This window comes from Bacteroides sp. 519, assembly GCF_010500955.1.
GTDB lineage: Bacteria > Bacteroidota > Bacteroidia > Bacteroidales > Bacteroidaceae > Bacteroides.
Window position 1 is genome coordinate 360,885 of sequence record NZ_QVMJ01000003.1, and the last position, 57,671, is coordinate 418,555.

42 protein-coding genes and 1 pseudogene (2 of these 43 cut by a window edge) are annotated in these 57,671 nt (G+C 41.0%); 24 read left to right on the top strand and 19 right to left on the bottom strand.

Translation table 11 applies throughout. From position 1 onward, the window contains the following. The 3 genes from D0T85_RS04465 to D0T85_RS04475 form a co-directional block, all read left to right on the top strand. Positions 1-204, top strand: the 3' end of a protein-coding gene (locus tag D0T85_RS04465) for a TonB-dependent receptor (protein WP_163210642.1). It extends 3,006 nt beyond the left edge of the window; the window shows 204 of its 3,210 coding nt (coding positions 3,007-3,210); its start codon lies off the left edge, out of view; its stop codon occupies positions 202-204. Between the two features lie 14 nt (positions 205-218). Then, positions 219-2,198, top strand: coding sequence for a RagB/SusD family nutrient uptake outer membrane protein (locus D0T85_RS04470; protein WP_163210646.1), 1,980 nt, complete (start codon positions 219-221; stop codon positions 2,196-2,198). A gap of 64 nt (positions 2,199-2,262) precedes the next feature. Beyond that, complete coding sequence (locus D0T85_RS04475) at positions 2,263-3,459, top strand: glycoside hydrolase family 88 protein (RefSeq protein ID WP_163210647.1); 1,197 nt, start codon at positions 2,263-2,265, stop codon at positions 3,457-3,459. Positions 3,460-3,530: 71 nt separating this feature from the next. On the opposite strand, the gene D0T85_RS04480 is transcribed toward D0T85_RS04475, so the two are convergent. The 9 genes from D0T85_RS04480 to D0T85_RS04520 form a co-directional block, all read right to left on the bottom strand. After that, entirely contained in the window at positions 3,531-4,199 is a 669-nt protein-coding gene (locus D0T85_RS04480) for a DUF3990 domain-containing protein (protein ID WP_163210649.1), read from the bottom strand. Continuing rightward, positions 4,199-4,432, bottom strand: coding sequence for a DUF3791 domain-containing protein (locus D0T85_RS04485; RefSeq protein ID WP_163210651.1), 234 nt, complete (start codon positions 4,430-4,432; stop codon positions 4,199-4,201). Before D0T85_RS04485 ends, D0T85_RS04480 begins: the two co-directional genes overlap by 1 nt. 62 nt (positions 4,433-4,494) lie before the next feature. Then, positions 4,495-7,353 carry a transcriptional regulator gene (locus D0T85_RS04490; protein ID WP_163210653.1) on the bottom strand — a complete coding sequence of 953 codons (2,859 nt, stop codon included), beginning with the start codon at positions 7,351-7,353 and terminating at the stop codon, positions 4,495-4,497. Between the two features lie 21 nt (positions 7,354-7,374). Beyond that, a complete protein-coding gene (locus tag D0T85_RS04495; RefSeq protein ID WP_203558414.1) occupies positions 7,375-9,123 on the bottom strand; it encodes an ATP-binding protein in 1,749 nt (582 codons plus the stop codon). Positions 9,124-9,157: 34 nt separating this feature from the next. Continuing rightward, positions 9,158-9,886 (bottom strand): SDR family NAD(P)-dependent oxidoreductase, encoded by a 729-nt coding sequence (locus tag D0T85_RS04500; RefSeq protein ID WP_163210655.1) that lies wholly within the window; start codon positions 9,884-9,886, stop codon positions 9,158-9,160. A 45-nt stretch (positions 9,887-9,931) separates the two neighbouring features. Further along, positions 9,932-11,107, bottom strand: coding sequence for a glucosaminidase domain-containing protein (locus D0T85_RS04505; protein WP_163210657.1), 1,176 nt, complete (start codon positions 11,105-11,107; stop codon positions 9,932-9,934). Positions 11,108-11,215: 108 nt separating this feature from the next. Then, positions 11,216-13,543 carry a hypothetical protein gene (locus D0T85_RS04510; protein ID WP_163210659.1) on the bottom strand — a complete coding sequence of 776 codons (2,328 nt, stop codon included), beginning with the start codon at positions 13,541-13,543 and terminating at the stop codon, positions 11,216-11,218. Positions 13,544-13,576: 33 nt separating this feature from the next. Then, on the bottom strand, positions 13,577-14,410 hold the full coding sequence (locus D0T85_RS04515; protein WP_163210661.1) for a BadF/BadG/BcrA/BcrD ATPase family protein: 834 nt from the start codon (positions 14,408-14,410) through the stop codon (positions 13,577-13,579). 5 nt (positions 14,411-14,415) lie between these two features. Beyond that, positions 14,416-15,492: an acyltransferase family protein gene (locus tag D0T85_RS04520; RefSeq protein ID WP_163210663.1), complete on the bottom strand. Its 1,077-nt coding sequence runs from the start codon at positions 15,490-15,492 to the stop codon at positions 14,416-14,418. Between the two features lie 210 nt (positions 15,493-15,702). Between D0T85_RS04520 and D0T85_RS04525 the strand changes: the two genes are divergently transcribed. Then, complete coding sequence (locus tag D0T85_RS04525; RefSeq protein WP_163210781.1) at positions 15,703-16,488, top strand: TerC family protein; 786 nt, start codon at positions 15,703-15,705, stop codon at positions 16,486-16,488. Between the two features lie 102 nt (positions 16,489-16,590). Here the strand turns inward: D0T85_RS04525 and D0T85_RS04530 are convergent, their stop codons facing one another. From D0T85_RS04530 to D0T85_RS04560, 7 genes are all read right to left on the bottom strand, one after another. After that, a complete protein-coding gene (locus D0T85_RS04530; protein WP_370459929.1) occupies positions 16,591-19,545 on the bottom strand; it encodes a family 16 glycoside hydrolase in 2,955 nt (984 codons plus the stop codon). Positions 19,546-19,625: 80 nt separating this feature from the next. After that, positions 19,626-20,882, bottom strand: coding sequence for a Gfo/Idh/MocA family oxidoreductase (locus D0T85_RS04535; RefSeq protein WP_163210667.1), 1,257 nt, complete (start codon positions 20,880-20,882; stop codon positions 19,626-19,628). A gap of 137 nt (positions 20,883-21,019) precedes the next feature. Continuing rightward, the gene (locus D0T85_RS04540; protein ID WP_163210669.1) at positions 21,020-21,295 is read right to left on the bottom strand and encodes a Txe/YoeB family addiction module toxin; all 276 of its coding nucleotides are present in this window, start codon (positions 21,293-21,295) and stop codon (positions 21,020-21,022) included. Beyond that, the gene (locus tag D0T85_RS04545; protein WP_163210671.1) at positions 21,292-21,549 is read right to left on the bottom strand and encodes a prevent-host-death protein; all 258 of its coding nucleotides are present in this window, start codon (positions 21,547-21,549) and stop codon (positions 21,292-21,294) included. Before D0T85_RS04545 ends, D0T85_RS04540 begins: the two co-directional genes overlap by 4 nt. A gap of 81 nt (positions 21,550-21,630) precedes the next feature. Beyond that, positions 21,631-22,911, bottom strand: coding sequence for an MFS transporter (locus tag D0T85_RS04550; RefSeq protein ID WP_239060636.1), 1,281 nt, complete (start codon positions 22,909-22,911; stop codon positions 21,631-21,633). Then, positions 22,904-25,021 (bottom strand): DUF4922 domain-containing protein, encoded by a 2,118-nt coding sequence (locus D0T85_RS04555; protein ID WP_163210673.1) that lies wholly within the window; start codon positions 25,019-25,021, stop codon positions 22,904-22,906. Before D0T85_RS04555 ends, D0T85_RS04550 begins: the two co-directional genes overlap by 8 nt. After that, positions 25,022-26,293, bottom strand: coding sequence for a glycosyltransferase family A protein (locus D0T85_RS04560; protein WP_163210675.1), 1,272 nt, complete (start codon positions 26,291-26,293; stop codon positions 25,022-25,024). A 609-nt stretch (positions 26,294-26,902) separates the two neighbouring features. On the opposite strand from D0T85_RS04560, the gene D0T85_RS04565 reads away from it, so the two are divergent. The 14 genes and pseudogenes from D0T85_RS04565 to D0T85_RS04630 all read left to right on the top strand — a co-directional run bounded on the left by D0T85_RS04565 (position 26,903) and on the right by D0T85_RS04630 (position 45,263). Continuing rightward, a complete protein-coding gene (locus D0T85_RS04565; RefSeq protein ID WP_163210677.1) occupies positions 26,903-28,177 on the top strand; it encodes an AAA family ATPase in 1,275 nt (424 codons plus the stop codon). Then, on the top strand, positions 28,177-28,845 hold the full coding sequence (locus D0T85_RS04570) for a hypothetical protein (RefSeq protein ID WP_163210679.1): 669 nt from the start codon (positions 28,177-28,179) through the stop codon (positions 28,843-28,845). Before D0T85_RS04565 ends, D0T85_RS04570 begins: the two co-directional genes overlap by 1 nt. Positions 28,846-29,385: 540 nt before the next feature. Beyond that, positions 29,386-29,853, top strand: a complete 468-nt coding sequence (gene rimP, locus D0T85_RS04575) for a ribosome assembly cofactor RimP (RefSeq protein ID WP_163210681.1) — start codon at positions 29,386-29,388, stop codon at positions 29,851-29,853. A gap of 4 nt (positions 29,854-29,857) precedes the next feature. Continuing rightward, positions 29,858-31,120: a transcription termination factor NusA gene (nusA, locus tag D0T85_RS04580; RefSeq protein ID WP_163210683.1), complete on the top strand. Its 1,263-nt coding sequence runs from the start codon at positions 29,858-29,860 to the stop codon at positions 31,118-31,120. Between the two features lie 149 nt (positions 31,121-31,269). Then, a complete protein-coding gene (gene infB, locus D0T85_RS04585; protein ID WP_163210685.1) occupies positions 31,270-34,311 on the top strand; it encodes a translation initiation factor IF-2 in 3,042 nt (1,013 codons plus the stop codon). Between the two features lie 830 nt (positions 34,312-35,141). Next, positions 35,142-35,645, top strand: a complete 504-nt coding sequence (locus D0T85_RS04590) for a CvpA family protein (RefSeq protein WP_163210687.1) — start codon at positions 35,142-35,144, stop codon at positions 35,643-35,645. A gap of 3 nt (positions 35,646-35,648) precedes the next feature. Then, positions 35,649-37,100 carry a Fe-S cluster assembly protein SufB gene (gene sufB, locus D0T85_RS04595; protein WP_163210689.1) on the top strand — a complete coding sequence of 484 codons (1,452 nt, stop codon included), beginning with the start codon at positions 35,649-35,651 and terminating at the stop codon, positions 37,098-37,100. A gap of 138 nt (positions 37,101-37,238) precedes the next feature. Further along, on the top strand, positions 37,239-37,994 hold the full coding sequence (gene sufC / locus D0T85_RS04600) for a Fe-S cluster assembly ATPase SufC (protein ID WP_163210691.1): 756 nt from the start codon (positions 37,239-37,241) through the stop codon (positions 37,992-37,994). Between the two features lie 54 nt (positions 37,995-38,048). After that, positions 38,049-38,362, top strand: a pseudogene (locus tag D0T85_RS04605) (GxxExxY protein). A gap of 66 nt (positions 38,363-38,428) precedes the next feature. Next, positions 38,429-39,778 carry a Fe-S cluster assembly protein SufD gene (gene sufD, locus D0T85_RS04610; protein ID WP_163210693.1) on the top strand — a complete coding sequence of 450 codons (1,350 nt, stop codon included), beginning with the start codon at positions 38,429-38,431 and terminating at the stop codon, positions 39,776-39,778. A 33-nt stretch (positions 39,779-39,811) separates the two neighbouring features. After that, positions 39,812-41,020 (top strand): aminotransferase class V-fold PLP-dependent enzyme, encoded by a 1,209-nt coding sequence (locus D0T85_RS04615; protein ID WP_163210695.1) that lies wholly within the window; start codon positions 39,812-39,814, stop codon positions 41,018-41,020. A gap of 108 nt (positions 41,021-41,128) precedes the next feature. Continuing rightward, positions 41,129-43,339, top strand: a complete 2,211-nt coding sequence (locus D0T85_RS04620) for a sodium-translocating pyrophosphatase (RefSeq protein WP_163210697.1) — start codon at positions 41,129-41,131, stop codon at positions 43,337-43,339. A gap of 116 nt (positions 43,340-43,455) precedes the next feature. Then, positions 43,456-44,058: a ribonuclease HII gene (locus D0T85_RS04625; RefSeq protein WP_163210699.1), complete on the top strand. Its 603-nt coding sequence runs from the start codon at positions 43,456-43,458 to the stop codon at positions 44,056-44,058. 179 nt (positions 44,059-44,237) lie between these two features. Next, positions 44,238-45,263 (top strand): endonuclease/exonuclease/phosphatase family protein, encoded by a 1,026-nt coding sequence (locus D0T85_RS04630; RefSeq protein ID WP_163210701.1) that lies wholly within the window; start codon positions 44,238-44,240, stop codon positions 45,261-45,263. 547 nt (positions 45,264-45,810) lie between these two features. Here D0T85_RS04630 and D0T85_RS04635 read toward each other — a convergent pair. Next, positions 45,811-46,818 carry an aspartate-semialdehyde dehydrogenase gene (locus D0T85_RS04635; RefSeq protein ID WP_163210703.1) on the bottom strand — a complete coding sequence of 336 codons (1,008 nt, stop codon included), beginning with the start codon at positions 46,816-46,818 and terminating at the stop codon, positions 45,811-45,813. A 207-nt stretch (positions 46,819-47,025) separates the two neighbouring features. Between D0T85_RS04635 and D0T85_RS04640 the strand changes: the two genes are divergently transcribed. The 5 genes from D0T85_RS04640 (at position 47,026) to D0T85_RS04660 (ending at position 54,393) form a co-directional block, all read left to right on the top strand. Next, positions 47,026-49,152, top strand: coding sequence for a cation:proton antiporter (locus tag D0T85_RS04640; protein ID WP_163210705.1), 2,127 nt, complete (start codon positions 47,026-47,028; stop codon positions 49,150-49,152). Beyond that, the gene (locus D0T85_RS04645) at positions 49,149-49,850 is read left to right on the top strand and encodes a ThiF family adenylyltransferase (protein ID WP_163210707.1); all 702 of its coding nucleotides are present in this window, start codon (positions 49,149-49,151) and stop codon (positions 49,848-49,850) included. Before D0T85_RS04640 ends, D0T85_RS04645 begins: the two co-directional genes overlap by 4 nt. 130 nt (positions 49,851-49,980) lie before the next feature. After that, a complete protein-coding gene (locus tag D0T85_RS04650; RefSeq protein WP_163210709.1) occupies positions 49,981-50,661 on the top strand; it encodes an ABC transporter ATP-binding protein in 681 nt (226 codons plus the stop codon). 416 nt (positions 50,662-51,077) lie between these two features. Then, positions 51,078-53,036 carry a DNA topoisomerase (ATP-hydrolyzing) subunit B gene (gyrB, locus tag D0T85_RS04655; protein WP_163210711.1) on the top strand — a complete coding sequence of 653 codons (1,959 nt, stop codon included), beginning with the start codon at positions 51,078-51,080 and terminating at the stop codon, positions 53,034-53,036. Between the two features lie 196 nt (positions 53,037-53,232). Beyond that, positions 53,233-54,393 (top strand): porin, encoded by a 1,161-nt coding sequence (locus D0T85_RS04660; RefSeq protein WP_163210713.1) that lies wholly within the window; start codon positions 53,233-53,235, stop codon positions 54,391-54,393. A gap of 68 nt (positions 54,394-54,461) precedes the next feature. Here the strand turns inward: D0T85_RS04660 and D0T85_RS04665 are convergent, their stop codons facing one another. Beyond that, positions 54,462-55,043: a DUF3109 family protein gene (locus tag D0T85_RS04665; protein ID WP_163210715.1), complete on the bottom strand. Its 582-nt coding sequence runs from the start codon at positions 55,041-55,043 to the stop codon at positions 54,462-54,464. 131 nt (positions 55,044-55,174) lie between these two features. Further along, positions 55,175-56,689, bottom strand: a complete 1,515-nt coding sequence (gene gpmI, locus D0T85_RS04670) for a 2,3-bisphosphoglycerate-independent phosphoglycerate mutase (RefSeq protein ID WP_163210717.1) — start codon at positions 56,687-56,689, stop codon at positions 55,175-55,177. A 215-nt stretch (positions 56,690-56,904) separates the two neighbouring features. Between gpmI and D0T85_RS04675 the strand changes: the two genes are divergently transcribed. Then, positions 56,905-57,671, top strand: the 5' portion of a protein-coding gene (locus D0T85_RS04675; RefSeq protein WP_163210719.1) for a phosphotransferase enzyme family protein. The gene runs 316 nt beyond the window's last position; the window shows 767 of its 1,083 coding nt (coding positions 1-767); its start codon is at positions 56,905-56,907; its stop codon lies off the right edge, out of view.

Here is a 57,671-nt window from a genome sequence, read left to right on the forward strand (position 1 = left end):
TTCCCCAAAGCAATAGCCAACAAACTGATGCTTCAGAACCTGCGCATCTTTGTATCGGGCGAAAACCTGCTGACCTTCACCAACCTGAGCAAAACCATGGATCCTGAAACTCCGGGTGTAGGTACACAAGATAATGCACAGGCAAACGGCACAGTATATCCATTGTCTCGTACATATTCATTTGGCTTAAGTGTAAACTTCTAAATCCCTGTATTACAATGAAAAAGAATCAATATAAATCAGCACTGAAAGGAATAATACTAGCCGTTTCCTTGGTTGGGCTTACCGGCTGTAACGATTTTCTGGATATAACTCCTCCATCGTCCGTATCGCCCGAATTGTATTTGGTTGAAGAGTCTCAACTGGCAGCATATACCATTAAGTATTATCAGGATAACTTTCCATCCCTCAACGGGCAGTACGGAAACGATCTTCCTACCGATAATGCAACCACCAAATCGGTAAATACCCGTTTTGTTCCCGGTCAATGGAGAACACCCGCAAATGATGGCGAATGGTATTTTTACCGTATTAACGAGATGAATTATTACCTCGAAACCGTACTTCCCCGCTTGGAAGCCGGCGAGATAAAAGGTGAACCTACCAATATTAATCATTACGTAGGCGAAGGATATTTTCTTCGTGCGTACCAATACTTTTACCGTTTAAGAAAGCTAGGCGACTTCCCGATCATCACCAAAACACTCCCTGATAATCAGGAGGCATTGGTCGAAGCATCAAAACGTTCCCCTAGAAACGAAGTTGCCCGCTTTATTCTTAAAGATTTAGACGAGGCGATTAAGCTACTTAAAAACAATCCCAATGGTGGCAAAGCACGCATCACCCGCAACGCCGCTTTGGTATTGAAAGCACGTGTAGCTCTGTTCGAAGCTACTTGGTTGAAATATCATGCCGGAACTCCACTGGTTCCCAATGGTCCGGGATGGCCTGGAAAAGACAAAGACTATAATGCCGGTTATCAGTATCCAAGTGGTTCTATCGAGAACGAAATCAAATTCTTCCTCGACGAAGCACTCGCTGCCTCCGAAACTGTTGCCGATGCTATTCAGCTGACTAAGAACAGCAAAAGCATTCAGGAGTCGGCTTCGGAACCGGCTAACGATTATTACAACATGTTTGCTGTAAAGAATCCGCAATCGTACGATGAAGTATTATTCTTCCGTCCCTACGATGCTGCACTAAACATTGGTACCGATTACAATCATCACATTTACTATGGATATGCCCGTGGATATACCCACCAGATGGAACAAATATTCCTGATGCAAAACGGACTTCCGGCATACGCCGAAAACAGTGGTTATGCAGGCGATGATTATATTACCGATACCAAAGAGAATCGCGATTGGCGCTGGCGTTTATTCATGAAGGCTCCGGGTGAAGTGAAAACATTTATCAATACAACAAGTGTTGAACGTTTCGACGAGGCCCCCATGATTTACTCGGACGATGTGAAGTATTCTACTGCCACCGGTTATTTGTTAGGCAAAGGTTTCTCGCACGACATGAACAATCAGTTGTTGAATAAAGACGAAACGGCTGCCATACTTATCCGTGCTGCCGAAGCATATCTTACTTACATTGAAGCTTATTACGAAAAGAACGGCCGCATTGATGGCAAAGCCGATACATACTGGAAAGCCATCCGCGAAAGAGCTGGTGTTGATACCGACTATAACAAAACAATTGCTGCAACAGATATGGCGAAGGAAGCCCTCAACGACTGGGGAGCATACTCGCATGGTAAGTTGGTCGATGCAACACTGTACAACATACGTCGCGAACGCCGCTGCGAGTTCATTGGCGAAGGCTACCGCTACGACGACCTTATCCGCTGGCGGGCAATGGACCAATTGAATGGCTATCATTTGGAAGGTATAAAGCTTTGGGGCCCTATGAACGATTTGTACGATCAGTCTAAACTTATTTACGATGTAGATGATAAGAAGAACACTGTTTCGTCGCCTACAAAGAGCGATTACTTCCGTCCGTTTCAGGTGGCAACTACTAATCAGTTGTACAATGGTATAAAGTTTATCGAAGCGCATTACCTTACACCAATTGCCGAAAAGCACTTCCTGATATCATCGGAAGACGGAAAGAATGTTTCTACTTCGCCAATATATCAAAATCCGGGATGGCCGATAACGGCGAATGAGGCACCAAGTGTTGAGTAGTGAGTAATGAGTTTTGAGTTACGGTGCCGCATGGAATTCCCCGCGGACTATAATTTATATAAGTATGCAAATTAAAGTATTATTAGGTAGTTTAGTTCTGGCAGCCCTTTGTGGTTGCCAATCACCGGGAAAGGATTTGGTAAAGGATAATTTCACTTTCTCTGGGTCACAGTTGAGTTACGCGCTTACATGCGCGGACTCAGCACTGGCCGCTAATCCCGGAAATCAATGGGGATTCCCAAGGTTAATTCCCCGCACTGAAGAGAAAGATGGCTCTTTGAGGTTAGTTTCATCACACGACTGGTGTTGTGGTTTCTTCCCAGCCAACCTATGGCTTATGTACGAATACACTGGCGAAGAGAAATGGAAACAAGCAGCCGACAGGTTTTCCTGGTCTATTGAAGATGCTAAGTTCAATGCCGGAAGTCACGACCTTGGCTTCATGATTTATTGTCCTTTTGGCAATGCCTACAGAATCACCGGCGACGACCGTTACAAAGAGGTAGCCTTGCAAGCAGCCAAAACACTGAGTACGCGTTATAATCCAGCTGTGGGATGCATCCGTTCATGGGATTTCAATAAACAAAGGTGGCAATATCCAGTTATTATTGACAATATGATGAATCTGGAACTTCTGTTCTGGGCAACCCAAACAACAGGCGATTCAATTTATCACAAAATGGCAGTCAGCCATGCCGACCGCACATTGGAGAATCATTTCCGTCCGGATCATTCATCCTATCATGTGATCAATTACGATACAATAACAGGCAGTGTTATTTCTAAAGAAACACTTCAGGGATACAGTCACGAATCGGTATGGTCAAGGGGCCAGGCTTGGGGATTATATGGTTTTGCCATGTCGTACAGGTTTACCAACGATCCTAAATATCTAACATTATCGCGCAACATTGCCGATTTAATGTTGAATCACCCACTGTTACCCGAAGATATGATTCCTTACTGGGATATGTCGGACCCTGCCATTCCAAATGTTCCCCGCGATGTTTCGGCAGCATGTATTATGGCATCGGGCCTCTACGAATTGTCTAAAGCATTACCCATTGACGGTAGTAAGTATAAAGCTGCTGCCGATCGTATTCTTCAAAATTTATCCGATGGATACAGGGCAGAAGTTGGAACCCACAAAGGTTTCTTGTTGCTTCATTCAACAGGGAATCACCCTTCGGGCGATGAAGTAGATGTTCCTATTTCGTATGCTGATTATTATTATTTGGAGGCGTTGCTGAGGAAGTATTAAGCAATGAGTTTTGAGTAGTGAGTTTGGCAGCGGCTTTAACTTGCTACTCAAAGCTTATTCAGTTGTTCATGCTACAACTCTTTCTTTAAAAGTTCGTATATTTCTTGCCATGTTTTCTTATAGAACCCGGTACTTTCATCAGCAAGCTGGGCGTAAGTAGTTGAAGTGTAATATCTATCGGTAGCTTCTAATTCATTAATATCGTAATCAATCATCAGCGATTGTACCACATGATCACCTATATCATAAATTGCAATATCTATTCTGCCTTTAGCTTGCGATAATGCCTGCAACGATTGCATTGTACAAAAACAAATCTGGTGTGAGGGATTGTATGTTAAGTCTTTCAGGAATTGTTCTTTAGATATTAGGCCTTCAATATACCGATCTACTTCGGTAGTTACTTTATCATCGGCAACAGGCCCTTCTACAATGTCGTAATCGTGTACTTGTTGATTGGTTTTATTTTTTCGGTTAAGAACTACAAACTCAAGCCATTCATCATTGTAGTCATTAAAATGAAGCTTTTTCAAATCATCATCAACCAACGCAAATTCATCAAATTCAAATTCACTGACCACTGGTGCCTTTTTACTCCATTTTGAAACACGTATTGCCATTGTTCGAGCTTGTTCATGCAATTTTGTCACATAAAAGCCTCGCCCAAAATCTTTACCGAACTTGCATTTATTGAGGTCTATTTCTTCAATCTGCGTATCACTTCCATGATAAACTTTCATTATCTCATCCCTCCATTACTCAAACAAACCTTGTATATATCTCTGATAGCCCAATAAGGATTATCGGTATGTAATGCCCACCAACATTCGTCCAAATAATCTATTCCGCCATATTTCTTTAGATACAAATAGGCTTGTTGGCTATTCATTTTATAAGCACGAGCGAATTTTGTTATTATAAAAGTCATAAAATTAATTTTATCACTCATTTCTTTATCTATTATTGTTGCCATAATTTCACACTTTAAATATTGCTTTAAACAAATATAAGACATTATTTTAATTAATCAAAAAATCATTCACTCGTAATCCTTTGCAGAAACTCATACAGATTATCTTTCTCATTCAAATTCAACTTCTTCCTCAATCTATACCTTGTTATCTCCACTCCCCTAACCGATAAGTTAAGCAAAGGGGCAATCTCTTTCGAAATCATATTTGTACGAATATAAGCGCAAAGCATTTTCTCTTTCTTATTCAAATTAGGGAATTGTTTTTCCAATGCACTGAAAAAGCCATGATGCAAAGCATCGAAGTTGGTTTGAAAATCATTAATTGCTTTGTCTTGTTCAAGGTTAGTATCAATTTTGTTAATCAATCTCAGGTTCTTTCGTCTGATGTCTACCAGATTTTCTTCTTTTATTGCATTCCCCATGCTGATGGCCTCTTTCTTTATTTCCAGAAGCATTTCATTTTTGCGGGTTAAGTTCAGGGTCGAGTTTATCAACTCGGCTGTTTTGTGTTTCAGTTCTGCTTTCAGGTTTTCTTCTCTGAGGAGGTCTATCTTCTTATCCTTTAGTTCGTTCTCCTTTTTAAATTCAAGTTCTTTCTGTAGCATCTCCTGTTCTTGTTTCAATATAAGGAACTTGCGACTTTCCTGAACCCGGTGCCAGGCAGTATAAACCAACAACAAAACAAGTATAAAGTAACAAATATAAGCCCAGAAGCTTCTGTACCAGGGAGGCAATATTTCAAAGGCAAACAATGTTGTATTAGGTTGCAAACCACTATTGGTAAGAGCCCTTACTTCAAAAGTATAACTGCCCTCTTGCAAATGAGTAAAGTCGCGGTAAGTTTGATGCGAGTAATCGCTCCATTCGCCTTTTTCATCTTCGAGTAGTCGCCATGCATACATAACATCCTGTAAAGGATCGTAGGAAGTAGCCGCAAATTCTACCCGCAATGAGTTGTGCGAGTATGGCAACAAAATGTTTGGCTGATGTGCAGTAAAGCTACGCCCATAGATTAAAGAGTCTTGCCAGGAAGTGTTATACACTTTGCGTATACAAAGGTTAACCGGTTGCTGGCTGTTATGTTGATGATTGGTATTGAGTAATGAGAAACCATCTTCCGTGCCAATAAGGAGCTGATTGTCCGAATGAAAGTAAATATCTTCGAACTCATCAATCAGTGAGTTGGTTAAGTATGATTCATAGATATTCCGCTCATAGCTTTTTTCTTTTGGATTGTAACGAATCAGCTTTAAAGTTCCGTTAGCTACATACCAGATATTCCTTTTATCATCTTGTGCAATGTAGGTATAATGGGTTCTGCCATCCAACAGTTCTTCCAATTCCTGATACTGTTCAACAGAATCGCGGATATGGTTGTATCTGAATAAGCCATAGATAGAAGTAAACACCAAAGCATTATCAATCTTTGCAATACATATATTCCCTTTTACGGGCAGTGCATCTGTATTATAGTTTTTAATATCCTCAACCTTTCGCAAGTCTTCCGATAATTTAAGCCGGTGAATGCCTTGTTCGCTGTTTGCTATCCAGATGGTATTCTGCATATCTTCGGCTATCATTGTTTTACACGACTGCCCAAAGCCAGCTATTTTATGTGAGTATTTCCATTTCCCGTTTTCCTGGCAAAGAACAAATAATCCCGAGTAGCCACCACCTACCAGTGCATTCTTTTCCTGATTCACATAAATCAAATCCCATGCATTGCCTTCGTATACCTTTTCTGCCTTTTTATTGTTCAATAAAAAGACACCATTATCAGAATTACAAAATGTTGCTCCATCTATATCTCTAAGCGACCACACTTGCCCTTCGGTTCCTTTTATCAAATGAATATCCAGTTCTTCTTTTTTGGAAAGAGTTTTAGCCTCTGCACAATATAATCCCTGATTGGTGCCGAGATACAGAAATCCATCTCTGTATGAAGCACTGTAGCCTGATCCGATAATTCTGCTTTTACACAAAGATTGAAGGGGTGAGTTAAGATGAACACAATCAATACCATTATCGAGCCCAACCCACAGGTTGTTTTCAAAGTCGAAATATAGTTTTAATACGGTTTTATTTTGAAGTCCGTTTTCAATGGAGATATATTCAAAGTCATCAGTATCCAAATGAATCAGGAGAATACCATCTTGTACACTTCCCAATGCTAGCTGAGCTCCTTTTATAGCTGCACAAAAAAATTTATTGCTGTTAATTGCTTCTGTGGCATTGCCTTCGTACTGGGTAATAGTGCCATTGTTATAAAAATAAAGTCCCTTTGTATCGCTAACCAGCAAGATGCCTTGTTTAGAGGGTAGCATTTCTATGATCTTCATTTGGGCCAAAGACGATGAATTGGGCAATAAATGAAATGCACCATTTGCTAACTTCATCAATCCGTTGGCAGCAAGTATATGGAGTGCATTATCAATCATTCCCGAGGATATGATTCTCAAATCGTCGTTCACAACAGATAAAGCATTGTTATTCCACAAATAAATGGCATGATCGGAAACAAAATAGATTCCTTCGTTCTGCGAGTAGATATTCCATATTACCCCAATTTTAGTACTGGGTAACTGTTTCGACAGATTTGTATATACAAGATTCCCCTTCTCATCGGGTGTATAATACCCAAACTGCTCTAATCCGCCTGCATATATTCTGTTATTATGTATATGAACAGCGCGTACTTTTGCATGATCGAATAAATAGGAATTCCAATACACTCCATCGAATTCAAGGAGTCCTTTATTATTGGCAATATACATCCAGCCATTGGGGTGCTGGGTTATTTGCCAGTTTTGGTTGGCTGCTTTATATTCTTTTTTACTGTAATTGGTAATTGAATATTGCCATTTGCCGGCAACAGGAAAAGAGAAGAAAAACAATAGTATTAAACAAAACAAATGTCGCATACTTCTGGAGTTAATGTTAGTTTATACTACTTCTTCCATCTCCACCAGCTCCCAACCGCGGAACACCACAGTGATAAGCCTCAGTTTTGCATTGCCAATGGTGCTTGCCACAATTTCGTCCGAAGCATATTTTTGTAGTTGGGCACGGGCATCAGCTTTCAGGGTTTCTATGCGACTATCGGGTTCGTCTCGTTTCAGGTATTTCACTTCCAACAGATAGGCAAACTCCATATCGGTAAGCCGTGGATTAGGCTGAAAATAGATATCAGCATATCCTTTTGACAATTCATATTCGGGAAGCAGAATGTAGTAATTGGTTAGGCCCAGATAAGCCAACAGGAAACCTTTTATATGAGCCTCGCCTTCAATAAACTCGCGCACACGACTCTGTTTCTCCAATTCGGAGGCAATGTAAGAGAATACGGGTTGCCATTCGCCCTTGTAAGCCATAGCTTTTATGAGTTTCCCTAAATGATAAAAGTCGATACGGAAAACTTTAGAATCAGCAAGACCTTCGGTTAGATAAGAGTACATTTGTTCGCGAACGGTATGATTGGGAATACCTAACATGACTTCCCCATATTCTGCACCTTGTATCGTTAACAAACCAAAGTAATAAAGCAACGACTTGAAGTTATCCGGATTAGTCATATCCTCTACCGAAAAGGAATCGCTGAGAATGGCTGGCACCTGTCCGTTTTCTACAATCTCGCGAATTACTGAAAAGTTGGGCCCCAGTTCATTATCTACTTTTATCAGGTGACGTAGCTTGGCATAATCGGTACGGATGTTTTTATCGATCATTTCGCGTGGAGGGGTTCCGAGCAGCAAGTGATTACTGAGATAATAAAGCACCATGTCAGAGTTGTACATGCTTTCGCCTAATGTTTCTTGTGCAAAACAATAATTATCATACCAAGGCTTCATTTCGTTTACAGCTTCATCTACCCCTATTTTCAGCATTCCCTGACTACGATAATACTCCAACATTTGCCGTAATTCTTCTTCCGAAAACCCTACCAGACTGTTAAACAGAGGCGAGGTAGTAAAATTGGTGCCAATATTGAACCCAGAAGTCACATCATCTAATGTTATAGGACTTACACCGGTAATGAACATGCGTTCTAATGCCATACCATTACCCGTAGTTATTCCTTTCAATACATTAAAGAAATAACGGAAGAAACCTTCGCCATGGGTAGCTTCCTGATAGGCCTTTTTGCCCATAGTGGCTAATATAGAATTGGTGAAGTTATCGTATTCATCGATAATAAGGTAGATGCGTAGTCCTAACCCACTTGCTTTATCGTTAACGTATTGCAATTTGTCTGTAGCTGTAGCTAATTGGGTTAACTCTTCGCTGAAACCAGGTTCAAAAAGATGTTGATAGCGGCCAGTAAATTCCTGAAAGCGCAAACTACAATGACTTTCGAATGATGCTTCCAAACGCTCCGGACGCGAATCGACAAATGAGAAGTTAAAACGTAGTACCAGGAATTTTGCCCGCAAGTTGGTGGGATGTTGATAAATCCACTGGTTACCAAAAAGCTCTTCAAACCGGTCGGCATTATTGATATCGTAATAAGCATCGAGTACATTTAGCAGCAAGCTCTTGCCAAATCGACGGGGACGAATCAGAAAGAAAAATGAAGCAGCTTGCTCTATTAAAGGGATAAAGTGAGTTTTATCTACATAGTAATAGTTATCGCGAACCATGCGTACGTAATCTGTTATTCCGTAAGGTATGCCTTTTGCTGTTATAGGTGTCATAGTTGAAAACTTTTTATGTACACAAAGATAATTATTAGTTCCGTATAGGCAACCTAACCCAGAGCCTTCGTGGTATAAAACGCCAGAAAAAAACCAGCAAGCAATACTTCCAATCAATGGTTACATAGCTTTTCTGATGGAGAACTGCTTTCACTATATGTTGAGCTACTTTCTCGGGTAACAACATAAAAGGGTAGTTTTTATTATCGTTAAGCAGTTCGGTACGCACAAAGCCGGGCCGAATATCGGTAAAGGTTATCGGAATCTTTTGCATCCTTGTTAACTGTTCCAGCGATTCGATGTATAAGTTCTGAAAACCTTTTGATGCAGAATAAGAGGGAGCCGACCCAAGTCCCTTGGTACCAGCAATAGAACTGATTACGGCTATGTGTCCTTTCCCTTGTTGCTGAAAATAATGATAGGCGGAGAGTACCATACGGGTAAATCCGTTCACATTGGTTTCTAATGTTTGAAATTCTATTTCAGAATTTAATGTGGGATTTTGCTTCCCTATGCCCGAACTCAGGAAGAAGATATCCATTCCTCCTAGTTTTTCAATCAGTTGGGTTAAGTGATCAGGTGCTTCCGGGGAAGTTACATCCAGTTGTTGGGTTTGGTATCCCTGAGGGTCGGTGGCTTTTAATTCTTCCAGACGGTCGGCACGTCGACCAGCAATGCCAACGTACCAGCCTTGTTTTCGGAAGAGTTTGGCTACTTCCAAGCCGATTCCGGAGGTAGCACCTATGATGATGATTCGGTTCATGATGGATTGCTTCAAGTTATGAGAAGCAAAGATAGGCAAAGGAAATTAATTAAGCCTATGTTTTGTAAAACTCTCCAACTCCAATATCAATCTCATTAAATCTTTTCCATACTTAGAATCAACAGCCCACGCCTTACCCATTCTAGTTACAGTACAACCTTTATTGAACAAATATCTGTCGTGCCGTGGGTCTTTCGTTGTGTTTCTTGGTTTAGGATAGTTCTTCATCCCTGCATACAGTGCCAGATGATCAAGATGGGCATCAATTCCATCTTCCCAAGAATCAAAGTACATAAAGTCATCTGGGCTATCTCCGTTTCTTCCTTGTTTTTTTAAGCCACAAGGATTTTTGTGATCCACACTAACACTTCCACCATACCATCCATAACCTGTTTCTTTTGCCGACTGACAGTAGGCTACAACCGGATTAATGCCAAGAACCATGCTTCGTTTCCAATAATAATTGGCTAATTTGATGAATGTTTCTGTTGCACCTTTTCTATGTGCCCAGTTTTTAGCAGTCTCGAGAGCTACTGTTGAAGAGTCTTCTATTAAATAAAAGAGTTCATATCGTTCCAGAATGGTTTCATCTCTATGTAGAAATGCCCGATCTATTCGTCCATTAGAATCGATATTAATAATCAGTTCTTGTTCTTGTTTTTCGAATTCGACACTCAAAACTGTGACAGGGATATGGCGTATTTGGTGTCCTCCACCATTTAGTGGCAAGCATTTTACATTAACAAAAGATACCGGACAACAAACATGTGCTTTTAAAAGAGCAAGTATCTCATTTTTTCCTGTCTCTGTACAGTATAAAGGATTGTTCTGCAATTTGCCTGTTATAACTGTTCGGTTAAACGAAGTGAGCAACGTAGACAGACACGCTGCTGTTTTTTCGCGTTGATTATCATTGTAAAAGCCCTCTGTTAGTAAAGCTGTAACAGCATCTAACTGGGTACGAGAAAGGATGGTTGCAAAATCAAGGGCACGGATTGAATGCTCTAACGAAGGTATAAAGTAAATAATGTCTTCTTTCTTTTCCTTCGCTTCCTCTACCCTATTCTCTTTTAATGCTTTATGCATGTAATAAAACAGTTCAAGCAACTCGCCATTAGTTACCTTTTTGGCGATAAGTTGATGAGGAACTAAGAATAACAGAACTAACAAAGCAAACTGAGTTTTCTTTGTTGCAAAGCGAAATAAATGATTTGTTTTCATGGCTACAAGTTTTATGCAGCCAAGCTAAAACCCTTTAATCAGATTAAATACAAAATCATTCAGAGATTTTAAAAAAGATGAGTCGGATATATTCGGATTGAAATATATTTATCCGGAAATATCCGAGTTCTTTTCATTTAGTTGCCTGGTAGACAGTGTAGACTTATATAATTTATTACACAATAAATCTTTATTCTTCATTTTATCTGCCTGGATATTTATTTTTCTTCTGTCATCGCTAACATAGTTGCTGTCTCTATCTATTACATTAGCTACTTTATTGGGCTTAATCCCAGGGAAAGCCAAATAAATAACTGCTATTGTTTGCTGATCTAGACTCAATTTTAAATGGTTGCGCAGTTGTAAATGTATAGCCCAGAACTCAGCACCTAATTTCTCGACTTCCTTAGTGTCTTTTTTATTAAATGCCTCTCTTATTTTATTAAACAACGCATCTTCTAATTGTTGTTTGGTATCTGCTTTAGCTCTGGATCGAAATAAAAGGATTAAACCTATTATTACTAGTACACCCACAACCACACTTACTATTACTATCCATGATATTTGTGTGGATGGAGTAATGGTAATTGCTTGAAGCTTGTGATTAACCAAATTATACCTATAAAGCCCTCCCGAAGAGCCCAAAAATACATCAATCAACCCATTTTCATTGTATTTATTAGGTACAATGGCAACATCCGAAAATGTTAAATCAGTAGAAAACTGATGCAATACATTGTTGTTATCCCGACACCCTATGCCAGTATTACCTATTAAGAGGTTATTATTGTTTATAATAGCTTTGGTTGTTGAGGTTGAATTAAGAAGGGTGATTGCGTTTTTTTCTTTCAAATAAATGCCTTTATTGGTAAGCAAATATAGTTTATCTTGTGATGTTTGCATTTGCTGTACACTTCCAATTGTTTCGAAGTCTGAATTCGGTATCGAAAGTAAAGTGTCTTTATGCAACCTGAACACTCCTTTTGTTAAGGATGAAACATAAATACTGTCTCTCTTCACAATATCTGTTATATAAAGATTGGAGTAGTCTATTGTTGGCTCTGTGCGAATAGTATCAAACTTTTTATTCTTATCCGGATTAGTAATAGCATATAAAAATTTCCGAGAACCGACATACAAACGATCGTCAAAGTATGCCAGACTTTTAAAGTCGTAATCCTTATTTTCTCCCAATATAGTAGCTTTGTGCTTTTCGCAATCAATCTTATACAATCGTTTGGAAGTAATAGCCCAAAGATAATTAGGAGATAAACAGATGTCAACTATGTTTTCCTGAGTGTCGAAACCAGTTAAAATCCCTACAGGATTAGATACAGCTGTGTTACAATCAAAAGAATGCAGCCTTCCCTCCTTGGTAATAAAGAAAGATTGATTATCATCTTTTTTAATTGCTGCTATTACATGGTTAGAATCGCCTAACGGATTTTGATGTTTGGAAAGTATATAAAGTGTATGGTTACAAGTTATAAGAATAAAATCTTCTCCTTCATAAATAAAATTCTTGTAATTACTGCTCAGTATGGAGCACATCTTCAAAGAACATTTTCCGTTGTTGTTTTTGAATGTTATTTTGTTAGAAAACAGCTTCCATTCAACTTCGGCGTCTGGCCTGATATAAGCAAAGTATTTTTCGTTACTACTTACAGGAATCGAATCAATTACTGTTTTGCTTTTCATGTCAAACACATATCTACACTCCTGCGACGAAGCATATAGTGTATCTTTAGACTCGTATAGATGAAGGATTTCTCTTTTTATAGGAGTCTCTTTTGTTTCTGTTCTTGTAGTATCGGCAAGTATCAACCCTGTTTCTGTAGCACAAAACACATCTTTCCCTTTCACTAAAATCTTGTTTACACGATAATGCTTTTCAGTATGTGTATCTGGGCGATAAATCTTTTTCAGAAGTGTATCTCCTTTCAATATATCATCTTTTGTTAAGAGATAAGCTCCCGAACTTGTTGCTAAAAACAAACTTCCCTGATCCTCTGTTATACTATATGTTGCATAACTGGTTATCGGATTGGGTTCGTATATATAATTTTCGAGTTTAATGCTATATTGCTTCTCTTCTATTACTTTGTAGTCTCTTATTTTTATCCATATCAACCCTTCGTTCCGCACTCCAAGCCAAAAGGTAGAATCGCTTTCTTCTAATATATCATAAATCCGGTTAGGTCGGGTTTTAACAATACGTTGTTCATTGGTAGTTCTGTTTAGAATAGCAAAACCTCCAGCGTCAAATCCTATAAAATAAGTGTCATTATGAATTCTTGAAGAAGAAACACAGCTGGTTTTTAAGGTAAAATCTATCTGGCTATGAACAAGTTGAGGTTCTACTTCCTTGCTTATGTCTGTGCAAGATATACATGTAAACAGAAAGAAAACAAATAGATATAGATTACAGGTTCTCATAAGAATTAGATTTAAAACCAATGTAAGAAAATACTAGCAATGATACTCTACAAGCCCCTCCACCGGATCTACTTCAATGGATTCAATAGTAACGCCACATTGCCCGGCAGCCTCTATTAATACTTCTTTGTAGTGCCAGGCTATAGAACCGGTAAAGTAAACCGGATGTTGCAGGTAATCGTACTGTTTCACATTCCGTTCAATGAACGATTTGAAACAACGGATAACCAATTCTTTAACCTCGGCTACATCTATATGCTCCAACAAGAAAGGAGATAGGCTTGCCAGAAAACGATTGGGAAACGGCTGACGATACACTTTTTCAATAACATCGGCAGGGGTTAACGCGTATTTATGCAGGAACGCTTCTTTCAAGCCATCGGGTAATTGGTTCTTCAGTAAATCACCAATCAATGTTCGTCCCAATACGGCTCCGCTGCCTTCATCTCCTAGAATATAACCTAATGGCGATATGTTCTTTACTATCTCGTTTCCATTGTAGTAACAAGAGTTTGAGCCGGTGCCCAGAATGCATACTATGCCGGGATTGTTGCCACACATACTGCGGGCAGCTCCCATCATATCGCTTTCTACTGTAATTGTTTGGGTTATAGGGAAGTGATCCGAGAAGAGTTTATAAACAACTGGTTTCTTATCGGGTGTACAACCGGCTCCATAAAAATGCAAGGCATCAATAGCCACAGTGCCCAGTTCGGTAAGAAGCTCGTTTTTAATTCTTTGCCCAGCCTCTTCAACTGTTTGGAAATAAGGATTTAATCCTTTGGTTTGAAAGGATCGAACTCTTTTGTTTTCATCAACCAATGCCCATTTTGTTTTGGTTGAACCACTGTCGGCTATCAGTTTCATTCAAATTATATTTTAATATATATCTTCTTTTTATAAAGGTTATATCCAACGGCCCAGTTCAGGGTAACAAACAACAATGCATAAACAAGCGATGCCAGATAGTTACCAAACACAGGTTGAAGTACCTCTTTATAAACAAATCCTTGTGCGCTTCCTCCAAATGTAGCAAGTACACCGGCTAATACATAAATAAATAGCGGGTTTACTCCAAATACCTCGAACGGGCGGCTCCATTTCTTTCTCCCTTTTACATCGATAATCCACAAGAGCAATGCTTGTAAGGACGATGCCATACCACAGGTTACCAGTACAAAAGAGGGCGACCATATTTTTTTATTAATCGGGCAAGCGTAACTCAACAAATAACCAACAAATGCCAACGAAACGCCAACAATGAATAGTTGCTCTATCTTTTCGTGAATATTATCCAAATTCATAATCAGTTTGCCACACCAAAAGCCTATCAGCACATGGGCAACAGCTGGAATGGTACTTAATATACCTTCGGGATCGATACCGTTATCGTTATACATATGATTAAGCCCCAATACGGCACGGTCAACAATAGAGAGTATGCTGGTTTGATCGTAGGCAAAACCGTTTCCGGCATAGAGTATAATAAGATAAACGCCCAGTATTCCGGCAATAATATAGGGTATATATCGATGTTTTACACTGCAAGCAATCAACGATACTATTCCATAGCAGAGGCCTAAACGACCAAGGACACCCATAATACGTAGATTTTCGAACGACCAGAAACCTTGGCGAAGCATCAGGCCCAGCCACGAAAGTGCCATACCCAAAACAAATATCACAATAGTACGCTTTGCTATTTTACCTACGGAATCTTTAGTTAAAGAGAAATTATATTTCCGCAGGGATATATAGGTAGATATACCCATAATAAACATAAAGAAGGGAAATACCAGATCGGTTGGGGTAAGACCATTCCACTGTGCATGCCTTAGAGGTTCATAAACGTATTGCCAGCTACCAGGGTTGTTAACCAGAATCATACCTGCAATAGTAATACCCCGAAGTACATCAAGGGCCAAAAGTCGATTTGAATTTGTTTTCATAGTACATTAATTATTTGTGGTTATTAACTGCTACAAAAATACAAAATGAAAGTAAATGAATTGCTATAAGCTAAACTTAAATTCCTACCTTTTGTTAGTGTTTATATAAAAACACATCCTGATAAACAAACACGCCTATAATCTGTTATAATTAAATGGAAAATGGATACACAAACATGTATCTGTCACTTGTATTTAATTATACTCAATATGGAAATTCTTCATACTTTTTTGCTACCTTCTGCATGGATAGCCTTACTTACACTGACTCTACTGGAAGTGGTTCTTGGTATCGATAACGTTGTTTTCCTATCCATTATGTCGTCTAAGTTGCCCGAGAATCAACAGGGCAAGGCACAAAACACCGGACTGTTTCTGGCAATGCTGGCCCGTATCGCCTTATTGTTTGGAATATCTTTACTGATGCAGTTAACCAAACCATTTTATTCATTCGATGCACATTGGATTACAGGTGGTGTTACCGGACAATCGCTCATTGTACTCGTTGGCGGATTATTTTTGTTATACAAAAGTGTAAGTGAGATACATGATAAACTTGAGGGAACCAGCGAAAATAAAAGTACTAAGAAAAAGGTGAGTTTCTGGGGCATAATTGGCCAGATAGTAGCACTCGATATTGTCTTTTCGTTTGATAGTGTGCTTACGGCCGTGGGTATGGTAAGTTTCAGAGACTTTGGTTATGTAGGAGCAATGGCAATTATGGTAACAGCTATTGTGGCTTCGGTAGTTATAATGATGTGGTTTCTTAAACCAATCAGCAATTTCGTAGGCAAGCATCCCACTGTACAAATGCTGGCATTATCTTTCCTTATCTTAATTGCGGTAATGTTATTGGTGGAAGCTGCACACCTTTCGAATATAGTAATATTTGGTAATGCAATTCAGGAAATTCCTAAAGGATATATCTATTTCGCAATAGGATTTGCTCTGTTGGTAGAGTATTTAAACTTGCGGGCGCGAAAGAAGAAAAAGTAATGAGTAGTGAGTAGTGAGTAGTGAGTAATGAGTTTTGAGTTACCATGCGGCATCGTTAACTCAAAACTCATTACTCAAAACTCATTACTCAAAACTCATTACTCATTTCAGCTCTTTAATACGAATATTCCTGAACTTAACAGGCGATCCGTGTCCAAGGAAACCTATATGGCCTTTCTTGTTGAATAACCCGGGATGTTCTTTCTTGTCCGGTGTACCATTCTTAGTGGCTTCGCGGATATTACCATCCACAATTACATGTCCATTAAGCGTAATCTTTATGCGGTCACCATTGGCAATAACTTCCTGATAGTTCCACTCGCCAACGGGTTTTAGGTAACCACGTTGTGCAGCAATAATTCCATATACCGAACCATGATACTGGTATTTTTCCAAATCTTTGTAAACAGGATGTTCATTATCCAGTATCTGAAGTTCCATACCTACATAAGCTGCATCGCCTTCCATAGGTGTACGAATACCTAATCCGTTATTGGCAGCAGGGGTAAGCTGGAATTCGAAGCGGAAAACAAAGTTGCCATATTCTTTTCTGGAATACAGGTTACCACCCGACCCGCGACTTGGAACCAATGAGATGGTACCTTCGTCCATGGTGTAATCTACAGTGTTGCCAATCCATTCGTGCATGTTTGTTCCGTCGAATAGAATCTTATAACCTTCTTTCTTTTCTGCGGCCGAAAGTTGGAATGGTTCAACCATTGGCAATTCTTTTACATAGATATCGCGGTAGTAAACTTTACTTCCATGCGCTTGCAATTCCAGTTGTTCAAGAGCAAGAATAGGAAGATTACGATCCCAGTAGTTTTCAAGGATAACATTATCAACTACCTTTTCGCCATTAAGTACAACAGTAACACGGTCGCCTACCATCTTTATATAGAAAGTATTCCATTCGCCCATCTTGTTATCGGCAACTTTTGATGGTTTGCTTTCATGCACCTTATTATTATAAAGGCCACCTGAACCTACCTGAGCACCTACATTTACACGGGCAGTATCCCACATCTGAACCTGTGGTGTTCCACGCAGATAGATACCGGCATCGGCTTCCGGTCCGGCAGGATCGAGCATCCAGTCAATGTACATTTCAATATCACCATATTTCTTTACTGTACACAGATTGTCGTAACCGGTTCCATCGAATAACAACACCCCTTTTTCTACTTTCCAGTCATTCCGCATTTGCACATCGGCTTTTTCCTGAGCAGTCTTCATTTGCGCGGCAGTCATTTTTGCACGACTAATCGGGTTGCCTACCAGTCCTTTCCAACCAGTGAGGTCTTTACCATTGAAGATAGAAACATATCCTTCTTCCTGCGGCATTTCGCCCAGATGTTTACGAATAGCCTCTTTCTGATATCCGGCATCGGGATTATTAAGTACATCTATTACTTTACCAAGCAAATCGCGTACAACCTTACCAGTAAAGTCTTTATTACCAAGCGCTATTTTCATCACTGCCTGTGCGGCCGATTCCTGAATAGCTTTTTCATTCAGATAATTTCCGGCAAATATCATAGCAGTAAATGTACCTGTTTGACCAATCTGTCGAAGTATTGTATTTTTTTGTGCCGGAGTTTTAGCAATCTCCATTGCTTTACGCAATCCTATCAAACGGTTTTCCGGACTTAGAGCCGGATTAGCAGCCAAACGGATGTAAGCATCTATTGCACGGTCAAAATAAGTAGTCGAAGCAGGGTCCTTAGCAATATTGTAAAGCGCATCGGTTGTTTCAGAACCTTTCCAACGTAACAGGGCTTCGAATGCTTGCTCTTTTGCACTACCCTTGTCGTTATTGAATCCTTCAACAATAGTTTTCAGGCCCTTTGCATCACCTGTAGCAGCCAACACTTTGTAGTAAAGACTACGAGTTTCAATACCAGCACGAATGATGCGGGCATTTACCATTTTAGCTTGTTCGGCAGGCGATTGAGAAGCAATTGATGCAATGATAGCTTCCTGAATAGGTGCAATTTCATCTGCTTGTGCTGTTTCGAGCATTCCGCAAAGACGTACAAAGTCACTGTTGTTTACTACATCTTTCAATGCCTGATAAGCTGCTTGTTTCACCAGGGGCGAAGAGTCTGTTAATTGTTTGTACACAGTAGTACTGTTAACATCCGATTTACGAAGAGCCAACAGTCTTAGTCCTGCTATTTTCCCCTCATCGGATGATTTGGTAATTACCTTCGAAACCGATTGACTGATATCACCGGGGAAAGATGCTAATGCTCGTTCGGCCATTGCAATTACTTTCTGATCCTTACCTGCAAGTAAATCTGCAATTACAGGAATTACACGTGCATCTCCTATTTTAGTGAGTGTCCATATAGCTGCTTCTTTTACTTCATAAGCTGGATCTTGTAGGAAACCAATTAGTACATTTCTTGCTGGTTGATCCAGTTTTACTTCCATATCCTGTAATGTTTTCCGCTTCGCAGGATCCGAGGCAGCTTCACGTCCCATCCAGTTCAACACATCCGATTTTACATCGGGTTTTGCCTTATTGATAGCTTTCAGTACTGCAATATACATTGATTCGTTTGCATCTTGCGAAGCCAGATTTAATACTCTGTTTCTTTCAACTCTATCAGCTTTCTTTATAGCGTTAAGAACATCTTTGGTTGGGTTGTCACTCTTCAAACCGGCCTCAACTACTGGTGTTGGCAGTGCTTCGCCTTCTATCGAAACATTTGCCCCCATAGTATATAGCTGGCGGATAAGGAACTTCTTGTTTTCTACCGAAGTTACTTTCAGTAGTCCTTTGGTATATGCCTGAATAAGGGCAGTGCGTACTGCGGTATTAGCATCTGCCGAGGCATAAGCTGCTAAACCATTTAGTGCGTACTCTGCTAATACAATGCTTCCGGCATCGCTGCCTTTCAACATTTCAATCAGCATAAATACACCTTCTTCGCCTGTTGAGGCAAGGTCGGCAAATTGACGGTTAAAGATTTCCTGATTGTTGGCCGGAAGTTGCGCAAGCACATCGGCTACAATTGTTTTATTTGTCCGGTTGGCCGGGCTTTGGGCCATTACACTACTCAAGGCGATGAGTAGGGCGGTTATTATTATGGGTATTCTTTTCATTATTATATGTTTTATTGAAACGCAGATTATATTGTCCACGGACCACGCATTGGTTGATCAATCAACTTATTGGCAGCCTCATCATTAATGAATTTCAGCTTTACCGGATCAAAATGCAGTGTGCGGTTTAATCGCAAGGCAATTGTTCCCAGATTTACAATAGTTGACGAACGGAATCCGTTTTGTTCGTTCAGAGCAAATGGTTGACGTGTTTTTACACATTCAAGGAAACTGTCGGCCTGTGGATCGGGCTCGGGGAAAGCAGCAAGTTTCTTTTGCCAATCGGGTATATCGCAATAGAAGTTCTGATAAACATTTCCATTAGGTCCGGAAATATATGGAGCACTTGTATCACCATAATCACCACCCCATAGAACTATCTGGCAACCATCATCGTATGTATAAGTAATAGAGCGCCATGTACCCACTGCGTCGTGGTGTTGTTGCGGAGCATCAACTTCTACTTTTACCGGGCTGGTATTGTCTTTACCAAGAATGTACTGAACAGGGTCGATATAATGTTGTCCCATATCACCCAATCCGCCACCATCATAATCCCAATAGCCACGGAAGGTACTATGTACACGATGCGCATTATAAGGTTTATAAGGAGCAGGGCCTAACCACATATCATAATCCAGTTCTTTGGGTACAGTCTGTTCGGGCAGATGGTCTTTTCCTACCCAATAGAACTTCCAGTCGAATCCGGTATGTTTACTGATGATTACTTTTAAAGGCCATCCAAGAAGTCCGCTTTGAACCAGTTTCTTTAACGGCTTAACAGGAGTACCCAGTCCGTAGAAAGTATCGGCAAAGCGAAACCAGGTGTTCAAACGATACATGCGGCCGGTTTGCTTGATTGCTTCCATCACTCGTTTACCTTCGCCTATGGTACGGGTCATTGGTTTTTCGCACCAAACATCTTTTCCGGCTTTTGCTGCATCCACCGACATAATCCCATGCCAGTGCGGAGGGGTTGCAATATGAACAATATCTACATTCGGATCGTGGATTAGATCGCGATAATCGTGATACGCTGCAATTGCATCTGTTGATAGCTTTTTACCCAGTTCAAGATGTGTTTTATCCACATCGCATACTGCTACCAATCGGGTGCCGTCATAATTAACATGGCCGCGGCCCATTGAGCCGGTACCAATAATTCCTTTGGTTAGTTGATCACTTGGTGCTACATAGCCTCTTCCTAGTACATGACGGGGTACTACTGTAAACGCTGTTAGCAAACCTGCGGTTTTGAGAAACTCTCTTCTGTTTGTTCCCATGGTCTAAAATTAGGTTAGAAATAGTTTGTTTTCAAGGAGAGGCAAATATACGTTTAATTGAGGAGATTACAGAAGAGTATCATGGTTTTCTTACGAGATGTGAGTAAACTTTGATGCGGAAGAAAGGATGGAAAAGATTATTTATCATCATAATGTCCATAGGCAGACAATATGAGCACTCTTACTTTTTCTTCTTCAATTTCGTAAATCAAACGGTGTTTATCAGTGATTCGCCTTGACCATTGACCACTCCTGTCACCTCCCAGAGGTTTAGGATGTCCTGTTCCTGTGGTGGGATGTTCTTGTAATTCAACTAATAGCTTAACTAATTTTTTGTATGCTTGTGGTTCATTTCGCTTTAAAATGATAATATCATCTTCTGCTTCTTCAGCAAAGGTTATATCGTAATTCATAAGTTATCAAGATATTCAAGAAGTTCCTTTTTTGAATGTACTGTTGTGCCTTTTCCTTCTTTTATGTTCTTTGAGGCGCGATCTATTTTTGCAAAAAGTTCTTCTTTGCTCATCAACGTATCATCTTCTGTCACAGGAATCAGTTTAAAACTTCCATTTTCTCTTGATTTTATTACAATATCCTCGCCTCTTTTTGCTAAGCCAAGATACATTCCCTGTTTTTCTCTGAATTCTCTTGTACTAATCACTAACATATCTTTTAATTTAAATGTGTACCAAAGTGGTATACAAATATACCAAATATTTTAAGAATTCAAAAGAAGAGAATGATTTTATTACAACCCCCTCCTCACCATCACCGCAGCCACAATTCCCGGAATAGTACAAACACATACCCAGATAAAGAATCCGGTATAGCCAATAGCCTCTTGAATCCATCCGGCAGCCATGCCAGGAATCATCATGCCTAAAGCCATGAAACCTGTACCTATGGCATAATGGGCAGTACTGTGTTCGCCCTGTGCAGCATGAATCAGATACAAAGTAAAAGCAGTAAAGCCGAAACCATATCCTAGTTGCTCGATAGCCACACAGGTACCTGCTATCCATACACTATCTGGCTGAGCAATGGCCAGCCATATATACAACACATTGGGCAGATTGATGGCAATGGCCATAGGAATAATCCACCTTTTTAACCCATTGCGCGACACAACAATTCCGCCCAGAATACCTCCAACCAACAAGGCAATAACTCCAACAGTACCATATATAATTCCAACCGAAGCAGTATCAAGTGCCATTCCACCGGCGCTACGTTCATCAAGCAGGAAAGGAGAAGCTAGTTTAACGAGCTGCGATTCGCCAAGGCGATAAGTGAGAAGAAAAAAGAATATCAGGCCGATGTCTTTTTTCTGAAAGAACGAAACAAAGGTTGTGAGGAAATTATTCAGCAATTCGTTTGCTGTAGTGTCTTTTCGTGGGGCATCGGCCGATGGATGCGGCAAAATACGGTTGTGATACAGGGCTAATCCGATAAACAAAGCAGCCATCAGATAAAATATAATGCTCCATGCCAATGGAATATTCCCGGCAGTTGAATGGATGATTTTACCTTGCTCCATCAATCCCGCCAACAACACCAGTAATCCTTGCCCGAAAATCATGGCCAAACGGTAGAATGTGTTACGTATGCCCACAAAGAACGATTGATCGGCCTCTGATAATCCCAGAATATAAAAGCCATCGGCAGCAATATCGTGAGTGGCCGAACTGAAAGCCAATAGCCAGAAGAAAGCCATTGTGGCCTGCACAAAGAAAGTGGTGGGAATAAAGAAAGCCACTCCCGCAAGTCCTGCCGCAATAAGCGATTGCATGGCAATAATCCATGCCCGTTTGGTTTTAATCAAATCAACAAACGGACTCCACAATGGTTTAATAACCCAAGGTAAATAGAGCCAACTGGTATAGAATGTGATTTCGGCATTGCTCAACCCTAACCGTTTATACATAATCAAAGCGATGGTCATAACAGCTACATAAGGCAAACCTTCGGCAAAGTAGAGCGAGGGCACCCATGTCCACGGGCGATTAGGGTTGATAGCAGGCTTATTCATATACTTTTGTTATTTGTGTTTCGGGGTAGTAGTGCAGCAGGATTTGTTGATATGTGTATCCCTTTACAGCCATATTGGCTGCGCCTATCTGGCATAGGCCTACTCCATGGCCCCATCCGGCACCACGGAAAATAAAACCGGCCAGGGTTCCATCTTCATTATATGTATGCTCTACAACAAAAGCAGAGCTATATAAATGACTTGTAGAAAGCACTCTGCGTATTTCGAGTTCTTTACCAACAACCCATGTTTTTTGTGTTCCTTCAATACGCAGGCGATATATACGTCCGGATTTACCTCTGCTTAGTGGCGTGATTCCTTTTAACTCACCAAAATCGATACCTGTTTTGTTGCGTATAATCGAAGCGAGTTCGTCTACTTTATACGCTACAGTCCATCGGTAAAAGTCGGGAGTTTTTTGGTCGTAGCCTCTCATGGTAAGGGCAATGATGGCAGGATCTGTTACATTGCACCACGCCTCGGGGGTAGTGTTTACCCACTCTGCGGCTGTTTCTTCTTTACCGAAATCGGGGAGAGGGGCTTCGCTGGGCCAATCCCAACTGGCTATGGCGTATGTTTTAGGTTCGTCTTCCCAAGCATATTGATACTCTTCGATAATACCACCGCAACACTTGGAGTAGCGGGCATCAATAACGTTACCCGATTGATCTAACAAAACTTCTCCGTATGTTTCTTCAATGGCCTTTAGTGCGGCTGGGTTTGTAATCTTGGTTATTCCCTGATAGCGTTGGCAATGGTCGTCGGCACAAACATCGTATACGGTATGCCCGGAAGAGTCGTACCACACAAGTCCTTCCTTATCTGTTGTAACAGTACTTTTGGGAGATTGTATCTGATTTATCAGCCAGCTGCGCGATATTATGGCATGAGATTTCAACGATTCTAACGGAGCATTGGCACTCATCTCGGACGAGATTACACTTTTAAGATATTCTTCGATGGAAAGGGTATTAATACCCACAAGTTTATCGGCTTCTGTTATCACTTTCCACGATCCGCGAAACTGAAAGGTTTGCTTTTGCTCCCAATGGAATTTCTTGCCAATGGTTACATCGCGTACTTCTATCCATGCTGTGTTTTCGTCGACAGGGGTAAACAGCAATGTATCGTAGAGTGTATCTTCGTAGGCTATTTTTCCTTCTTTAAGGTGTACTATCTGTTCGCCTTCTACCTGCTTGTTATTAAACAGATATGGGGTATGAAGATAGAAACTTATTGTTTCCGATTCAATGATACCAACATTTACATGTTGCGGGTATATGGGCGAAATTACTTGCTGCATAATATTTTCTAGTTTGGGCGAATCCAGTTTATTGAAATCTTCTTCTCGTATGGTTACAATTACACCACCCATCTCTACTACTGCAGGACTTATTATCAGTTGATCTTCGCCTGTTGCATAATAGCAATCCGGACGGTGCGCTTTTCGTAAGATAATAACTATGTGCCAGGTATTATCTTCGTACCAAACAATGAGGTTATTCATTTGTTGCTGCTTGGTAGGGAGGGTGCTGAATAGGTGGTTAAACTTCTCTATCGCATTTTGGTGAGTAGTTGCTTGCAGGTGTTTTACTCCCCGCCCTCTCAAGGAGTCATTTTTTATATATTCAATAGGTAAGCTTCCTCTCTCTATTGCCTGAAAATGTGCATGCTGCGGAATAGATGCACCCGCTCCGGGACCGTTATAAAGAATAGTATATCCTTCCATCTCCCTTGCCAGATCAAGCATATCACCGAAGCGAACACCTATTTCCTGTGGAATATGCTGGTTTGCAATAATGGTAAAATGCCTGCGGAATATAGGATACGGATTAATCAGTATAGTATATCGTCCATGAAAGTCAAGGCTTTTTTGCTCTGGTGGCCGATTCATGGAACACAACGGACATACATTCTTATCAGCGGGTGTAGCATCTGGTGTAGCGGTGACCGAAATCTTCCGGAGTGGGTTAAATACTACTTTGGCTGTCCATTCACCAACATGTAAGGAACGTTCTTGCAACTTATCAAGATTATTAAAACGTTCGGCTACTTCGGGCCAACAATTTAGTTGATCGGTAAAGAACTGTTCGATGGTGTCTTTTATCATTTACAGCAAGCTTATATTGTGCGATGTACGGTCTAAAATCTCAAAGGTACGCAGTTCGTCTTTAAAGAAGTTTTGCTTTACCTTTTCGGCAGAGCCCGGTGCGGCATCAGAGTTATCCCGCCATCTGCGGCAATAATAAAGAGATTCGTAGATGCGTCCAATGGGGTACAACCTGCTGAACACCAATGCCAGTGCATAATCTTCGCCATAACTAACGTTGGGTGCAGGATGTTTTCTTAAAAGGGGCGTATAGAACGAACGGGGAGCACCAATCCCGTTAATTCGTAACAGGTTGTTACGTCCGTTCTCTTTTGTCCATTCACGGTGGTCAATTAATCCCGGAGGAATGGTGTTCAGGTGAAAATCTGTCAGTGTATACGATCCCACCAGCATTCCGCATTTCTCTGTATAGAAGGTATCGAGTATCTTTTGAATGGTGTTTGGGCTCGAATATACATCGTCGCTATCTAACTGAATACAAAATTTACCGCATTCGGAATGATTGGCTGCCAGGTTCCAGCATCCTCCTATCTGAAGATCTTTTGTTTCGGGTATTATATGAATCAACCGGTTATCGCCGGAGGCTATCCGGCTTATAATCTCTGTGGTTCCATCGGTTGAATGATTATCAACCACAATAACATTGTAGGGATTGTTGGTTTTCTGATTTAAAGCCGATTGCAAAGCATCGGCAATTGTTTCTTTCCGGTTCTTTACCGGGATAATAACAGATGCCTCGACCGGGAAATCTGAAAGAAATGTTACCGGAGCAGGGGTATCGGTAAGTAGTGCATTGGTTTTTTTAAGGTAACTGGAAAAAATCATTTCCATTTCAATCTGCACTTCTCTGTTGCGGGGGTCAACATAATCAAATTGACTATTGGCAGTTATTGTTGCATCTTCTTCCAGCGTAATAGGGATAGAATACACTATATGTTTATAACTTGCTTTCAACCATAATTCGTAAAAAGCGGCATACTTAGATGGTTGAAGCTCGGCGGCAATCTTTTGCAAAACGGATGTTTTAAATAACAATACCGGACCAAAATCGAAATCATCGCGAACACTACCACCCAGAAAATAGGGCCCGAAGAAACAAAATGCAACAGAGGGCTCGGATAGTTTTCGTAACGCTTTATTTATTGCCGACATGTTTTTAATAATGTCAATATTGCGGAGGCAAAGAGCAGTATAGGGCATTTGTAGGGTACATACTGCCTCTTTTAATTGGGCACTGCCAATAATGGTGTTAATCAGAACTGTTTCGAACATAAAATAATCTTGTATATAGCAAGAGGCAAATATACAAATACAAATAGATTTTCGGCATATTTTTTATCCAAAACAGTATATCAAATGTAAATAGGTTGATGATGTTTTGTATAACTACGGTATTTTTATTGTAGATGTGATGGTAAATAGCAATAGCTTGTTTTATTCGGATTGCGTTACATAATTAATACAATTTTATTGGTATAACATATTTTAAACACTTAAATCAGAATGAAAAGTAACAACAATATAGAATTAAAAGAAAATGGTAATACCATGGCAACAGAACAGAACAGAACATAACAGAACATAACAGAAGAAAAAGAATAAGAAAAAGAAACTGCTGCTGTTGAAGGTATCTTCTCGCTTTCATTCTTTCGCGCTTTCGCGCCTTCACACCTTCGTGCTATATAGCAGAGCTATTCCGGTCTATATAGCATTGGGTCTTCGGTCTATATAGCATTGGGCATCAGAGCTATATAGCATTGGTTCTTTGGTCTATATAGACAAATATTTTACTCGTGGTAGAATGGCAGGATGAAAATTATGGCTTGTTTTTTGTTGCTACCTGATAAAGTATTATATTTGTGCTTGGGTACTCTTACAAAAATGAAAAATATAAAGTTCAACATAAAAAAGCTTGGTGCAATACACAATTCAACACTTGAATTAAGTCCACTAATGGTTTTCTCCGGAGAATCCGGGCTTGGTAAAAGTTATGCGGCCTTCTTAGTGCATTATTTGTATATATTGCTACTGACAGACAGAATGCGTCATTTTTTCAAGAAAGAAGAAATCGACCTGAATTCACTTATACAAGGAAAAGGCGCTCATGATGTTATTCTAAAAATCCAGTCTTCTGTTTTTTTGGGATGGGTAAATAAAGATGCGATTTCGTACATTGGCTATCTCTTGGGCGATGAAAATTTAACCGGAGATGTAGAGATAGATATCCCTTTAGAAGATGAATTGATCTTCTTTTTTGATGTAGAAAAAGTAGGGATTGATAAAAAGGAAGAATGGTACTACAAATTTTCTTTAGAAAACCTGCCAGCCTCATACCGAATACCTGCCAACTCCGAAAATCTGAATGCAGATCCCTTAGTAGCACTCTTGGCCGCTAAGTTGTTAGGTGAAATATTTACGGAATCACTCTTAACAAGAACCTTTCTTATGCCACCCTCAAGAGGTTCGTTGGTAGAACTTAGTGATCGGCCTGCTTTTCGATCGGGCATGTACGATGAGTTTTTTGATAACAAGTTAGCATTAAACCGCTCATTAAAGGAAGCAACTCCCCCTTCGGAAACCATATTAAAATGCCTGAACGAAATAAATGGTGGCGAGCTTACCCGGATAGAAGGAAGAGAAATGTATCGGATAGAAGGAGAAGCTAATTTGGAAATACCTGTAACAGCCGCCGCATCGTCGATAAAAGAGTTAGCCCCACTAACGCTTTTCTTGAAAAAATACCCAGCTGACGAATCATCTATTTTGCTAGAAGAACCTGAAGCACACTTGCATCCTACCCGGCAAGTTAAAGTGGCCGATTTGGTTGGATGCGCCATTCAAGAAGGTTGCCACATGCAAATTACCACCCATAGCGATTATTTTCTCAGGAGGATAAACAACCTGATGATGGCTTTTCAATTAAAAAACAGAGATCCCGAACACTATAAACAGTTTAAAAGTAAATGGAATTTAGTGGATGAGTGCTTGATAGATCCGGCAAACGTAAATGCATATCTTTTCCAAAGACGCAAAGATGGAAGTACCGAGATTATTAAACAAGACATATCGAACGATGGTATTCCCTTCGACTCATTTTTTAATGTAATTGAAGAAGATATATTAACATCACGCGAACTAAGAAAAGCTCTTCAATAATGTCTGTATCTACCGATCTTAAAACGTTGTTTCCCAACTATGACATAAACTATCATATTGGGAAAACTACAATAAGCGAAAAAGGTATTCAAGCTAAAGTTAAAGAAATACATTGGGTTAATTCGGATTTTCATTACATAGACACAAGCATAGTAAAAGAATTTACGCAGTTCTTCCAAAAGTCGGGCACGCCACATATTTTTCATTTAGATTGCGATGGCATTATTCTTTTTGAAGAAAATGGCAAGAAGTATATTTTCATTTCCGAATTAAAATCCAGTTTCGACATGAGAGACTTATACTATGCCAAGGATCAAATAATATCTTCTTTCATAAAGATAAATATGATTCTGCATTTATTGCCCAATTACCGGAAAGAGGATTATGTTTTTAAAGGTTTTATAGCTTGCTTATCGCCTAATGCCGAATTTATACGCGAATTACACAAAGGATTATTTTTTAAGCGAGGCAACAGATTTAAAACAGAAGCAGAATTTGCAGATGAACTTTATCATGATAAAAGTATTAAGCTCAAAGCCTCGGAATGCGACCAATTACGAAATCTGCCTTTAGGAAACAACTGCTTATTTAACGAGTTAGAGTTTCATTACCTGGAAGTACCTTCAGGAAACAATTCTTATACGGTTGATGTTCTTCAATATATCTAAGCTACATTATCTCGTTTGGTTCAGTTAGAGGCTGAAATGAACCAAAAAGAGTTCACAAGCAATTACCCCCTTGGGGTAAAATTTGAATAACCCCCAGTGAAGCGAAGCGACTGGGGGTGGAGAATAGACTCAATCTCATCAACGCCGAAGGTGTTGAATCTCCAATTGAACCCTTATCGGGTTCCCATGCGAGTGAGTGATTTATCTACCCCCAGTCGCTTCGCTTCACTGGGGGTTATTCAAATTGAATCCCATAGGGATTCCCTGAGATGTATGTGCCATCCTACTTATACTGCACGACAAAAGCGAAGCCTCCGTGTTCAGCACAAGGAAAAGCTCCGTGTTTCTGTGACTCTGTGTTTTTATTCAATTCCAATCAGATTTAAACCAAATAGATGAAGTATAAATAATACAGGCTGCCTCCCCTTAAAATTTATTCTATTAATTTGTTCTTCAATATATTATTTATTATCTTTGCACCCGAAATGGATGAAGGTGGAGGGGCAATAAGCCTCTTTTTTTGTTCTTAACAGTTAGTAAATGATAGAAAAAAGCACAGTAACCAAGCTCGTCGAAGAGTGGCTCAATGGAAAAAACTATTTCTTAGTGGATGTAAGTGTTAGCCCTGACGACAAAATTGTTGTAGAGATTGACCACGCCGAAGGCGTATGGATTGAAGATTGTGTAGAACTAAGCCGCTACATCGAATCTAAATTAAACCGGGACGAAGAAGACTACGAACTGGAGGTTGGTTCGGCAGGAATCGGACAACCATTTAAAGTGTTGCAACAATACTACAACCATATTGATTGCGATGTAGAAGTGCTCACTAAAGCAGGAAGAAAACTAACTGGAGTTTTGAAAGACGTTAACGAAGATAACTTTGTTGTAGGAGTACAGAAGAAAATTAAAACCGAAGGCTCCAAGCGCCCACAACTCATAGAAGAAGACGAAACCTTTACCTATGACGATATAAAATACACTAAATATTTAATCAGCTTTAAATAAGATTATGGCCAAGAAAGAGGAAACTATCAGCTTGATAGATACATTTTCGGAATTCAAAGAATTAAAAAACATAGATAGAACCACAATGGTGAGCGTACTCGAAGAGTCGTTTCGTAGTGTGATCACTAAAATGTTTGGCACCGATGAAAACTTTGACGTTATTGTAAACCCGGATAAGGGTGACTTTGAAATATGGCGAAACCGTGAGGTTGTAGCAGATGAAGATCTTGAGAATCCGAACATGCAAATTTCACTCACCGAAGCCCAGAAAATTGATGCTGATTACGAAATTGGAGAGGAAGTTACCGACGAAGTACACTTTGCCAAATTTGGACGACGCGCCATATTAAACCTGCGTCAAACATTGGCCTCGAAAATATTGGAACTGGAAAAAGATAGTGTTTACAATAAATACATAGATAAAGTAGGTACCATCGTCAATGCCGAGGTATACCAGATATGGAAAAAAGAAATGCTACTGTTAGACGATGAAGGAAACGAACTATTATTGCCTAAAACAGAGCAAATCCCAACTGACTTTTACCGAAAAGGAGAAACAGCCCGTGCGGTGGTTGCACGCGTAGACAATAAAAACAATAATCCAAAAATTATCCTGTCGCGCACATCACCCGTATTCCTGCAACGCCTGTTCGAAATGGAAGTGCCCGAAATTAACGACGGTTTAATAACCATTCGTAAAATTGCCCGCATACCCGGAGAACGCGCTAAAATAGCAGTTGAATCTTACGACGACAGAATCGACCCTGTAGGAGCCTGCGTGGGAGTAAAAGGAAGCCGTATACACGGAATAGTTCGTGAACTACGCAATGAAAACATTGATGTTATTAACTTTACATCAAATATATCATTGTTTATTCAGCGTGCACTAAGTCCGGCCAAAATATCGTCTATTCGCTTAAACGAAGCCGAACATAAAGCCGAAGTGTTCCTGAAACCCGACGAAGTATCGCTGGCTATTGGTAAAGGCGGATTAAATATTAAGCTGGCCAGTATGCTAACCGAATACACCATCGATGTATTCCGCGAACTGGACGAAACAGCGGCAGGAGGAGAAGACATCTATTTGGATGAATTTAACGATGAAATAGATCAGTGGGTGATTGATGCTATCAAAGCTATTGGATTTGATACGGCAAAATCAGTATTAAACGCACCTCGCGAATTATTGATTGATAAGACCGACCTGGAAGAGGAAACCATTGACGAAGTATTGAATATATTAAGAGCTGAGTTTGAAGATGAATAATGTGCCAATGTGCTAATGTGAATAATATGCTAATATGCAAATGTGCCAATTAGAATTCACATTATACAGCGCAGCCAATTGGCACATAGGCAATTTTACATTAGCACATTAAACTCATATTAGCTCCATTAATCACATTAGAAAAAAGTATGACGATTAGGTTAAACAAAGTTACAAGAGATTTAAATGTAGGAATAGCGACGGTAGTTGAATTCTTGCAAAAGAAAGGATTTGCGATTGAAGCAAACCCCAATACAAAAATTACCGACGAACAATATGCGTTGCTAGTGAAAGAATTCAGTACTGACAAAAACCTCAGACTGGAATCGGAACGTTTCATTCAGGAACGCCAAAACAAAGACCGCAATAAAGCATCTGTAGCCATTGATGGTTACGAGCCCAAACCGGAAAAACCTAAAAAGGACGAAGTTATTAAAACTGTAGTACCCGAAGAGGCACGCCCGAAATTTAAGCAAGTTGGCAAAATAGATCTGGATCAGCTTAATAAGAAACCAGAAAAACCTGCTGTGGCCGAAGTTGAACCAAAATCGCAACCAGAACCGGAAACCAAACCAGAACCCGCAGCACCAGTAGCAGAAGAGAAGAAACCTGTGGAAAAACCAAAACCAGTTGTAGAAACCAAACCAGAACCTGTGGTTGTGGTTGAAGAACCGGTAAAGGAAGCAAAAGTAGAAGTAGCGCCACAGCCCAAAATAAAGAAAGAAAAACCGGCTAAAGAAGTTAAACCGGAAATTAAAGAAGAAGCACCAGAAATAGAAACCGTGGTTCAAAACGAAGAGAATTTAGGCACAGAGGTAGCAGAAGCTAATACCGACAGCGCAGAAGGAAATGAAAATGAGGTGTTTACGATTCGTAAAACAGAAATCGTATCCAAGATTAACATTGTTGGGCAAATAGACCTTGCCGCACTCAACCAGTCGACCCGTCCGAAAAAGAAAAGTAAGGAAGAAAAGCGTAAAGAACGTGAAGAGAAGGAAAAAATTCGTCAGGATCAAAAGAAACAGATGAAGGAAGCCATCATCAAGGAAATACGCAAAGAAGATCCGAACAAACCCAAAAACGGACCAAAGAACGAAGGAGAAGCGAAGAAAAAACGCAGTCGTATTAACAAAGAAAAGGTGGACATTACCAGCCCATCGAACTTTGCACGGCCTGTACCTAATAGTGAAAGAAGCAACAACAATAACAGACCGGGTGGTGGTAACAACAATAACAACCAACAACGCGGTAAAGGAAAAGACCGATTCAAAAAACCTGTTGTTAAACAAGAGGTTAGCGAAGAGGATGTAGCAAAACAAGTAAAAGAAACACTTGCACGCCTTACCTCTAAAGGTAAAACCAAGGCATCGAAATACCGTAAAGATAAGCGTAACACAGCCCGTCAGCAGCTAGAACTGGAAAATCAGGAGGCGGCAGACAACAGAACACTGAAAATTACAGAGTTCGTTACTGCAAATGAGTTGGCAAACATGATGGACATCTCCGTAAACCAGGTAATTGCAACCTGTATGAGTATCGGTATGATGGTATCAATCAACCAACGTCTGGATGCTGAAACAATCAATCTGGTAGCCGAAGAATTCGGATTCCAAACCGAATATGTAAGTGCCGAAGTTTCGCAAGCAATTGTTGAAGAAGAAGATGCTCCGGAAGATCTGGAACCACGCGCACCGATTGTTACTGTAATGGGTCACGTTGACCACGGTAAAACATCATTGCTCGACTATATACGTAAAGCAAATGTAATTGCCGGCGAGGCCGGAGGTATTACACAGCACATTGGTGCATACAATGTGAAGATGGAAGATGGCCGTCGAATTACCTTCCTCGATACTCCGGGTCACGAAGCGTTTACCGCCATGCGTGCACGTGGAGCCAAGGTAACGGATATCGCCATTATCATTGTTGCGGCCGACGATAACGTGATGCCTCAAACCAAAGAAGCCATCAACCATGCCGTAGCAGCAGGAGTTCCTATTGTATTTGCTATCAATAAGGTAGATAAGCCAACCGCTAATCCCGAAAAGATTAAAGAAGAACTGGCAGGAATGAACTTCCTTGTTGAAGAATGGGGAGGTAAATACCAATCGCAAGATATCTCAGCCAAACAAGGTTTGGGAGTAGCCGAACTAATGGAGAAAGTACTTCTTGAAGCCGAAATGCTTGAGCTGAAAGCTAATCCAAACCGTAACGCAACTGGTTCAATCATTGAATCGACCCTTGATAAAGGACGTGGATATGTGGCAACAGTACTGGTATCTAACGGTACACTTAAAATGGGCGATATCGTATTGGCTGGTACAAACTATGGTCGTGTAAAAGCTATGTTCAACGAACGTAACCAACGCATAACCAAAGCAGGTCCGTCGGAACCGGTATTAATCCTCGGTTTAAACGGTGCACCTACAGCCGGTGATACATTCCATGTAATTGATACCGAACAGGAAGCCCGCGAAATAACCAACAAGCGCGAACAGTTGCAACGCGAACAAGGACTACGTACACAGAAGATTCTTACGCTCGACGAACTTGGCCGTCGTATTGCACTTGGTAACTTTAAAGAACTTAACGTTATTGTGAAAGGTGACGTGGATGGTTCTATCGAAGCATTGAGCGACTCGTTAATCAAGCTGTCTACCGAGCAAATCCAGGTGAATGTAATCCACAAAGGTGTGGGACAGATTTCGGAATCGGACGTTACGCTGGCTGCTGCATCAGATGCCATCATCATTGGATTCCAGGTACGTCCTTCGGCTGCTGCCCGCAGATTTGCCGAACAGGAAGGTGTTGACGTTCGCTTGTACTCTGTAATCTACGCTGCTATCGAAGAGGTGAAAGCCGCTATGGAAGGTATGCTTGCTCCTGTGATTAAAGAAGAAATCACTGCTACTATCGAAGTACGCGAAGTATTCAACATCACAAAGGTTGGTACAGTTGCCGGAGCCATGGTGAAAGAAGGAAAGGTGAAACGTTCCGACAAAGCACGCCTCATTCGCGACGGTATCGTAATCTTTACCGGAAACATCAATGCACTGAAACGCTTTAAAGAGGATGTGAAAGAGGTTGCTACAAACTACGAATGTGGTATCAGCCTTGTAAACTATCACGATATTAAAGTAGGAGACGTAATAGAATCGTTTACAGAAGTTGAAGTAAAACAAACGTTATAAAAACTCACTACTCAAAACTCACTACTCAAAAAGGCGGATAATACGGTTTGTATTTCCGCCTTTTTTAATTTTGCCTTTTGGTTGTTTCTATTTTCCCATTGTTTGGCATCGCCCAATGTCATCAAGTTAAGAAATCCCGAAGGGATTGAATTTGAATAACCCCCAGTGAAGGGCTTCGCCCTTCACTGGGGGGATGCGTATCCCTATAACTCACAACGCCGAAGGTGTTGAACCCCCTTCGGGGTTCAGACTGTGTATGTATTGACTTGCCCCCAGTCGGGCTTCGCCCTTCACTGGGGGTTATTCAAATTCAATCCCTTCGGGATTCACCATGCGGATAGCATACAATGAATCCCTTAACTTGATGACATTGGCCAACGCCGGCGTTGCCTGGGGCTGAACTAACCTGCCACTTCGTGGCGAATGAGATCTTCCGAACATGACTGGGCGATGCCTGGGGCTGAATTAAGTCGGGCTTACAGCCCGTAGAACGCGGATTATGAACTGCCCTTATCAGGGCGCTAGGGCGTGGTCGCTGTTATTACTTTGGAGTAAGCAATTACCCCGAAGGGGTAAACTGTTGATAACCCCGGGTGAGCGAAGCGTAACCCGGGGTAGGCAAATACCACATTCTTAGAACCCCGAAGTGGGTTCAACCCCTCCGGGGTGATTGCTTATAAATCGTAACTTAAAGAGCGATCACTTTAACCTGCTACACTACTGCATAGAGGCCGTTGGGCTCCATATCTAAAACTCTGTGGTGAAATACGCTAATAAATTTCTTATAACTTTGTATCTTTGTAACCTTTAGCAGGTAATTAGCAACAACAATGACAACAATAGATTATATATTTCTGGGACTGATGGCAATTGGAGCCATATCCGGTTTTATGAAAGGTGCCCTCAAACAAATTGCTACTGTATTTGGATTGATAGCCGGGTTATTCATAGCAAAAGCCCTGTATGTACCTCTTGCGGTAAAACTATCGCCTGCCATTACCGACTCTATGACGGTTGCCCAGATAATAGCTTTTATTGCCATCTGGATTCTTGTTCCGCTGGTATGTACACTTATAGCCTCTGTTTTATCACGTTTCCTCAGTGCTATGGCTTTAGGATGGGTAAACAGACTATTGGGCTTAGTATTAGGAGTTGTACTCACAACATTGGTGATAAGTGTTGTGCTCAATGTACTGAGTTTTATCGATTCCGACAATCTGCTTATCAGTAAAACAACCCAAGATACTTCAATGTTATATTATCATATACACGACCTGATTAGCCGACTGTTCCCAGTTGCTCAGGAAATAGCAAAACCATTAATAACAACTTGATTTATGCAACAGGAAGAACCCAATAAATATGTCAAGGAATTCACCCAGGAGAAGTACAAGTACGGTTTTACTACCGATGTACAGACCGAAATCATTGAGAAAGGACTCAGTGAGGATGTGGTTAGAATCATTTCGGCCAAAAAGAATGAACCGGAGTGGATGCTCGAATTCCGTTTAAAAGCCTACAAACATTGGCTTACTATGGAGATGCCTACATGGCCACATTTACGCATTCCCGAAATAGATTATCAAGCCATATCTTATTATGCTGCACCCAAAGCCAAAGAAGGTCCTAAAAGTCTGGACGAAGTAGACCCCGAACTTATTAAAACCTTCAATAAACTGGGCATCCCCCTCGAAGAGCAAATGGCACTTAGCGGAATGGCTGTTGATGCAGTAATGGACTCCGTATCGGTGAAAACTACCTTCAAAGAAACATTGATGGAGAAAGGAATTATCTTCTGTTCCTTCAGCGAAGCCGTTCAGGAGCACCCTGATCTTGTAAAAGAGTATATGGGATCGGTGGTTGGCTACCGCGATAATTTCTTTGCTGCATTAAACTCGGCTGTATTCTCCGACGGTTCTTTTGTATATATACCCAAAGGCGTGCGTTGTCCGATGGAACTTTCTACATACTTCCGTATCAATGCCCGGAACACCGGTCAGTTTGAGCGTACATTGATTATTGCCGAAGACGATTCGTATGTTTCGTATCTTGAAGGTTGTACAGCCCCAATGCGCGATGAGAACCAACTGCATGCCGCTATTGTAGAGATCATTGTGCACGACCGTGCAGAAGTGAAATACAGCACCGTGCAAAACTGGTATCCCGGTGATGCCGAAGGAAAGGGAGGTGTTTATAACTTCGTTACCAAACGTGGCATCTGCAAGGGCATAGATAGTAAACTTTCGTGGACACAGGTAGAAACCGGAAGTGCTATTACCTGGAAATACCCGTCGACTATACTTGCCGGTGATAACTCTATTGGTGAGTTTTACAGTGTGGCTGTAACTAACAACCATCAGCAGGCCGATACCGGAACCAAGATGATTCACTTGGGAAAGAACACCCGCAGCACAATAGTAAGCAAAGGTATATCGGCAGGCAAGAGCGAAAACTCCTACCGCGGACTTGTTCGTGTTGCTCAAAAGGCAGATGGTGCCCGTAATTACAGCCAGTGCGATTCTTTATTGCTGGGCGATAAATGTGGAGCTCACACATTTCCTTATATGGATGTGCACAACGAAACTGCCATTATTGAGCACGAGGCTACTACCAGCAAAATCAGCGAGGACCAGATATTCTACTGCAACCAACGTGGCATAAATACCGAAGATGCAATAGGCCTTATTGTTAACGGATATGCAAAGGAGGTTTTAAATAAGCTCCCCATGGAGTTTGCGGTAGAGGCACAGAAGCTGTTAAGCATATCACTGGAAGGAAGCGTGGGATAATTTAAGTTTTTAAGTTTTTAAGTTTTTAAGTTTTTGAGTTTTAGGACTTACAAAGCCTCAAAAACTAAAAAACTAACAAACTTAAAAACTCAAAAACTTAAAAACTCAAAAACTCAAAAACTCAAAAACTATAATATCATGTTATTAGAAATAAAAGACTTGCACGCAAGTATCAACGGAAAAGAGATATTAAAAGGAATCAATCTGGAAGTTAACCCGGGCGAGGTTCATGCTATAATGGGACCTAATGGTTCAGGAAAAAGTACATTAAGTAGTGTATTGGTAGGTAATCCTGCTTTCGAAGTAACCAAAGGCAGCATTACTTATCAGGGTAAGAATTTGCTCGATATGAGTCCGGAGGATAGAAGCCACGAAGGCATCTTCCTTTCTTTCCAGTATCCGGTAGAGATTCCGGGTGTTAGCATGGTTAACTTTATGCGTGCTGCAGTAAATGAGCAACGCAAATACAAAGGGTTAGCACCTCTCTCTGCAAGCGAGTTTTTAAAACTTATGCGCGAGAAACGTTCTATAGTAGAACTGGATAATAAGCTGGCCAACCGTAGTGTGAACGAAGGATTCAGCGGTGGTGAAAAGAAACGTAACGAGATATTCCAAATGGCTATGCTCGAACCTCAATTAAGTATCCTCGACGAAACAGACTCCGGCTTGGATATTGATGCGCTTCGCATCGTGGCCGAAGGGGTGAATAAACTTAAAACTTCGGAAACAAGTTATATCGTTATTACGCACTACCAGCGTTTACTGGATTACATTAAACCGGATATTGTACATGTGCTCTATAAAGGCCGCATTGTTAAAACTGCCGGACCCGAACTGGCTTTGGAACTGGAAAAACGTGGATACGACTGGATTAAGGAGGAAATAGGAGAATAATTAGACACGGATGACGCGGATTACACGGATTTTAAAACACGGATTTAATATATTATGATACATGAAGAATTAACAGGAAAGATAATTGCTGCTTTTTATGAGGTATATAATACTCTAGGGCATGGATTTTTAGAACAAGTGTATCAAAATTCTTTTTATAAAGAATTAAAAAGATTGGGGTTAAAGTGTGAGCCACAAAAAGAAATAAAGCAGTAAAACAGTTATTACCTGAGCATGAATGTCAATTGGTTAATTACCTTAAAGCAACGAATCTGGAAGTTGGTTTACTATTCAATTTTGGTTCTGTCCCCCAAGTGAAACGTAGAATACTCACCGAAGGTTATTATGATGAAATTGATGAAGAATAATAAATTAAATCCGTGTTTTAAAATCCGTGTAATCCGCGTAATCCGTGTCTAAAAAAGAATAAAGTTATGAAATTAGAACAACAATATATAGACCTTTACTACGAAGCAGAAGAATTGCTACGCGCAAAAAGCACCCGCCAATTCAACGCGTACCGTAGTAAAGCCATTGCCGATTTCCGTGAGCAAGGTTTTCCAACACGGAAGCAAGAGAACTATAAGTACACCAATATCAGCCAGTACTTTGAAACCGATTACGGATTAAACCTCAACCGTTTGAATATACCCGTAAATCCGTACGAAGTATTTAAGTGCGATGTACCCAATATGAGTACATCCCTGTATTTTGTTGTAAACGATATGTTCTATAACAAAGCATTACCTACATACAATCTACCTAAAGGAGTTATCTTTTGTGGCTTAAACGAAGCTTATGAAAAATACCCTCATTTGGTAGAACCATATTACTGCAAACTGGCCGATACAGCCACCGATGGAATAACCGCCTTTAATACCGCTTTTGCGCAAGATGGGGTATTCTTTTATGTTCCGGAAGGTGTGGTAGTAGAAAAGCCCATTCAGTTGGTAAATATTCTTCGGGCCGATGTAAACTTCATGGTTAACCGCCGGATGCTCATTGTTATCGAAGACGGTGCACAAGCCAAATTGCTTGTTTGCGATCATGCCATGGACGACAAAGACTTTCTTGCTACTCAGGTAACCGAAGTATTTGTTGGGAAGAATGCCACTCTCGACATATACGAACTTGAAGAAACGCATACCCGGACAGTACGCATCAGCAACCTTTATGCCAAGCAAGAGGCATCCAGCAACCTGCTTTTAAACGAAATAACCCTTCATAACGGGGTTACCCGTAATACAACCGAAGTTTCTCTGGTAGGCGAAGGAGCCGAAACTTATCTCTGCGGAATGGCCATAGCCGACAAGAAACAACATGTAGATAATAATACATCTATCAAACATATAGCACCCAACTGCAACAGCAAAGAGCTATACAAGTATGTGCTCGATAATCAAGCTGTTGGTGCCTTTGCCGGAATGGTGCTTGTTTGTCCCGGTGCTCAGCACACAAACTCACAAATGACCAACCGCAACCTCTGCGCAACCCGCGAGGCTCGTATGTACACTCAACCTCAGCTGGAAATCTATGCCGATGATGTGAAGTGCGGACATGGGTCTACTGTAGGGCAACTGGACGAGAATGCACTCTTCTATATGCGTGCAAGAGGAATACCCGAAAAAGAAGCCCGCTTACTGTTAATGTTTGCCTTTGTAAACGAAGTGGTAGATACCATCAGACTTGATGCACTGAAAGACAGACTGCACCACCTTGTCGAAAAACGTTTCCGTGGTGACTTGGCGCGCTGTCAAGGGTGTTCTATATGCAAGGAACTATAGATTTCAATCGTAAATCGTCTAATCGTAAATAAAATGATAGATAAAATAAGAGCCGATTTCCCTATACTGCAACGTGAAGTATATGGTAAGCCATTGATATACCTTGATAACTCGGCAACTACCCAGAAACCACGTGTGGTGGTTGATGCCATAGTAGATGAATACTACTCAGTAAACGCCAACGTACACCGGGGAGTACATTTTCTGTCTCAACAGGCAACTAACTTGCACGAGGGAGCACGCAAAACCGTACAGAAGTTTATCAACGCTGCCAGTACCAACGAAATTGTGTTTACCCGCGGCACAACAGAATCTATAAACCTTCTGGCTTTCTCCTTTGGCGAAGAGTTCATGAAGGAAGGAGATGAAATTATCATCTCCACCATGGAGCATCACAGCAATATAGTACCCTGGCAACTGCTTGCTGCCCGTAAAGGAATTGCCATAAAAGTTATTCCCATAAACGATAAAGGCGAGTTGCTGATTGATGAGTACAGGAAACTATTTTCGGAACGTACAAAGCTGGTAAGTGTTGCCCACGTATCGAACGTACTGGGAACCATCAATCCGGTAAAAGAAATAATAGACATTGCTCACACCAATGATGTTCCTGTATTGATTGATGGTGCTCAATCGGTACCTCATATCCCTGTAGATGTTCAGGCACTTGATGCCGACTTCTATGCTTTCTCCAGCCATAAGATATACGGTCCTACGGGAATAGGAGTGTTATACGGTAAAGAGAAATGGCTCGATGCAATCCCCCCTTATCAGGGTGGAGGAGAGATGATACAGCATGTTAGCTTTGAACGTACCACCTTTAACGAACTTCCTTTTAAGTTCGAAGCCGGCACACCCGATTATATTGGTACTACCGGTTTGGCAATTGCACTGGATTATGTTTCGGCAATCGGCCTCGAAAACATTGCTGCCTACGAGCATGAATTAACCAGGTATGCCACTCAAAGGCTAAAAGAGATTGAGGGCTTACGTATCTATGGCGAAGCCGATAATAAAAGCAGTGTAATATCTTTCCTGGTAGGAGATATTCACCACTTCGACCTTGGCACATTGCTCGATCGGTTAGGAATTGCTGTCCGCACCGGGCATCATTGTGCCCAACCACTAATGCAACGGCTAGGAATTGAAGGAACAGTACGTGCATCGCTGGCAATGTACAACACAAAAGAGGAAGTGGATGCATTGGTTGAGGGAATAAAAAGGGTGGCGAAGATGTTTTAGCATATCCGATGGATCAATATGAGTATTAAGACATTACTGTGACATTTTTTTGTCTTTCTCATTTGTAATCGTTACATTTGAGGGACAAACCTTTTAATACTCAATTCTATGGATGATTTACTCTTCTGGCTCGTTCCTGTAGCCTCTTTGGTAGCTCTTGGTTTTGCTCTTTATTTCTATAAATGGATGATGAACCAGGACGAAGGTACAGACACTATGAAAAAAATAGCCCAACATGTTAGGATTGGCGCTATGTCCTATCTCAAACAACAGTACAAGGTTGTAATTGCAGTATTTATAGTAATGGCTGTGATTTTTGGTTGCATGGCCTATTTCGGCTTACAAAATAACTGGGTACCCGTTGCCTTCCTTACAGGTGGTTTCTTCTCCGGTCTTGCCGGATTTCTGGGTATGAAAACAGCCACATACGCATCGGCACGTACAGCAAATGCTGCACGTAAGTCATTAAACAGTGGCTTGCAGGTGGCTTTCAGAAGTGGAGCAGTAATGGGGCTGGTGGTGGTTGGTCTCGGTTTGTTCGATATTGCTTTCTGGTATCTGCTGCTCAACTGGTTACTACCCGAAACACCCGAAAAGCTAACCATAATAACTACCACGATGTTAACCTTTGGCATGGGAGCCTCTACCCAAGCACTATTTGCCCGTGTTGGTGGAGGTATCTATACCAAAGCCGCCGATGTAGGAGCCGATTTAGTGGGTAAAGTAGAAGCCGGAATACCGGAAGACGACCCTAGAAATCCGGCTACCATTGCCGATAATGTTGGAGATAACGTTGGTGATGTAGCAGGTATGGGAGCCGATTTGTATGAATCATATTGCGGTTCTATTCTGGCAACAGCCGCCCTTGGTGCTGCTGCCTTTGCATCGAAAGGCAATATCGACCTGCAAACAAAAGCAGTTATTGCCCCCATGCTAATTGCAGCAGTAGGCATTTTCCTTTCTATTGTAGGTATCTTCTCCGTTAAAACCAGCGAGAATGCAAGTATTAAAAAATTGCTTAACTCACTTTCCTTTGGAACAAATCTAAGTTCAATTCTTATTGTTATTGCAACCTTTGGCATTATGTATTTACTGGGATTGCCCGATTGGCAATGGATATCTTGTTCAGTAATAGTAGGTCTGCTGGTTGGTATTGTAATAGGGCAAGCAACAGAATATTATACCTCGCAATCTTACAAACCCACTAAAAAGGTAGCCGAATCAGGTAAAACTGGTCCGGCAACGGTAATCATCTCCGGGCTAGGACTGGGTATGATATCGACTTGTATCCCTGTACTGGCTGTTGTTGTGGGTGTAATCGCCTCTTACTATTTTGCTTCCGGATTCGATTTTGCCAACATTGGAATGGGACTTTACGGAATTGGCATTGCAGCAGTTGGCATGCTCTCGACACTGGGATTCACCCTTGCTACCGATGCTTATGGCCCAATTGCCGATAACGCTGGTGGTAACGCCGAAATGTCTTGCTTGGGAGCCGAGGTACGTAAGCGCACCGATGCTTTAGATTCGCTAGGTAATACTACTGCCGCTACCGGAAAAGGTTTTGCCATTGGTTCGGCTGCGTTAACGGGTTTGGCATTGCTTGCATCTTACATTGAAGAGATAAAAATTGGCTTAATACGTTTGGCCGAGGGTGCTGCCGATAAAATGGTTGCTGTTGGCAAACATATTACTGTTACGGTTGAGCAGTTACATGCAGCATCTTTCCTCGACTTTATGAACTGGTACGAAGTAACCCTGATGAACCCCAAAGTGCTTGTGGGCATATTTATTGGCTCTATGATGGCTTTCTTGTTCTGTGGATTAACCATGAATGCCGTTGGACGGGCAGCAGCCGATATGGTAGAAGAGGTACGGCGGCAGTTCCGCGAAATCAAAGGGATAATGGAGGGCAAAGCCGAACCTAATTATGCCCGCTGTGTAGAAATCTCTACCAAAGGTGCACAAAGAGAAATGGTTGTGCCTTCTGTATTGGCCATTGCTGCACCAGTTGTTACAGGACTCATCTTTGGAGTAACCGGTGTTATGGGCTTATTAATTGGCGGACTGAGTACGGGATTTGTTCTGGCCATCTTCATGGCTAACTCCGGCGGCGCATGGGACAATGCAAAGAAATACATCGAAGAGGGCAACCATGGGGGTAAAGGATCCGAAACACATAAAGCAACAGTGGTGGGTGATACTGTAGGCGATCCGTTTAAAGATACTTCCGGCCCAAGCCTTAACATCCTCATTAAATTAATGAGTATGGTAGCTATTGTAATGGCAGGGCTTACGGTAGCGTGGAGTTTGTTTTAAGATAAAAGATAATAGTTAAAAGATAAAAGTTCTCTGTAAGTCTTGTTTCAGTTTAGAATTAATAGGATATTTGCAGAAGAAGAACTTTTATCTTTTAACTATTAACTTTTAACTTAATGTTATTACCCTATTTACACGAACACCTCATTGAAGCCGGATGCGACGAAGCCGGACGCGGTTGTTTGGCCGGATCTGTATACGCTGCTGCTGTAATACTTCCCAAAGATTTTAAAAACGAATTATTGAACGACTCCAAACAATTATCGGAGAAACAACGTTATTTATTAAGAGACGTTATACAGCAAGAAGCGTTAGCGTGGGCTGTGGGTATTGTTACCCCCGAAGAGATTGACGAAATAAACATTCTCAATGCTTCTTTTTTGGCCATGCACCGTGCTGTAGACCAGTTAACCATACGTCCGCAACATTTGTTGATTGATGGTAACCGTTTCAAAGAATACAATGACACTCCCCATACCACTGTTATAAAAGGTGATGGCAAATATCTTTCAATTGCTGCAGCATCCATACTGGCCAAAACCTATCGCGATGATTATATGAATGAGCTACACGCAGAGTTTCCCGATTATGCCTGGAATCAAAATAAAGGATATCCAACCAAGAAGCATCGCGAAATGATAGCAAAAGTTGGCACTTCGCCATATCACAGAATGAGTTATAACCTTCTTGGTGATACACAACTCGAAATTCCATTCTAACAATTCATACTATAGAATGGAAGGAGTTATCGCTTCGCTAGGAGTTAAAGGAGTTAAAGTTTTAGATGCTCTGAAGTATCTTATAGCTATAACTCCTAAGGAGCAAAGCTCCTGATAACTCCCTTTAACTACTTCCATTCTGGAATATGAAATAAGCACTAACCTAAAGTAGAATTTTTATGAAACAAATGATTGCATTGTTGTGTGTTGTGGTATTTTCGGCATGCAGCAACACAAAAGAAATGAAGTTCCTCCAACTCAACATCTGGCAAGAAGGAACAATGGTAGAAGGCGGTTATGATGCCTTAGTAAACGAACTGGTAAGAGCTGATGCCGATTTTGTGATGCTCAGCGAAGTACGGAATTACAAAGGGACCCGCTTTTGCGACCGCATAATAACATCTTTAGCCGAGAAAGGTCTTACTTACTATTCGTTTTACAGCTTCGACTCGGGCTTACTGAGTAAATATCCTATACAGGATAGTGTTACGATTTTCCCTTTAAAGGATGATCATGGAACCGTTTATAAGCTGAAAGCTGATGTTAATGGAAAAACCTTCTGTGTGTATACTACGCATCTGGATTATCAAGATTGTTCGTATTATGAAGTAAGGGGATACAGTGGCAAAACGTGGGCAAAACTACCAGAACCTGTTACGAATGTCGACACTTTGTTAGCTAGAAACGTGGCTTCACTAAGAGATGATGCCATAAAACTATTTATTGCTGACGCTAACAAGGAAGCTGCCGCAGGTAACTATGTAATTATTGGTGGAGACTTTAACGAGCCTTCTCACCTGGATTGGACAGAGGCAACCAAAGATAGTGCCGATCATCATGGGGTGGTAATTCCGTGGACTGTTACCACGCTTCTGGAAGAGAACAATTACAAAGATGCTTACCGCGTAATGTATCCCAATCCGGTTACCCATCCCGGCTACACCTACCCTGCCGATTGCAAAGGCGCACCAATCAAGCGTCTTACTTGGGCTCCCGAATCGGACGAGCGCGAACGTATCGACTTAATTTTCTATTATCCTTCGGAGGGTATGAAGTTAAAAGATGCAGCTATTTATGGTCCAAAGGGATGCATACGTAATAGCGAACGGGTACAAGAAACCAGTGAGGACAAGTTTATTGAACCAATTGATATCTGGCCAACCGATCATAAAGGGGTGCTTACTGTGTTTGAGGTAAGTTTTTAAACAGTAAGTAAGCGCTTGGTTAACCAAGCGTTTGCCCAATTAAACTACTTGGTTTATTCTAATAAAGAGTTATATTTGTGCATTAAAGTGAATTATTCTAAAGGCCAACGGCCTTTGCTCAATAGCGTAGGGCAAAGCCCTACGTAAACGGATCATGTATTGTGACCCCAACGGGGTCAACGTAAATTGTTTAAATGAGTTGACCCCGTTGGGGTCATAATATATAATTATCCGTTTACGTAGGGCTTTGCCCTACGCTATTGAGATGAGGCCGTTGGCCTCTTTGCGTATCAAAATATATCAGAACTCATTGTTCTTTTTTAAAAGCATTCTTCAAAAGCATCCTGCGCCGGCACAACAATATCCATTTGCCGCTTTGCGGATGTTTCCGTACGTCGCCACAACTCTTTTATCGCTTGTTTAACTGTTTCGGAATTTAAAGAGCAATATTTCTAGCTCACCTCAGTGGTACTTTGCTACAAAAAAGGAGCCTTTTCACAAAGACCCCCTTCCCTAACAAATTATTTAATTAAAAAATCGGAAAATATTAAATGTTATTCTCTTTAATCAGGTATTCGGCAATTTGAACAGCATTTAGTGCAGCGCCTTTCTTAATTTGGTCGCTAACTGTCCAGAAAGTAAGACCGTTTTCGTTTGCCAGGTCTTTACGGATACGTCCTACATACACAGGATCTTTGCCCGCAAGGAATAACGGCATCGGATATTCTTTCTCGGCTGGGTTATCCATTAACACAATACCATCGGCACTTGCGAAAGCTTCGCGTGCTTCATCAATAGAGATAGGCTTTTCTGTTTCTACCCAGATGCTTTCAGAGTGAGCTCTTAAAGCAGGAACACGTACACAAGTTGCACTTACTTTAATATCCGAGTGCATAATTTTACGTGTTTCGTTGAACATCTTCATCTCTTCTTTGGTATAACCATTGTCGGTGAAAACATCAACCTGTGGAATCAGGTTGTAAGCCAACTGATAAGCGAACTTCTCAACTACAACCTCTTCGCCTGCTACAACCTGACGGTATTGCTCGTGCAACTCGTCCATTGCAGCAGCACCGGCACCACTGGCAGCCTGATAAGTAGAAACATGTACGGTTTTAATGTGCGATAGGTTTTCAATGGCTTTCAATGCTACAACTATCTGAATAGTGGTACAGTTAGGATTGGCAATCACACCACGTGGACGATCTTTGGCATCGGCCGCATTCACTTCGGGTACTACCAAAGGCACATCGGCATCCATACGGAAAGCGCTTGAATTATCAATCATTACAGCACCGTATTGAGTGATAGTCTTTTCGAATTCTTTCGAAGTACCGGCACCGGCAGAGGTGAATGCAATATCAATATCTTTAAAGTCGTCATTGTGTTGCAAAAGTTTGACTTCGAGCTGTTTTCCACGGAATGTATATTTAGTTCCCGCACTGCGTTTAGAACCAAACAACACTAATTCGTCCATTGGAAAATTTCTTTCCTCGAGTACGCGAAGGAACTCCTGTCCTACCGCTCCGCTTGCTCCAACAATAGCTACTTTCATTTTAAGTTTTTGAGTTTATTAGTTTGTTAGTTTTTGAGTTTATAGGCTTTTTGAGTTTTTGATGCTGTATAGCAACTTACAAACTCACAAACTTAAAAACTTATAAACTCAAATAATTTGGCTGCAAAAATACGACATTCTGCTATATAACCACATAATAAAACGTTTTTTTTCTTACTTTTGCGTGAAATTAAATCCCGTGTGTGAATGAATTGGCTTGATTTTAATCTACATTTACCTATTACCGATCCTACCTGGATTTTCCTGCTGGTTCTTCTCATTATTCTTTTTGCTCCGATATTGTTAAGCAAGCTTCGCATTCCCCATATTATTGGGATGATTATTGCAGGAGTTTTTGTTGGCGAACATGGTTTCAACATTCTGGTACGGGATAGCAGTTTTGAACTGTTTGGTAAAGTAGGACTTTATTTTATCATGTTCCTTGCCGGACTTGAAATGGACCTTGAAGATTTTAAGAAGAACAGATCGAAAGCCTTGGTTTTCGGTATATTTACGTTTGTTGTTCCAATGATATTTGGGGTTTGGAGCTCCATGTCTGTGCTTGGTTATAATGCCACAACATCGGTATTGCTAGCCAGTATGTATGCATCGCACACGCTAATTGCCTACCCCATAGTAAGCCGTTACGGTTTATCCCGATTGCGCAGTGTGAGTATTACTGTAGGCGGTACAGCCATCACAGTAGCATTGGCCCTCTTGGTGCTTGCCATTATATCGGGCATGTATAAAGGTGAGATTACCAGCCTGTTCTGGATTTTGCTCACCGTAAAAGTTGTTGTTGTATCCTTCCTAATCATTTATTCTTTCCCTCGTATCGGTCGCTGGTTCTTCCGCAAATACGAAGACAGCATTATGCAGTTTATCTTTGTACTGGTGTTGGTATTTCTTGGTGGCGGTTTACTTGAACTGGCTGGGATGGAAGGTATACTTGGTGCTTTCCTTGTGGGCCTGGTACTTAACCGGTTGATACCTAACCTGTCGCCATTAATGAACCGGTTGGAGTTTACGGGTAACGCTTTGTTTATACCCTACTTCCTGATTGGTGTGGGAATGATTATCGACATCCGCTCTTTGTTTACAGGTGGCGAAGCTTTGAAAGTTGCCGTAGTAATGACAATAGTTGCTACTTTTAGTAAATGGCTGGCAGCCTGGATGACACAAAAATCGTTCCGGATGGGCAAGAACGAACGTACCATGATGTTCGGACTCAGCAATGCTCAGGCAGCCGCAACATTGGCAGCCGTACTGGTTGGTAACAAGATTGAGGTTTCGCCCGGTGTTCCTTTACTGAACGATGATGTATTGAACGGAACAGTAGTAATGATTCTCTTTACCTGTATTATAAGTTCTGTTGCAACCGAAAGGGCTGCCCGGAACATGACCATCGAGGATAACATTGAAGGTGCAGACGATAAACCGAAGGAAGAAGAAAACATCCTTATCCCAATAGCCAACCCCGACACAATAGCCAACCTGATGAACATGGCTTTACTTATGAAAGAGCCTAAACGCAAATACGGATTAACCGCACTGAGCATCATCAATGACAATAACGCTTCCGAAACCCGTTTGGCACAAGGTAAGCGTTATCTGGAACGGGCAGCTATGGTTGCTGCTGCTGCCGATGTAAATGTTCACACATTAACCCGGTATGATTTAAATGTGGCTTCAGGCATCATCCACACCATGAAAGAGTGTGCTGCATCCGAAGTAATCATCGGTTTGCACCACAAAATAACAATCGTAGATTCATTCTTAGGAAGATTAACCGAAAACCTATTGAAAGGTACCCACAAGCAAATTATGATTGTTAAGAGTGTAATGCCTGCAAATACTTTGCGCCGGATTGTTATTGCTGTACCCCCCAAAGCCCAATACGAAGCCGGATTTATTAAATGGCTCGAAAGGCTTTGCCGAATGGGAACACAGCTAGGTTGCCGCTTGCATTTCTTTGCACACCCGGATACAATACCCTATTTAGAAGGCTACATTGTAAAGAAACACAGGGGATTGAGAAGAGAAATGACCCCTCAGGATGAGTGGGAAGATTTAATGATGCTGGCAAGCCATATTAACTTCGACCATTTATTGGTTATTGTTAGTGCCCGCCGCGGATTCATATCGTACGATCCGGCCTTCGAAAAACTGCCTGCCCAACTAAAATACTTTAGTAACAATAGCTTGATGGTGCTCTATCCGGATCAGTTTGGAGATCCACAAGAGAGCCTTTCGTTCTCGGAGCCTTTGCATCATAATGAATCGCAACACTACGAGTCAGTGGGGAAATGGTTTTATAAATGGTTTAAGAAATGAAACAACGAACCGAATTACTTTTCGGAAAAGATAAGATGAATCGCCTTGCTAATGCCCATGTATTGGTAGTAGGTTTGGGTGGTGTAGGAGCCTATGCTGCCGAGATGATTTGTCGGGCAGGGGTAGGACAAATGACAATTGTTGATGCAGATACCGTTCAGCCAAGCAACATCAACAGGCAGCTGCCTGCTCTTCACTCAACTGTTGGTATGAAGAAGGCCGAGGTGCTTGCCGAACGTTTTTACGATATCAATCCGGATTTGAAGTTAACTGTACTTCCCGTTTTTCTGAAAGATGATAACATCCCCGAATTGCTCGATGCTGCAATGTACGATTTTATTGTAGATGCTATTGATACCCTCAGCCCCAAATGTTTCCTGATATACCATGCTATGAAAAGAAACATAAAGATCATTTCGAGTATGGGGGCAGGTGCCAAAAGTGATATCACACAAATACGCTTTGCCGACATCTGGGATACTTACCATTGTGGTTTAAGCAAAGCCGTAAGAAAGCGATTGCAGAAAATGGGAATAAAGCGCAAGCTACCAGTTGTGTTCAGCACCGAACAAGCCAACCCTGATGCTGTTATTCTAACCGAGGATGAAATGAACAAAAAATCCACTTGCGGAACAGTTAGCTATATGCCAGCAGTATTTGGATGTTATCTGGCAGAATACGTAATAAAAAAGTTATGAGTAGTGAGTTATGAGTTTTGAGTAGTGAGTTTTAAGTAGTGAGTAACGATGCCGCATGGTAAAACTCATAACTCATAACTCATAACTCAAAACTCATAACTCAAAACTCATAACTCAAAACTCTATAAATATGATCCATTTAGAAGGAATCACCAAGAGCTTTGGTACCCTACAGGTTCTTAAAGGCATTGATCTTGACATACAAGAAAGCGAAGTAGTTAGCATTGTTGGCCCCAGTGGTGCCGGAAAAACAACCCTTCTGCAAATTATGGGTACGCTGGATAAACCGGATAATGGTAAGATAACCATTCAGGGAACAGATATATGCCAATTAAAAGAGAAAGAATTATCAGCTTTCCGCAACAAGCACATTGGTTTTGTTTTCCAGTTCCATCAGCTATTGCCCGAGTTTACGGCACTCGAAAACATTATGATTCCCGCTTTTATTGCAGGTAAATCAGTAAAAGAGTCAACCGGTCGTGCCTTGGAGTTGCTTAAGTTTATGGGCATAGAAGACCGTGGAACTCACAAGCCCAACGAACTATCGGGTGGCGAAAAACAACGTGTTGCTGTGGCCCGCGCCCTGATAAACAATCCTTCGGTAATTCTTGCCGACGAGCCTTCGGGAAGTTTAGACACTAAGAACAAAGAAGAACTGCATCAACTGTTCTTTGATTTACGCGCACAGTTTGGCCAAACTTTTGTTATTGTAACTCACGACGAATCACTCTCACGTATTACCGACCGTACAGTTCATATTATTGATGGGCTGATTGGAAAGGAAAAAAACTCAGTGATCGTGTATGAATAATTCAATTTAAAGCGCACCTTAAGTACACCTAAAGGGCAACCTAAAAGCACACCTAAAGGGCAACCTAAAGGTATACCTAAAGGGCAACCAAAGCCTTTATATATAAGAACGCGCAATAAACGAAAACAAAAACTAAAACAAAAACTATATAATAACTCTAGTGAGTTATTAAACACACACTCTGATGTAAAAAAATGGAAAGATAAAATCTTGATCTGTTTATCCCGGTAGGATCAAGCCTTTATCCCGGTAGGAGAAACCATTTGTCCCGGTAGGATGAAGCGTTTATCCCGGTAGGAGAAAACGTTTATCCCGGTAGGATGAAAATGATACTTATAAATACTCATACCACCATAACGCTTTATCCGGAGTTTTTTATTAACTTTGCTAAGTTATTTTAATAGGAAAAATAAATTATGAGCGAAGAACAAGTTACCCATGACAACAGTACATATTCAGCCGATAGTATCCAGGTACTGGAAGGCTTGGAAGCAGTAAGAAAGCGTCCGGCCATGTATATCGGTGATACTGGTTTGAAAGGTTTGCACCATCTCGTTTATGAAGTTGTTGACAACTCTATCGACGAAGCTTTAGCCGGCCATAGCGACCGCATTGACGTAACCATCAACGAAAACAACTCAATAAGTGTTGAAGACAACGGACGTGGTATTCCCGTAGGCTTCCACGAAAAAGAACAGAAATCTGCACTTGAGGTTGTTATGACTGTACTTCATGCCGGTGGTAAATTCGACAAAGATTCATATAAAGTATCCGGTGGGCTTCATGGTGTGGGTGTATCCTGTGTGAATGCACTTTCTACCCAAATGATTACCGAAGTAGCCCGCGATGGTAAACTTTATCGCCAGGAATACAGCTGTGGTAAACCTGTAACAGAAGTTGCCGTGGTAGGCGAAACCGACCGAAGAGGTACACGTCAGACATTCCTTCCCGACGAAAGCATCTTTACTGTAACAGAATATAAATACGATATTCTGGCAACACGTATGCGCGAACTTGCATACCTAAATGCCGGTGTAACCATCAGTTTAACCGACCGCCGCGAGATGAACGAAGACGGAAGCTACAAAAGCGAAATCTTCTTCTCGGAAAATGGTTTGGTTGAGTTTGTACAGTTCATTGATTCATCGCGCGAACGCTTGATTCCCGATGTTATTTCTATCAGCACAGAGAAACAAGGTACCCCGGTTGATGTAGCTATAATGTACAACACATCGTATGCAGAAAACATCCACTCGTATGTTAACAACATTAATACCATTGAGGGAGGTACGCATCTAGCCGGATTTCGCCGTGCACTTACACGTACATTAAAGAAATATGCCGAAGATGCCAAGATGCTCGAAAAGGTAAAAGTGGAGATTTCGGGAGACGACTTCCGCGAAGGTCTTACCGCTGTTATCTCTATTAAAGTAGCCGAACCACAGTTTGAAGGACAAACCAAAACCAAGCTCGGAAACAACGAGGTTATGGGTGCTGTAGATCAGGCAGTAGGCGAAGCTTTATCGAACTACCTTGAAGAGCATCCAAAGGAAGCCAAAATTATTGTAGACAAGGTTATTCTTGCAGCAACAGCACGCCATGCAGCCCGCAAAGCCCGCGAAATGGTGCAACGCAAATCGCCCATGTCGGGTGGTGGACTTCCTGGTAAACTGGCCGACTGCTCGGACCGCGACCCAGATAAATGTGAGCTATTCCTTGTCGAAGGAGACTCGGCAGGTGGTACAGCCAAACAAGGTCGTAACCGTACATTCCAAGCAATCTTGCCACTTCGTGGAAAGATTCTGAATGTAGAAAAAGCCATGTATCACAAAGCACTCGAAAGCGACGAAATACGTAATATCTACACTGCATTGGGTGTAACCATTGGAACAGAAGAGGATAGCAAAGCCGCTAACATAGCCAAACTTCGTTATAAGAAGATTATCATCATGACGGATGCCGACGTAGACGGTTCGCACATTGATACACTGATTATGACTTTCTTCTTCCGCTATATGCCCGAGCTTATCCGTAACGGATATCTGTACCTTGCAACCCCACCACTTTATCTCTGTAAAAAAGGTAAGGTTGAAGAGTATTGCTGGACAGATGAACAACGCATGCAATTTATTGAAAAATACGGTGGTGGTTCGGAAAACAGTATCCATACACAACGTTACAAAGGTTTGGGAGAGATGAATGCAACTCAACTTTGGGATACAACCATGGACCCTGAAAACCGTATACTGAAACAAATTAATATAGAAAACGCTGCCGAAGCCGACTATATATTCTCCATGCTTATGGGCGAAGACGTTGGTCCACGCCGCGAGTTTATCGAAGAAAACGCAACGTATGCGAATATTGATAAGTAATTCTTTAATTTAAAAACCAGCCTCACATCTTACAACGTGAAGGAACGCCGATAGAAGAGAAATCTTTTACCGGCGTTTTTCTTGTGACAAGCCATTTGTCCACTATGCCCTATGTGATGAATATCTTTTTTAGGCAATTGGGTATATAAATCGAAGATTTTTATCTAAGTTTGCGAGGTCATTATTAAAACCTCGAATGAAAAATAAACGTAAAAGCCGGTTACTTCTACTGGCACTCTTGTTGAGTAATACACTCACTGCACAAGACGCTAATCAAGACAAGCTAAAAATTACTCCTATAGGCCGTTTTTATTACGATGGTGCAGTGTACTTCTCGGACGAAACCAAGTTAAGCAATGGCACAACCATGCCCGATGCCCGCCTGGGATTGAAAGCAAACTATGGTAAATTCAACATGAAAGTGGATATCGGATTCAGCGATAAAAAGGTAAAGCCTAAAGATATCTTCCTTGACTATCACATACAAGAAAACGCTTACTTCAGATTCGGTCATGTTGCTCCACCTTTCGGACTAGAGCCTTGGGAAACAACATCTTCCATTAAGTTTATCTGCGAGAATCCAAACACCTATCTTTTTGGTACAGACAGGTTGCTGAATATTATGTTTTCGCACTACGGACAAAGATATGTACTGAATGGCTGTTTAATGGGCGATAGCAATGCCCTTAGCAATGATACGGAAGGACGAGATGGGTACGGTTTTCTGGCAGATGCCAAATATGTTGTGCATCAACAAGAAAAAACTCTTTTATTATTTGGTGCCAGTAGCTATATACGCACAGGAAATGCAAACGGTTATAACGAGGAAGGTAAAGAGAATCCACGGATATTAAACTTCTCGTCGCCAATGAATACAAAAATTGAAAAAAGAAAGCCTATTGTATTCGACATTGAAGATGTTAAGTACCAGCACAGCAGTGCCATATACACCGAAGCACGATACAATAATGTATTCCTACAATCCGAAGGTTTCTTTATGAATGTAAAAAGGAAGAATGGCCTCCCCTCCTATCAGGCCAATGGATTTTATATGCAAGGTGGCATCTTATTATTTGGTGATAAAACCTACAATTTCGATTCTGTAGAGAAGAAAACCACTCGTCCACGTAAAGGGCTTGAACTGGTTGCCCGTTATTCCTACACCAACATGGATGATAATTCTGCGGGCATTAACGCAGGAAAAATGACGGATATCTCTTTTGCTTCAAATTACTATGTGAACAACCACGTATGTATTAAGCTGAATTACATTTATCAGAAGATGGGTAGTAATTGTGCATTCCTTGCAGGAGAAAATGTTAGTTCAGTGCAGGCAAGGCTACAGGTAATTTTTTAAATAGAGAATTGAGAATTGAAAATTAACGTGCCGCATGGTAATTTTCAATTCTCAATTCTATTTTCAATTCAAATAAGGTTTTGTTCTTTTAATTCGCGAGCAACATCTTCCAGCTCATCATACCATACTTTTCCGAACTTGCGGATCAATGGCTCTTTAAGGAACTGATAAACAGGGACTCCTTTCTCTTTACCGAGTTCGCGTGCTGCATGGCAAACACTCCACCGATGATAGTTTACGGCTCTAAAGGTTTCGTGCTTGTCTACACGAATGGGATATAAATGGCAGGAAACGGGTTTATAGAAATCTACTTTGCCTTCGCGATAAGCTTTCTCTATGGCACAATAGCAGTATCCTTTTTCATCGTAACAGGTAAACACGCAGTCTTCCCCCTTTACAATGGATGTTACCAAATCGCCATCCCTATCACGGTAGCATACTCCTTGCTTGTTAATAACATCTTTGGCAGCCGGCGAAAGATCGTCCCAGATAACGGCAAGGGCTTTTTCCAGTTGTTCTACTTCATCATCTTCCAGCGGTGCGCCTGCGTCGCCTTCAATGCAACATTCGCCTTTGCAGGCATCAAGGTTGCAAATAAACTTTTCCTTGAAAACATCGAGGCTTACTACTACATCATCAATCTGTACCACGGTTTCTTATTTTTTAATATTAGACACGGATTACACAGATTGCACGGATTTAAATACACGGATAAAATATTAATAAAATAAATCCGTGTTAGATCCATGCAATCCGCGTAATCCGTGTCTATAATAAATTATTATTTTATTAAAACAACCCCGTTCATTTCTTTCGGAGCATCCAGTCCCATGATCTTAAGGATAGTTGGAGCCACGTCAGCCAAACGGCCATCTTCTACCTTGGCATCCTTGTTCTCTGTTACATAAACACATGGAACAGGGTTCAAAGAGTGAGCAGTATTAGGAGAACCATCTTCGTTAACAGCGTTATCAGCATTACCATGATCGGCAATAATGATTGCTTCGTAACCGTGAGCTTTGGCAGCTTCGATGCTATCTTTAACACAATTATCAACTGCTATTACAGCTTTTTCGATAGCTTCGTAAATACCAGTATGGCCTACCATATCACCGTTAGCATAGTTTACTACAATGAAATCGTACTTTTCCGAGTTGATAGCCTCAACCAAACGATCCTTTACTTCGTAAGCACTCATTTCGGGCTTAAGGTCGTAAGTAGCTACTTTAGGAGAAGGAACCAAGATGCGATCTTCGGCAGCATAAGGAGTTTCGCGTCCACCGTTAAAGAAGAAAGTAACATGAGCGTACTTCTCTGTTTCGGCAATGTGTAGTTGGGTTTTGTTTTCAGAAGAAAGATACTCGCCTAATGTGTTTTCTACATTATCTTTATCGAAGAGGATATGAACACCTTTAAATGAAGCATCGTAAGGAGTCATACAATAGTATTGCAGATTAGGGATGATGTGCATGCCAAAGTCGGGCATATCTTCTTGTGTAAGCACAACAGTAAGTTCCTTTGCACGGTCGTTACGGTAGTTGAAGAAGATAACAACATCACCTTCTTTAATAGTACCATCGAAGTTGGCGTTTATAATTGGCTTAACAAATTCGTCGGTAACACCTTCATTGTAAGATTCCTGCATTGCCTGAATCATGTTGGTAGCTTTCTTGCCAACACCATTTACCAAAAGGTCATAGGCTTCTTTTACACGTTCCCAACGTTTGTCGCGGTCCATTGCGTAGTAACGGCCAATGATTGAAGCTATTTTACCTGCACTTTGTTTGGTGTAAGCATCCAATTGTTCAATAAAGCCTAAACCGCTCTTGGGGTCGGTATCGCGACCATCCATAAAACAGTGAACAAATGTATTCTCTATTCCATACTCTTTAGAGATATCGCAAAGCTTAAACAAATGATCGAGCGAACTGTGTACACCACCATCGGAGGTTAATCCCATGAAATGAATACTCTTACCATTTTCTTTAGCATAACTAAATGCCGAAACTACTTCGGGATTCTGCATGATGCTGTTGTCGCGGCAGGCAAGATTGATCTTTACCAAATCCTGGTATACTACACGTCCGGCACCAATATTAAGGTGACCTACTTCCGAGTTACCCATTTGTCCGTCGGGCAAACCTACGTTTTCGCCACTAGCCTGTAATTTTGAGTGTGGATAAGTGTTTACCAGATAGTCCCAGTAAGGTGTGGAAGTATTGAAAATAACATCTGCTTTTCCGTGGTTTCCGATTCCCCAGCCATCGAGAATCATTAATAGGGCTTTTTTACTCATGATCTATTCTGTTTAATGATTAATACCTATCTAATTTCGAGGTACAAAGGTACAAAAAAGATTATAAACGTTTACGACGTATGGTTTGTTTGGTTCAAATTGAAACGCTTAGCCTTTTTAATTTCATTTTAATAAATGTTATTCCAATAATCTTTTAGAATCCGATAAACTACATTACTTTTGCTGTCATTATTTTAACCTTAATACATTCATTTATGAACAAAATGATGGATATTGTATCTCATTTCGCTATTGATGGCGGAATTGGTGAGATTTCTCCCCTTGGTAGCGGACTGATAAATGACTCTTACCGCGTAAAAAACTCAGAAGCAGGCAAACCCAACTATGTGCTTCAACGAATTAATCATGCTATCTTTCAGGATGTAGATATGCTGCAAAATAACATTCTTGCAGTAACTTCGCACATCCGTCAAAAACTCGAAAAAGAAGGAACAGACGATATCGACCGTAAGGTTCTGACCTTTATTCCTACCAAAGAAGGCAAGTATTACTATTTTGATGGCGAGAACTATTGGCGGGTAATGATATTTATACCCGAAGCTATTACGTACGAAATTGTAAATCCTGAATACTCATACTACGCAGGTGTGGCATTTGGTAACTTCCAGTCTATGCTTGCCGACATTCCGGTTGAGCTGGGCGAAACAATTCCCGACTTCCACAACATGGAATTCCGCCTGAGCCAATTGCGCGAAGCCGTTGCCAACAATGCTGCCGGAAGATTGGAAGAGGTTCAATACTATGTTGATGAACTGGAAAAACGTGCCGATGAAATGTGCAAAGCCGAGCGTTTGTACCGCGAAGGGAAACTTCCTAAACGTGTTTGCCACTGCGACACTAAAGTTAACAACATGTTGTTCGACGATAAAGGAAATGTGCTTTGTGTAATCGACCTCGATACTGTAATGCCTAGTTATATCTTCTCCGACTTTGGCGACTTCCTTCGTTCGGCTGCCAATAC

Excerpts from the sequence above, each read along its gene's own strand:
- D0T85_RS04470 (WP_163210646.1), top strand. The coding sequence starts at position 219 with ATGAAAAAGAATCAATATAAATCAGCACTGAAAGGAATAATACTAGCC.
- D0T85_RS04475 (WP_163210647.1), top strand. The coding sequence starts at position 2,263 with ATGCAAATTAAAGTATTATTAGGTAGTTTAGTTCTGGCAGCCCTTTGT.
- D0T85_RS04480 (WP_163210649.1), bottom strand. The coding sequence starts at position 4,199 with ATGAAAGTTTATCATGGAAGTGATACGCAGATTGAAGAAATAGACCTC.
- D0T85_RS04485 (WP_163210651.1), bottom strand. The coding sequence starts at position 4,432 with ATGGCAACAATAATAGATAAAGAAATGAGTGATAAAATTAATTTTATG.
- D0T85_RS04490 (WP_163210653.1), bottom strand. The coding sequence starts at position 7,353 with ATGCGACATTTGTTTTGTTTAATACTATTGTTTTTCTTCTCTTTTCCT.
- D0T85_RS04495 (WP_203558414.1), bottom strand. The coding sequence starts at position 9,123 with ATGACACCTATAACAGCAAAAGGCATACCTTACGGAATAACAGATTAC.
- D0T85_RS04500 (WP_163210655.1), bottom strand. The coding sequence starts at position 9,886 with ATGAACCGAATCATCATCATAGGTGCTACCTCCGGAATCGGCTTGGAA.
- D0T85_RS04505 (WP_163210657.1), bottom strand. The coding sequence starts at position 11,107 with ATGAAAACAAATCATTTATTTCGCTTTGCAACAAAGAAAACTCAGTTT.
- D0T85_RS04510 (WP_163210659.1), bottom strand. The coding sequence starts at position 13,543 with ATGAGAACCTGTAATCTATATCTATTTGTTTTCTTTCTGTTTACATGT.
- D0T85_RS04515 (WP_163210661.1), bottom strand. The coding sequence starts at position 14,410 with ATGAAACTGATAGCCGACAGTGGTTCAACCAAAACAAAATGGGCATTG.
- D0T85_RS04520 (WP_163210663.1), bottom strand. The coding sequence starts at position 15,492 with ATGAAAACAAATTCAAATCGACTTTTGGCCCTTGATGTACTTCGGGGT.
- D0T85_RS04525 (WP_163210781.1), top strand. The coding sequence starts at position 15,703 with ATGGAAATTCTTCATACTTTTTTGCTACCTTCTGCATGGATAGCCTTA.
- D0T85_RS04530 (WP_370459929.1), bottom strand. The coding sequence starts at position 19,545 with ATGGCCCAAAGCCCGGCCAACCGGACAAATAAAACAATTGTAGCCGAT.
- D0T85_RS04535 (WP_163210667.1), bottom strand. The coding sequence starts at position 20,882 with ATGGGAACAAACAGAAGAGAGTTTCTCAAAACCGCAGGTTTGCTAACA.
- D0T85_RS04540 (WP_163210669.1), bottom strand. The coding sequence starts at position 21,295 with ATGAATTACGATATAACCTTTGCTGAAGAAGCAGAAGATGATATTATC.
- D0T85_RS04545 (WP_163210671.1), bottom strand. The coding sequence starts at position 21,549 with ATGTTAGTGATTAGTACAAGAGAATTCAGAGAAAAACAGGGAATGTAT.
- D0T85_RS04550 (WP_239060636.1), bottom strand. The coding sequence starts at position 22,911 with ATGAATAAGCCTGCTATCAACCCTAATCGCCCGTGGACATGGGTGCCC.
- D0T85_RS04555 (WP_163210673.1), bottom strand. The coding sequence starts at position 25,021 with ATGATAAAAGACACCATCGAACAGTTCTTTACCGATCAACTAAATTGT.
- D0T85_RS04560 (WP_163210675.1), bottom strand. The coding sequence starts at position 26,293 with ATGTTCGAAACAGTTCTGATTAACACCATTATTGGCAGTGCCCAATTA.
- D0T85_RS04565 (WP_163210677.1), top strand. The coding sequence starts at position 26,903 with ATGAAAAATATAAAGTTCAACATAAAAAAGCTTGGTGCAATACACAAT.
- D0T85_RS04570 (WP_163210679.1), top strand. The coding sequence starts at position 28,177 with ATGTCTGTATCTACCGATCTTAAAACGTTGTTTCCCAACTATGACATA.
- rimP (WP_163210681.1), top strand. The coding sequence starts at position 29,386 with ATGATAGAAAAAAGCACAGTAACCAAGCTCGTCGAAGAGTGGCTCAAT.
- nusA (WP_163210683.1), top strand. The coding sequence starts at position 29,858 with ATGGCCAAGAAAGAGGAAACTATCAGCTTGATAGATACATTTTCGGAA.
- infB (WP_163210685.1), top strand. The coding sequence starts at position 31,270 with ATGACGATTAGGTTAAACAAAGTTACAAGAGATTTAAATGTAGGAATA.
- D0T85_RS04590 (WP_163210687.1), top strand. The coding sequence starts at position 35,142 with ATGACAACAATAGATTATATATTTCTGGGACTGATGGCAATTGGAGCC.
- sufB (WP_163210689.1), top strand. The coding sequence starts at position 35,649 with ATGCAACAGGAAGAACCCAATAAATATGTCAAGGAATTCACCCAGGAG.
- sufC (WP_163210691.1), top strand. The coding sequence starts at position 37,239 with ATGTTATTAGAAATAAAAGACTTGCACGCAAGTATCAACGGAAAAGAG.
- sufD (WP_163210693.1), top strand. The coding sequence starts at position 38,429 with ATGAAATTAGAACAACAATATATAGACCTTTACTACGAAGCAGAAGAA.
- D0T85_RS04615 (WP_163210695.1), top strand. The coding sequence starts at position 39,812 with ATGATAGATAAAATAAGAGCCGATTTCCCTATACTGCAACGTGAAGTA.
- D0T85_RS04620 (WP_163210697.1), top strand. The coding sequence starts at position 41,129 with ATGGATGATTTACTCTTCTGGCTCGTTCCTGTAGCCTCTTTGGTAGCT.
- D0T85_RS04625 (WP_163210699.1), top strand. The coding sequence starts at position 43,456 with ATGTTATTACCCTATTTACACGAACACCTCATTGAAGCCGGATGCGAC.
- D0T85_RS04630 (WP_163210701.1), top strand. The coding sequence starts at position 44,238 with ATGAAACAAATGATTGCATTGTTGTGTGTTGTGGTATTTTCGGCATGC.
- D0T85_RS04635 (WP_163210703.1), bottom strand. The coding sequence starts at position 46,818 with ATGAAAGTAGCTATTGTTGGAGCAAGCGGAGCGGTAGGACAGGAGTTC.
- D0T85_RS04640 (WP_163210705.1), top strand. The coding sequence starts at position 47,026 with ATGAATTGGCTTGATTTTAATCTACATTTACCTATTACCGATCCTACC.
- D0T85_RS04645 (WP_163210707.1), top strand. The coding sequence starts at position 49,149 with ATGAAACAACGAACCGAATTACTTTTCGGAAAAGATAAGATGAATCGC.
- D0T85_RS04650 (WP_163210709.1), top strand. The coding sequence starts at position 49,981 with ATGATCCATTTAGAAGGAATCACCAAGAGCTTTGGTACCCTACAGGTT.
- gyrB (WP_163210711.1), top strand. The coding sequence starts at position 51,078 with ATGAGCGAAGAACAAGTTACCCATGACAACAGTACATATTCAGCCGAT.
- D0T85_RS04660 (WP_163210713.1), top strand. The coding sequence starts at position 53,233 with ATGAAAAATAAACGTAAAAGCCGGTTACTTCTACTGGCACTCTTGTTG.
- gpmI (WP_163210717.1), bottom strand. The coding sequence starts at position 56,689 with ATGAGTAAAAAAGCCCTATTAATGATTCTCGATGGCTGGGGAATCGGA.